Genomic DNA, 57671 nt, shown 5'->3' with positions numbered 1-57671 from the left:
TTGCCCGCATTGGTCGCGGTGGGCAAGCTTGCCTCAGTACTAATGGGTGCAGGTATCGGGGTGGGTATTGCTTATTACCTTAAAGCACCAACACTCGTCATGCTCAGCTGCTTGGTGGCGGGTATGCTTGGCGCACACTCTGAAGCATTAATGGCAGGGACGTTATTTACGCCCCAAGTAGACGGGCCTGCGACCTTTGTCGCGTTACCGGGCAATCCGATAGGGGCGTACTTGACCTCGGTATTTGCTTATCGTGCTGGTACTTGGGTCGCTGGCAAAACCAAGCTTGATATTCTACTGGTTCCTTTATTGGTATGCGCGGTAGCATTAGCAGTTTGTGCACTACTGAATCCACCTATCGTCGCTGCTGTCGCTGCCATTGGCCAAGGTATTCAAGCGGCTACTGAGTTACAGCCTCTGTTAATGGGTATTGTGATTGCAGTGGTGGTGGGTATTTTATTGACATTGCCAACGTCCAGCGCTGCTATTTGTATCGCAATTGGGCTTGGCGGCTTAGCAGGTGGGGCAGCAGTAGTAGGCTGTGCGGCACACATGATTGGCTTTGCCGTTGCAAGCTTTAAAGACAACGGCGTCAGTGGCGTGATATCTCAAGGTTTGGGCACTAGTATGTTGCAGATTCCTAATGTATTAAAAAAGCCGCTGGTGTTGTTGCCTGCTGTGATTGCCAGCGCCATCGTTGGTCCTATCGCGACAGTAGGTTTTGGACTGGCATGTACGGCAACGGGTGCAGGTATGGGCACCGCTGGATTGGTCGGCGTATTTGGGGTGATTGAAGCGTCACAAGAAATCATGAGTGCGGGTCAATTATGGACAGCGATTATTTTGTTGATGTTTGTATTACCTGCCCTAATTGCAGGTGTAGTCGCTTATGTGATGCGCCGTATGGGCTGGCTGGTTGATGGTGATATGAAGCTGCCTTAAATTAAAGATAAAGGACGCAAATTGTCCTAACTATCAATTATAAAAAAGCCCAACTATTTAAGTAGCTGGGCTTTTTTATGGTAATTTTCAAAGGTGCTTAAAATTAGCGGCGTACATCTTTAGGGGCATCACCATTTGGCCAATCTTTGTCTTTATTGGCTTTGATAGGTCGTGGCAGATGGGTAAAGTAAGCGGCAATATCGACTGCTTCTTGGTCACTAAGCGAGTTACCTTGACCAAAGGGCATTTTGCCTTTGATAAAGGCCGCTGCTGTATAAGTTCGCGCCATACCTGCGCCATCGTTGAAGGACTTGTCTCCAGCTACTGCGGGATAGATATAAGTGCCATCTTCATTATATTGACCTTCGCCATTTTCACCATGACAAACGCTACATTTTTCAGCAAACAGCTTTTTGCCATTGTCTGTATTTGGCTCTAAAGTTTTGTCTACCTTAACAAAACCGCGACCTTCAGGCGAGACACCGTAAGGCAAGCCCTGTGATAGCCAGCTCATATAAGACACCATCGCATTCATATCATCTGAACCCAGATCAAGCGCTTTGCCATTCATTGAGCGTTCAAAACAGCCGTTGATGCGTTCTTGTATTGAATTAACGCGACCAGCACGTGACCGATAAATAGGATAAATGCCCGGCATACCATTCCAAGGCGCCGCGTAGGCCTCTGAGCCATTACCCAAGTGACAGCTGGTACAGTTCAACTGGTTGCCGACATTGTCAGGCAGCTCTTTATAAGTATGATTGGCGATTTGTAAGCCGCGACGTACTGCTGCGCCGAACTCATCATCTGGAATAGTGGACTCATCTGGCATGCTGACGGTTAGTTTGGCACTTGGATTTGAGGCCATTTCGTCTTTAATTTCGGCGGCACGTGCCTCAAGTGATTTAACTCGGGCCAATGCTTCAGCTTCTTCGACACGATCGACAGCCTTGGTGTCTTTTTCACTACAGCCTGACAGGCTAACCGCACCAATAGCAAAGACAGCAGCCAGTAAAAAGGAGGAAGAGGATTTGACCCCTAAAAGTGTTTTCATTGGAATATCCTTATTATCAAAAATAATATGTAATAATATATTTATGTGATAATTTAACTGTCATGATGACAGAAGTAATCTTAATTTTTGTGCAAAAAATCTGAATGAGCAATCAATCTGTAAGTTGCTAGAAACATAATTGTACCAAATATTAAATAATTAAAGTATATAAATAGATAAAGTGTTTTGGCTTAAGTTAGACATAAATTAATTTCATACGGTATGAAAAACAGTGTTGAAAAAAATATTCAAAATTCTATCGATCAAAAAAAGCGCTTAAATATTGATAATATTTAAGCGCTTTTTTGTGGGCAAGTATTCTTAAGATACATTACTTTGTCGTGCTTGATTTTTTATGGCGGCGTGGTTTTAGCTTACGAGAGAGCTTATGGATATCGTTCAGCACCTTGCTATAACTAGCGGGAAATACACGCTGTACCGCGTCGATTATCTTGGCATCGTTACCAATTAGGCAGCGTGGTTGATTGGTCGCGGCAGCCTGCAAAATAATCCAAGCGGCATTGCTTGCATCAAACTTCAGAAATTTATTAAAGCTTCGAATGGCTTTGGGGCCAGTACGCATGCCAATATCATTAATACTGTCATTACCACGGGCACTATTGGCAATATTGGTTTTAATCCCGCCGGGATGAATACAGGTCGCTGACACGCCGCAGCGCTGAATATCTAACTCTTGGCGTAAGCTTTCGGTAAAACCGCGTACAGCAAATTTACTGGCGTTATACGCAGACTGCGACGGCTGCGCGGTTAAGCCAAACAGACTTGAGATATTAATGATGTGACCATGCTCGTTAAATTGGCGCGATTTGTTTTTATTGCTACCATTCGTCGATTCGCTTTGTTTGACACTATTTTTAATCAACGGTAAAAATGCCTTGGTGCCGTAAACCACGCCCCAAAAATTGATGTCCATTACCCATTCAAGCTCGCTAATGCTACTGCCTTCGACCGTAGAATATAATGCCACGCCCGCATTATTAAAGATAAAGTTCACTTTGCCATGGTCTGCCATGACGCTGTCTGCCCACGCTTCCACGGCTTTATGGTCTGATACATCAAGTACCGTCATGGTCGCTTTGATGTCATAACCGACGAGCAATTCTTTGGTCTGTGCCAGTTGCACCGCGTTGATATCAGAGAGAGCAACATGACAACCCATTTGTGCTAAGTGGATCGCCAGCTCGCGTCCCATACCAGAGCCAGCACCGGTGATAGCGGCGACGTGGTTGCAGTAATAAGGCGCAATATCTTGGTCTTTATTGGTATTAAAAGGTAGGTATTGACGCATTGAGGTTGCGATAGAAGTCATATGGTTAAGCATGATAAACAGTCCTTTGTATCATCAGTGATAGGTGTGGAGAGCATATTTACCTTAGCATGCTTTACGGTTTAAGCTGTGAACGATTGATAAACGCAGCTGTCATTTTTAAGTCATTTATAATTCAAGATAGCCAGACATAAAAAAGCGTCTTAGCTTATAAAGCCAGACGCTTTTTTTAATAACGCATTAACAACACTGAACGATATTTATCCAGTGATGAATTAAGCAATCTTAGGGATTTTACCTTCATTAATCACTTCTGCGTCAACCAGTACGGTTTTGGCATTTTCCATCGAAGGTAACTCATACATGGTTTCAAGCAAGGCATTTTCTACGATAGAACGCAGTCCACGTGCACCTGTTTTACGCTCCATGGCTTTTTTGGCAATGGCATCAAGTGCTTCTTGCGTAAAGTTAATCTCAGCACCTTCCATATCAAACAGATACTTGTACTGTTTTACCAAAGCATTCTTAGGCTCAGTAAGAATCTGTACCAAGGCTTCTTCATCAAGCTCTTGTAGCGCTGCAATGACAGGTAGACGACCAATAAGCTCAGGGATAAGGCCAAATTTAATCAAATCTTCTGGTTCAACTTGTTGCAGCAAATCAGAGCTACGACGGCTGTCATCTTTTGAGCTGACATCGGCGTTAAAACCAATACCGCCTTTTTCTGTACGCTGCTGAATAACCGCATCCAGACCCGCAAATGCGCCACCAACGATGATTAAGATGTTGCTCGTATCAACTTGGATCAGCTCTTGCTGTGGATGTTTGCGCCCACCGTGCGGCGGAATAGCAGCAACGGTACCTTCGATGAGTTTTAGCAACGCCTGCTGTACGCCTTCGCCTGACACGTCGCGCGTGATAGATGGGTTGTCGCCTTTTTTGCTAATTTTATCAATCTCATCGATATAGATAATACCTTGTTCCGCTTTACTGACATCGTAATCTGATGCTTGTAATAGCTTTTGCACTATGTTTTCGACATCCTCACCGACATAACCTGCTTCGGTTAAGGTCGTCGCATCCGCCATTGCAAAAGGCACATCAAGCAGACGCGCCAAGGTTTGCGCCAGTAAGGTCTTACCAGAACCCGTTGGGCCAATCAGCAAGATATTGCTTTTAGCCAATTCAACCATGGCATCGTCAGCACCAATCTTCGCTTTTTTACTGTCTTTGGCTAAGGTTTGGCTAACTTTTAGACGCTTGTAATGGTTATAAACAGCAACGGCTAGGGCTTTTTTGGCGGCGTCTTGTCCGATAACATATTCGTCAAGCTTGGCACGTAATTCTTTTGGCGTTGGTAGTTTTTTATTGACCCAAGAGGTATCAATTTCACTGTCATCATCGCCATCTTCAGCGCTGTCAGCGATTAAATCGGTACATAGCTCAATACATTCATTACAGATATTGGCATCGTCAGCGGCAATCAGCTGCTGTACATCGCTTTTGGCTTTGCCGCAAAACGAGCAATGCGGGGTGTTATCTTCTGCCATATAAAGGCACTCCTAAAATTTAAAACTTACAAATATTTTGATTTTTTACATCAAAGCCAAAACGTATAACGCTCAGGCTTTTGATGCCCATCAAAGCTTTTGCTCTTATGCGGTAATTATAAAGAAGCAGGGCGGCGCTCTAATACTTCATCGACCAGACCGTACTCTTTAGCCTCGCGAGCATCTAACCAAAAGTCGCGCTCAACGTCTTTTTCAATTTTTTCTAATGGTTGACCAGTACGTTCTGCCAAAATCTCATTTAAACGGGCACGCGTTTTTAGAATTTCACGAGCATTAATTTCGATATCGGTTGCTTGACCTTGTGCGCCGCCTGAAGGCTGATGAATCATGACACGAGCATTGGCAAGAGAATAACGCTTGCCTTTTTGACCAGCCGCGAGCAAGAACGAGCCCATGCTATAAGCGCCGCCCATACAGATGGTCGATACTTCAGGTTTGATAAAGTTCATGGTATCAAAGATCGCCAAGCCTGCACTCACTGAGCCGCCTGGTGAATTGATATATAAATGAATGTCTTTGTCTGGGTTTTCCGCTTCTAAAAATAGCAACTGCGCGACAATTAGATTGGCCATATGGTCTTCGACTTGACCGGTCAAAAAGATAACGCGCTCACGTAATAGGCGTGAGAAAATATCAAACGAGCGTTCACCGCGAGAGGATTGTTCAACGACCATTGGCACCAACGCAGCTTGAGGAGCGCTTTGGGTATATTGCATGCCTTGTGCGTCATTGTGCGCACTCATCAGCATATCAAAATGTGGGTTGGCAGTGATGCGATCATAATCTGTCATAAAGATGTCCTATTTATAAGTACATAAAATAAAGGGATTGAAGCTAGCGAGCGGCTACGCTTGTATGGCTGCTCATCATGCTAGATGTTGCCGCTTTTTAATAATATTAGCTGGCTGAAATAATAAGCGCCAGCTGTCGCTAAAAATAATTGAGCTAATGGTAACTTTTTTATTGAGGCAATAGTAACTTATTAATGTGAAAAATGACTTTCTATTCATAACATGAGTGACTCCCTATTAATAAGGCGTCTGTAACCATTTATCAAGGGGCTTGGTTATAAACGGTCCATAAAGATAGCATATAAATCCCCAATAAAAATGCCCTAACAAATTTGTTAGGGCACTGTGTCAGAGAATTTTTAGATTGCAATTAGCAATGAGTGCCATTGAATGGCAAATTGCCAAGTTATCTCACTAAATTACATGCCTTGCTGCTGTTGTTGCTGTGCAGCTAGCAAGTCTTGGTAGCTCACTTCTTTATCAGTCACTTTACCTTGCTCGATTAGATAATCAACCACTTGGTCTTCTAATACAACAGACTCAATGTTAGCGCGCTGCTGCTTGTCATTGGTGTAGTATTCGATCACTTCTGCTGGATCTTCGTAGTTTTCAGCGGCTTCTTTGATGAAGGTTTCAACGCGCTCTTGATCTACTTCTAAGCCTTTGGTGTCGATAACACGGGCAACGATGATGCCAAGACGGGCAGCACGTAGCGCTTGCTCTTCAAATAGCTCATTTGGCAGCATGTCTTTATCAAAGCTATCAGCATTGGCACCGAACTGCTGAGAAAAACGTTGCATCATCATGTTGCGTTGACGCTCGATTTCTTGCTCTAGCATCGCGTTTGGTACGTCAAACTCGTTCTTTTCTAACAATGCGTCAAAAGTTGCTTGCTTAACTTGGCTACGCGCAGCGTTTTTGATTTCGCGTTCCATGTTTTTGCGTACATCTTCTTTCAGCTTCTCAACGCCGCCTTCTTTTACACCGAATAGCTCAAGGAACGCATCATCGATTTCAGGTAGCTTAGATTTTTCAACCAATTTTACGTTGATTTTGAACTGTGCTTCTTTACCTGCTAAGTTTTCAGCTTGATAATCTTCTGGGAAAGTTACGTCGATGGTTTTTTCTTCGCCAGCTTTCATACCTTTGATACCAGCTTCAAAACCTGGGATCATTTGGTTGCTACCGATGACTAGTTTGAAGTCTTCAGCTGAACCGCCTTCAAATTTTTCGCCGTCGATTGAACCTTCAAAGTCAAAAGTCACTTGGTTATCTTTCGCCGCCATGCCTTTTTTCTCAACGAACTCTTCACGTTGCTTTTGAAGGTTTTCGATCATGGTGTCGACGTCTTCTTCGCTCACTTTAGCAGTGTGACGCTCAACTTCGATCTCATCGATACCTTGTACGTCTACTTCTGGGAAGATTTCGACAGTGGCTTGATAGACCAAGAAATCATCTTCAAGTTTCACATCATCGATGTTAGGCATGCCAACCGCACGGATGTCTTCAGATTTGATCGCTTCAAAAACGGTATCACGGATAACGTCGTTGATAACTTCTTGTTGAATGCCAGCACCGTACTGTGAGCGGATGTGTGACATAGGGACGTTACCTTTACGGAAACCGTCAATCTTGGCAGTTTTCGCAACTTGGCGAATACGGCCTTCGACTTTGTTTTGAATTTTTTCAACGGGTACTTTAACCGTTAGCTGAGTTTCTTTATTAGATAGCTTGTTGGTTGTGACTTGTAAATCTGTAGCCATGTTCATTACACCTTTAAGATTAAATAGTACGTTTGATTGAATAGTACTTAGGGTTAAATGGTAATAGACAAACCGTGCCTCAAATTACGGGCATGTATCACGGGTTGCCGTTGGAATAAATAGGGGATAGCGATAGCGCGCAATGTCAAAGTCAGTACCTTGAGCAATCGCCTTTGGTCACACTGGCGCTGATTGATACTAAAATGTGAAACTGTTCATCTTAATAATGAGCGCTATCATATATCAATCATAAACCGTTAATGCACCGCATAATAACGCTTTTTGGTGAATTATACAGCCAAATAACGGCTTTCAACAAAATTTTAAAAGTAGAACAGTATAATCTATCTGTTTATTAAAGTAAAAATTATCTCTTTAACGGGATGTTTACTTATGTTTCTCACCTTTATAAGAGCACCTATAAAGGCAGTTGTGCCAATAACTGCTGAATCGCCTGACCACGATGACTGATGCTATTTTTATCAGCAGCGCTTAGACTCGCCGCACTGGCTTGCAATTCAGGTAACCAAAACAATGGGTCATAGCCGAAACCACCTTCACCATGCGGTGCCTGCAAAATCTCACCTTGCCATAGACCTTGCGCGATAATTGGTAGCGGATCATCAGCATGGCGCACCATCGCCAGTACGCAAACAAACAATCCTCTAATAGGCTCGTTAGCGTGCTCAGTACGAATAGGCTGTAAGTCAGCAATGAGCTTGGTGTTATTCCTGCCATCATTACCATGCTCGCCAGCATAGCGGGCAGAGTAAATGCCGGGTGCATTACCTAATACTGGCACACACAGTCCTGAGTCATCAGCAATGGCAGGCAGTCCGCTGATACGGCTGGCATGGCGTGCCTTGATAATGGCATTTTCTACAAAGCTCAGGCCGTCCTCAATCGCATCTTCGATATCGAGCTGACCTTGTGGAATAATGGTCACGTCTAAGTTAGCTTCGGCAAACAATCTTTTGAACTCAGCCAGTTTGCCTTTATTATTACTGGCAAGCACCCATTGGTTATCTGATGTCGATTGGGTAGCGAGTTGGGAGGTATTATTGGTACTCATAAGGTCATTCCGTTATGTAAAGGTGATGATTTAGTCAGTCTAATTTTGTCTTTTGATATTTTTATAGATACTGTATTGATTGATCTTAATAGTCGTGCCAGTATTGATAGCGCGTGGTTTCATAAGGTATAAAGTCATCGTTAAATAAATAACCAATTACTATGCAGATTGTACGGGCTATAACATTTGGTAACTGATATTATTGGTCACTGTTGCTATAATAGGCGACAAGCTACAGTGAAATATATCTTATAGCTTGTGAATATTAAGTTAATAAAAGTCTGTATAGTCAAAGACTTGGCTTTTGGACTAAGAATAATAGCAATAAGTAACCGCTAGGTTAATTTTGGATTCATAATGATACGTGATATTGTACTAAGCAATACCGTGTATCAAGCGATAAAGTTCATTTCAAACAATAAACTCAGCCAATTTAGTCCGCTATTTTATAGTGTTTTTTGCGGCGTAAAAATAGCGTAAAATTCAGTCTCTATAATAAGTTTTCATAAACTAACGGCTAAACAGCAAGGATAAAATAATTATGTCAAACATTACATTGCCAGACCTACCATATGCAAAAGATGCGCTAGAGCCACATATCAGTGCCGAGACGCTAGAATACCATCATGACAAGCATCATAATGCATACGTGACTAAGCTCAACGAATTGCTACCAGGTTCTGGTCTAGAAGACAAAACGTTGTCAGAAATCATCGTAGCAACCGCTAAAGATGACAGCAAGCAAGGTATGTTCAACCAAGCAGCCCAAGTATGGAACCACACGTTCTATTGGAACTGCATGACGCCAACAAATGGCGGTGGCGAACCTACTGGCGATCTAAAAGCTAAAATTGAAGAAGACTTCGGTAGCTATGACAAGTTCCGTGAAGAGTTCAAAAATGCAGCATTGACTCAGTTTGGTTCAGGTTGGGCATGGCTAGTCGCTGACAAAGTCGGTGGCAAATTGTCAATCGCTAAAACTGCTAACGCTGATACCCCACTTGCACATGACCAAATCGCAGTATTGACTTGTGATGTATGGGAACATGCGTACTATGTAGATTACCGTAACCGTCGTCCTGACTATGTTGACACGTTCCTAGACAAGCTAGTGAACTGGGACTATGCAAACGCAAAATATAAAGGTCAAGATGCTGGTGTTGAAGCATAAGCTTTAGCTACTAAGTATTTGATTAATAAAAAAGGACGCCGAGAGGTGTCCTTTTTTTTGGTTTAATATGTTTCTGATTAGTCTTCTAATGCTTTTGTCCAGAAATTTCTCAAAGCTTTGATGTAACGCTGAATATCAGTTTTGGTCAAAACGACACTTTCGTTAACTATAAGGTTTGGAAAATATTTATTTAAATTGCGTCCAGAGTCACCCTCAAATCCGTGCTTTATCACATTAGCAACATACCTTAACTCTTTATTCAGTGCTTTCCAATCAGAACAGGAATCAAGATCATAATTATCTTGAGCTAATAGAGGCTTCAATATATCAGTATCGGCTGAACCAAATGCTCTTATTTTTTGTCGCTCAAAAAGATGAAATAACCAGACTGCTGTAGAATTTAAAAACTCTTGCTTTAACTCTTGTTCAATCAAAAAGTGATTAACTTCCTCAAAATAAGCATCTTCTTCTATCATTCCTACATCATCTATGTCAGGATCAAGACTCTTTGATTTCTTTTCAAGAAATAGCTTTCTTTTTTCTATAGCTTCTAATTCAATACTTTCAAAACTACTTAATAGTCGAGTAAGAGTTGTCCGTTCGAATCCATCTATCTCTTGCTCGATATTTATTTTTATTATTTCGGGATCCATCATATTATATTCCTCCTCAGGAAACGTAAATTCAGGCTGTAGATAGCGTAGTAGACGTAGGCTGGGCTTTTAACCCAGCACTGTGTCTTTATAAAGTTTTAAAGCTGGGTTAAAAAAACCAGCCTACAAATATAGTTAAGATTATTATTTAAACTTAATCCTACAACACCTCAAACCCAAACTTACCCAACGCTTCTCGCAGCATCGCAATATTATAATAAGCATGCGCATTGACAGTGTTTTGAAAGAAAATATAAAGCGTATCAAAGTGCTGACGCTGATTAGCAATCGCTTGTGCCCAATCCTGCATCTCCGCCTCGCTATAACGATAATCATGACGGTCAGCCGCGCTCATCGCATCCCACCAGTTCAGGTTATTGCCATGCATTCGCAGATAGCCAGTACGCTCAGTGAATATCAATCGTGATGGGGGCAATCCACCGACTTTGGGGTAATCGACGCTACACCAAATCAGCCCTTGCTGTGCAAAACTATCGACCACTTGCGGGGTATGCCAGCCGTTGTGGCGAAACTCAACCGCCAAAGGATAGTCTTTAAACCAACTGACAAGCTCTGCTAAATAGAGACGATGCTCACGAGTACGATCAAAGCCGTGTGGGAACTGGAGTAATAAAGGCGCTAAAGCATTGGCTTCGATAAGTGGCGTTAGCGCAGTCAGGAAAGCTTGTGCATGTTCGGCAGTACCCTTGCGCGCATGAGTAAAGTCTTGATGCAGTTTAACGGCAAATTTTAATTCACTGTCGGCCTGCGCGTAGGCTTTGTCCACCATCCCCGCAAAGGCTTTTTGTCCAATCGGCGCGTAGAAGGTGCTATTAATTTCGACTGCGCCATATTGCTTGGTATATTCACGTAGGAAGTCGGTCTTTTTGGTACCAGTGGGATACAGCGTACCGAGCAAATCGGTATCGCTATAGCCACCAGTGCCGAGGTAAATACGCGGGGTAGGGTTACTGTCCATGTTGACCACTCACTGCCGTTCTTTGATGATTAAATTTTTGGCTATTTTTTACGTGCCCATAGCCATTCTATTAATGCCAGTAAAGCATCATTGTTTGCGTCATTGCCAAGCTCGCAACTGCTTGATTCATGATGACTCAGTTCACGAATGATGGCTGTGCGTCCGTCATTAAATAGTGATTGCGCATAGCTAGTCGCGTCTTCGACACCCATCAATTTCACATAGGTAGATTTGTCTAATTTTTCATCGCTGCCAGCAGGTTTACCAAGGGTGTCAGTCGTCATTGTGACATCTAGCACGTCGTCTTGGACTTGGAAGGCAAGACCAATATGTTGGGCACACTCTTGCAATGCCATACGCTGTGGAGCAGTTGCACCAGCACAGACGCCGCCCATGAGCATGGCCGCCTCAATTAACGCACCTGTTTTATCACGGTGAATGGCTTCTAAATCCTCCTGCATGATACTGGCACTGGCTTCGGCATTCAGGTCGAGCATTTGACCAGATACCATACGTCGTGCACGCGGAGCAAATATCGCGATGAGCTGGCTTGCGATATTCGCATCGAACGGCGAAAAGGTTGGCATTTCTGCGGTCAATACTTCGAAGGCTAGCGTCTGTAATACGTCACCAGCGAGTAGGGCAGTCGATTCTTCAAAGACGATATGCGCCGTCGGCTGTCCACGACGTAGATCATCATCGTCCATACATGGCAAATCATCATGCACCAATGAGTAGGTATGCAAAAGCTCTACTGCTAATGCCGCACGGCGTGCCATATCATAATCTGAGTCATTTTCTAATAGCTCTTCCAAATCGTTATTTTGATTGATTTTTTTATCAGGGCTTTTATTGGCATCGTTAGCGGTATTATTAGCATTGCTATGATTGACACTGTCAAAGGCACTGGCGACCAATAATGGGCGTACCAGTTTGCCTTGACCCGTCATCACATAACGGCAGGCATCAATCAGCGGACTGGGCAGTTTGGCATAAGCAAACAGCACGTCGATATCTTGTGCCAGTTGGGCGCGCACGGCACTGTGAAATTGCTCGGTGTTGTTATCAAAACTATCGAAAGACATAAAGCTTGGCGTAGAAGAAACAGTCATAACCCAACCATTTATCAGGTGAATAATAAAAATATCGCTAGTGTAGCATGATAGATTATATAGCTTATGGGGTGAGCATCATCAATGCCGTATTTTTGGTAGCTTACTGTTAAAAATTCGGTTAAGCACGCCGAGATAATACAACAAGCCCTCGTTACGTATTGGTGATTTAACTTAGTCGGTGAATATGTTTTGATAAAGAATCAAGTTAAGCGTGTGATGGCGTGTGATGGTAGGCATCTGTCATTATAATCTTTAAAAGACCGGTTTTTAGTATACAATTTCAGTATACAAACCGTCACTTAAAGCACATTAATAGTCAGGTAAAGGGCTGCTGCTGATTTAAGAGTGACTTGTGAGTATGGTATTAGCTTGTGACAGTCAGGGGCATAATCCCCTACACTAATTGACGTAAAAATGATCTGATGATTCAGGGCTGGGTGTTTGCATGCTTATTTCAGCGGAAAATTTGCTCAAATCTCAGTCCGTATTTTTAATTTTAGTATGTTCAATATCAGTACTGGTAACAGTATATATAAATGAAGCGCCGTATTCACTTGTGCTAACGCGGTAACATTAAGCATAAAAAATGAATATATAACCATGAGCGCTGGATAATAAATACATCTTCACTGCTTACTCTATACTGACTTTATAACACAGTATATTGGCAGTGTTATTACTCGTTTTACTAACAATAACTGGCTATTTATTTTAATTTTAAAACGTAGCTTTCGTTATATAGCAAGGAGTTCCAAATGGTATACCAAGGAAATCGCATCACGGTGACAATGCTAGAGGATGGCATCGCCAACATGCAGTACAACGCCGAAAATGAGAGCGTGAACAAGTTTGATGCTGAGACCAATAAGCAATTTGGCGAAGCGGTTACTGCTTTAGAAAAAGCTGACGACGTAAAAGGTTTGATCGTGACGTCAGGCAAAGGCGTGTTTATCGCTGGTGCTGATATCACAGAGTTTGTGGCTTCTTTCAAAAAATCAGAAAGCGAGATCAAAGATTGGGTGATTCATGTCAATGACGCTTTCAATCGTTTTGAAGACCTGCCATTTCCAAAAGTTGCTGCTATTAATGGTGCAGCGCTTGGCGGTGGTTGTGAGATGACTTTGGTTTGTGAATATCGCGTCATGAGCGACAAAGCCATCATCGGTCTACCAGAAACCCAATTGGGTATCTTCCCAGGTTTTGGTGGTACGGTTCGTACTACCCGTGTCATCGGTATCGACAATGCGCTTGAGCTTATCGCCACTGGTACACCAAAAAAACCACTTGATGCGCTAAAGTTAGGCTTGGTTGATGCAACCGTACCTGCTGATGACTTGCAAGATGCGGCTATTGATTTGGTCAAAAAATGTATCTCAGGTGAGCTTGATTGGAAAGCGAAGCGTGAAGATAAGCTGGTCCCTGTTAAGCTAAACCAGCTTGAGCAAGCGATGGCATTTAATAGTGCAAAAGGTATGATCTTTGCCAAAGCCAATCCTAAGCAGTACCCAGCGCCAGCAATCGCTATCGAGACAATTGAGAAGCACGTCAATTTACCACGTGATAAAGCGATTGAAGTCGAAGCTGCTGGTTTTGCGAAAGCTGCTAAAACCCCACAAGCAGAAAGCTTGGTTGGTCTGTTCTTAAATGATCAATTGGTTAAAAAGCTAGCGAAGCAGCACAGCAAAAAAGCACATGAAATCAATGAAGCGGCAGTACTTGGCGCGGGTATCATGGGCGGCGGTATCGCTTATCAGGCAGCCAGTAAAGGCTTGCCAATCATCATGAAAGATATCAAGTCTGAGCAATTAGACCTTGGTATGGGCGAAGCCAGCAAGCTACTTGGCAAAATGGTCGAACGTGGCAAGATGACCCCAGCAAAAATGGGTGAAACCTTAAGCCGTATCCGTCCAACGCTTAACTATGGCGACTTTGCTGAAACAGACATCGTCATTGAAGCCGTGGTAGAGAATCCAAACGTAAAGCGTGCGGTATTAAAAGAAGTAGAAGGGCTGGTAAAAGACGATTGTATCCTAGCGTCAAACACGTCGACTATCTCTATTACGTTCCTAGCAGAAGCGCTTGAGCGTCCAGAAAACTTCGTCGGTATGCACTTCTTTAACCCAGTACATCGCATGCCACTCGTTGAAGTTATCCGCGGTGAGAAGTCCTCTGAAGAAGCCATCGCGACTACCGTTGCTCTAGCCTCAAAAATGGGCAAAGTGCCAGTTGTGGTTAACGACTGCCCAGGTTTCTTGGTCAACCGTGTCTTGTTCCCATACTTTGGTGCCTTTGACTTGCTACTTAAGCAAGGTGCTGACTTTGCTCATGTCGATAAAGTCATGGAAAAATTCGGCTGGCCGATGGGTCCTGCTTATCTAATCGACGTGGTTGGTTTAGATACTGGTGTTCATGGCGCTGAAGTCATGGCAGAAGGTTTCCCTGACCGCATGAAGCCTGATTATAAAGGTGCGATTGAGCTTTTATATGAAAACAAACGCTTAGGTCAGAAAAACGGCGTTGGTTTCTATAAGTATGAGATGGACAAACGCGGCAAGCCAAAGAAAGTTGCTGATGAAGCCACTTACGAACTATTAAAAACCACGACTGATAGCGACAAGCAGACTTTTGATGATCAAGCCATCATCGACCGTACCATGCTAGCTTTCTGTAATGAAACCGTACGTTGCCTAGAAGACAACATCGTCAGCACGCCGTCAGAAGCCGATATGGCGATGATTATGGGTGTTGGTTTCCCGCCATTCCGCGGTGGACCTTGCCGTTATATCGACCAAATGGGTCTAGATAACTACTTGGCACTGTGTGAAAAATATGCGTACCTTGGCAAAGCCTATGAAGCCCCGCAAAAAATTCGCGATATGGCAGCAGCAGGCGAGACCTTTTACGCTACCGCGTAACGGGCAGTCATTACTAGGATAAAGTGCCGTACGTTTGTTGTTGAGAGTGAGAGCGATTGAGTTATCTATACTCTTTAATGGCACTATTCTTTAATAGCAGATGTACGATTATAGTTAGTTTCATTTAATGTTAGTACAAGAAAATTGAGCGCAAATGAACCTATTGTACTTTGAAGCGAGATTGACGAGGTAATAGCAATGAAGTGGACTGACTACACTGACAATAAAAATTGAAAAGGAAGATAGTATGACAGTTTTAAGTCCAAAAGACGTGGTCATCGTAGATGGCGTACGCTCAGCGATGGGTAAATCTAAAAACGGTATGTTCCGCCACGTTCGCGCTGATAGCTTATCAGCTGAGCTAGTACGTGCCTTGGTTGAGCGTAACGACTTTGACCCACGTGACGTAGAAGACATCATCTGGGGCTGTGTTAACCAGACGCTAGAGCAAGGTCTAAACATCGGTCGTAATATTGGTTTATTGGCCGGTATTCCTAAGACTGCTGGCGGTCAAACCGTTAACCGTCTATGTGGCTCATCTATGCAGGCGCTACACACTGCCGCTGCGCAAATCATGACCAATCAAGGTGATGTTTTCATCATCGGTGGTGTCGAGCATATGGGTCACGTCGGCATGATGCATGGCGTTGATCTTAACCCTGAAGCATCAAAGCATTACGCAAAAGCCTCAAATATGATGGGCTTGACTGCTGAAATGCTGGGTCGTATGAACAACATCACCCGTGAAGAGCAAGATGCCTTTGGTCTTGAGTCGCATCGCCGTGCATGGGCTGCGACGGTAGAGGGTCGTTTTGACAATGAAATCATTGGTATCGAAGGTCATGATGCTGCTGGTCGCTTACAACTATGTACCGTTGATGAAGTGATTCGTCCAGATGCGACGATGGAGCAAATGCAAAAGCTACGTCCAGCCTTCGATCCAAAAGGCGGCACAGTAACAGCGGCAACCTCATCTGCATTATCTGACGGTGCGTCAGCAATGCTAGTGATGAGCGCACAAAAAGCCAAAGATTTAGGTCTAAAGCCACGTGCTCGCATTCGTAGTATGGCTGTTGCTGGTTGTGATGCCGCTATCATGGGCTACGGTCCAGTACCTGCGACTCAAAAAGCACTGAAGCGTGCTGGCATGAGCATCGATGATATTCAAACCATCGAGCTAAACGAAGCGTTTGCAGCGCAGGGCTTATCAGTCCTAAAAGCCTTGAACTTGACGGACAAGCAAGACATCGTCAACATCAATGGTGGTGCGATTGCTCTGGGTCACCCACTCGGATGTTCTGGTGCCCGTATCACAGTGACATTGCTAAATGCGATGGAGCAGTCTGATACTGAAATTGGTCTAGCGACCATGTGTATCGGTCTTGGTCAAGGTATCGCGACTATTATTGAGCGTGTTTAAGCTTTCTAATTAGCAAGTGTAGTCTAATATTTTTTATAAAAACCCTTAGTTAGATACTAGGGGTTTTTTATTGCTAAGTTTTCTCTTACTGAGCTTCTTATTATTTATAGTCAATTCAATATAAAAGAGGTACGTTCAAAATAGAATTATACCGGTATGAATTGCCCTCGCTTGCTGTGTGCTTCGCACTCTAGAGGTTTCGAAAAATTATCACAGCAGCACTGTATGATTTTTAAATTGAATACATTATAAATATGAGACTATTCATGTTGACGCATATTTATAATGTGTTCATAAGTTGTTAATAAAGAGGATGTCGATTGACGCACTCAGTAAACTATGACTAAATGAGAGGAAGGCTAATAAAGACAATATCAGTAATAAAATTAATATAGCTTTTAACAATAAAGTCCGCCGTACAAGGAGTGTGCCATGTCTACTATGATTACCGATCGTACCTATCGAATTGCTCGCGAAAATACCCAAGCGATGATAATTGATATTCAAGAACGCTTAACACCGCATATTTATGACCATGAAAATATCGTCAAAAAAGCAGTGACACTTATTAAAGGTCTACAAGCACTGAATATCCCTATTATGCTCAATGAGCAGTACAAAAAAGGGCTTGGCGATACGCTACCTGAGATACGCGAGGTATTAGAAGGCGATAACGCTAAAAGCTTTGAAAAGGTTACCTTTAGCGCTTGTGATAATAATGATTCGTGGCATTATTTAGCGCAGCAAAATCGAAGTATTGTTTTACTGTTTGGGGTAGAGACACATGTCTGTGTACTACAAACGGCGCTTGATTTGCTAGATAATGGTATGCAACCTGTCATCATTGGTGATGCGGTCGGCTCACGTTTCCCTTATGATAAAAAGCAAGCGATTCGCCGTATTCGCCGTGCTGGTGGCGTGATTACCACGGTCGAAACCATTCTGTTTGAGTTATGCCGAAGTAGTCAAGACCCTGCTTTTAAAACCATTAGTAACTTGATTAAATAATCGTTTCCTATAGATTTAAAAAGATGGCGCTTAATACGATAAGCGCTATTTTTTTAGGCGTGATGATAATTAAAGCAATAATCAGCAGTGCCAAGCTCGAATGTTCAACACGCCCTAGGGCATGTCCTCAATTCAATCAATGAACATTTAAATGGGTTAAAAATGGCTAAATTTTGTCAAACATCGTTAAATAGCTTGGTCATATCACGATATTAACAGCGCTATTTTCCTTGCTTCACGGCAATTTATCTCATTTTTATCACCATTTTTAAAATGAGGACACGCCCTAATGAACGGATATGTTTCGCTATGGATGTTGGTGTCTTCTATCATTTATCTCATAAAATGTATAATAGTGCCACTTTTGCGTAACGGTAAGATAAAGCGCGATCAATCCACTCGTTAAATGATAGAGATAGTTATGTCAGCAACTAAGCCCATGCCATTACCCAACCTAAACCTCGCCTCAAAAATTGATGTTGACGATGTTACGCATTTTTTATTAGAGCTAGATGCTCTAAAACGCGTGAATCGCCGTAGTTACGTGACCGATACTGATCGCAGAGAAAACTCTGCCGAACATTCTTGGCATTTAGCGATGGCATGTTGGTCAATTGCTGAGCTGTTTGAGCTGGATGTCAATCATGAACAATTGCTAAAGATGGCACTGGTACATGATTTGGGTGAGATTGACGCTGGCGATACGTTCTTGTTTGCAAGTAGCCGTAGCAAGGCACATATTGAAGAACGCGCTGGCATCGCTAGACTGCAATCCGAGCGCGGTAACGGCATCGCGGCTTTGAGTGAGGTTTGGGAGGAGCAAGAAACTGGTAGCAGTAAAGAAAGCCAGCTGCTCAGAGTGGTTGATCGTTTGTTACCGTTTTTACTTAATCTCAATACTGAAGGAACAACGTGGGTTGAGTCTCAGGTCACGCGCTCGCAAGTGGCTGGGGCGCTTGCTTTTATTAAACACAGCTTTCCTCCCATTCATAATTGGCTCTCACATAATATTGAATATGCCACCCAGCAAGGGTGGTTGGTTGATGCTTAAATAAAGCCATTATTTTGCCGTTTAAGTGTTTTCAAATATTAAAGCATTCATAGTTAGCTAAATGAACGATTAAGTAGATTACATAGAGAGGTCGTTAAATGAGAGTTACTGGCACTTATAAGGTTTTTGCTAAATCGCTCGTCTTTATTAGCATACTAAGTTTGGCACAACTAACGCAGGCTGCCGAGCCTATTAGCAATGGTGATAAATTGGCAGGCGATGCCAAAAAACAAATCGGCATTACCACCAGCTATGATCCTGCTTACCGCAAGTTGGATTTTCCGCGTGGCGATGTACCGATAGAAACTGGCGTCTGTACCGATGTCATTATTCGCGCCTATCGCTTGCAAAATATAGATCTACAGCAATTAGTCAACCATGATATGAAGTCAAATTGGTCGGCTTATCCAAAGAGTTGGGGGCTGAAATCAACCGATAAAAATATCGATCATCGCCGAGTGCCCAATCTTGAAGTGTTTTTTGCGCGTCACGCAAAGACATTATCGACGACTGATAAAGACAGTTTTCAAGCAGGGGATGTGGTGACGTGGCGATTACCGAATGGCAATTTGCCGCACACGGGCATCGTCTCCGATAAAGTCGCTGCGGATGGTACACCGCTGATTATTCACAATATCGGACGCGGCACGCAAGAAGAAAATATCTTATTTGCTTATCCTATTCTCAAGCATTTTCGTTATTAACCATTTTAGTTATTAACCGCTATGTTGCGATAAAACAATTACCCACACTAAAAAGCTCAGTTAAGCATAAATTAGGATGCTGAACTGAGCTTTTTTGAGTCGTTAAATCGTTTGCCTATTGAGTGTTAGCGACACCCAGTAGTTGTCCCATTTTTACAACACTATTGGCCTTCATACTGTCTTGCCAATTGGCTTTTGCGCCTTTTGGCAGTATCACAATAGCGGTTGAGCCTAAATAAAAACGACCCAGCTCATCGCCTTTTTCAAAGCTCATGTTGTGCTCAGCTTCTTGAATATCATCAGTGCGGGCAATCTTACCGGTCGCCACCGTTTCGATACCAGCAACAATCATCGCCCCAACCATCACAACCGCTGCTTTGCCATATTCTGTATCAAATAAACAAACCAAGCGTTCATTACGCGCAAATAAGTCCGGCACGTTCGCCGCCGTCGTATTGTTGACAGAAAACAGCGTACCCGGTACATAACGGGTTTTGGTCAAAGTACCAGCGAAGGGCATATGTACACGGTGATAGTTACTAGGGGCAAGATACACCGTCGCAAAACTCCCATCCGCAAAATAGCGACCATCTTCACTGTCAGCAAGCAGTTGGCCAACGTCATAATAGCGACCTTTCGCTTGGAGCAATTTATGGTCGTCAATTTGACCCAATTGCGAGATAATACCATCGGCAGGACTGACGATACCATGAGTAGTCATGTCGATAGGACGTGCGTCTTCTTTTAGCTCACGAGTAAAAAAATCATTAAAGCTCTCATAGGCGTTGAGACTTTGGCGCTCATACTCGTCCAAGCTGACGTTGTAAGCTTTGGCAAAGCTACGGATAAACGTGCGTTTAACATAAGGGTGGCGGCTAGCAGCTAGACGCCCAGCAACTTTACTCAGTTGCTGCTGCGGGACAAGCTGTTGTAAAGTAGTGAATACATTCATAATGAGGCTACCAAAATAGGGTGTGATGTAATAATTAATAAGCAAGCGAATGGCTGTATTTTATCATGGACAGCGTCTTATTGTATGAGCATAATTGGTAAGGAATCCGTAAATGAAAGCACTTATACAGCGCGTACGCGGTGCTAGTGTCACCGTCGATGCGCAGTGTGTTGGTATGATTGAGCAAGGCATATTGGCTTATATTGGTTTGGGGCCTGATGACGATCTAAAAAGCGCTCAGCGAATGGTGGATAAAATCCTCACCTATCGTATTTTTGACAATGATGATGATCCTGCCAAGTACGGCAAGCTGGATAAAAATGTCCAGCAAGTTGGTGGTGGATTATTATTGGTATCACAGTTTACGCTAATGGCAAAAACAGACAAGGGTCGTCGCCCGGACTTTGGCGGTGCGATGGCGCCCGATGCGGCTCAAGCATTGTTTGCGCAATTGGTTGTCTATGCCAACACGCAACATCCAAACGTGGCAACTGGTCAGTTTGGCGCTGATATGCAAGTGTCGAGCGTCAATGACGGGCCGCTAAACTTTTTATTAGAAGTGAATTAAGTGAACTAAATACTAGCCGTCACGAGAAATATGAATAGCTTAAAAGTTGAATGTCATTAAACTGTCATAATTACCCCGTTTAATAGGGAGCAGCAGGCGAGCATTTATCGCCTTTTTTGTCAGCCAAATGTGGTCCTCTAACACTGAGAATGCCGTATGTATAATGAGCAAATTTTGATTGTTGAAGATGAACCTGCGATTCGTGAAATGATCGTCATGACGCTAGAGATGGCGGGTTTTGATAGTTTGCAGGCAGCGGATGTATCTGAGGCGCACCAACAAGTGGTCGATCACCGCCCTGCGCTGATTTTGCTAGATTGGATGCTGCCCGGAGATAAAAGCGGCATTGATTTTTGTCGGTTGCTAAAAAACGATGAGCTACTCGCTGAGATACCAGTCATTATGTTGACAGCCAAAAGTGAAGAGGACAGCAAGGTGCATGGCCTCGATGCTGGTGCTGATGATTATATGACCAAGCCTTTTTCGACACGTGAGTTGATATCCAGAATCAAAGCAGTATTGCGGCGTAGTAACGCGCTCAGTAGCGATAAACCTATCGAAATCGGCAAGCTGAGCCTTGATCCCAAAAGTCAGCGGGTGACAGCGGCTGGTAAAGTGGTTGATGTCGGACCTACGGAGTATCGATTATTGGCATTTTTCATGAGTCATCCAGAGCGTGCCTATACGCGAACGCAGCTGCTGGACCAAGTATGGGGCGGTAATGTATATATCGAAGATAGAACCATTGATGTTCATATCAAACGATTGCGGACATTACTACGACCGCATCAATGTGATACGTTGATACAGACAGTGCGTGGGACAGGCTATCGATTTTCTAGCTTTATTGAACCAATTTGACTGACGGTTTTTATTCGCTATAAAAGCAGCATGTTAATCGCAGCACAGTGAAAAACAGCGAATAGTGATAAGGATGATGAATGAACACCCTAATATCGGCTCAAGGCGACCAACAAGATAAATCGGTGCTGGCGACTCAGCAGAATACAACGGATCAACTCAAAAAAATTAGGAGCGCACTACGCGCATTGCGTGATGCAGTGGTTTTGCTCAATGACAATGATGGGCTTGAATGGTGGAATCAGGCTGCCGAAGATTTATTGTTGTTACAGTTGTCAGATAAAGGTAAGTGCATTTTTGACTTTATTAGCGCGCCTGAATTTCGTCAGTACTATCAGGCGACAACGAACTCTAATGATGAGGTTCAGGATAGTGTGCACATTGTCTCGTGGCGTGAGCCCAAGCGTTATCTAAAGTGTGAGCTCACGCCTTTTGGTGATGAGAAGCTGCTTATCATTTATGATGTGACGCGCTTGCATCATTTGGAGGAGATGCGCCGCGACTTTGTGGCGAATGTCTCGCATGAGTTACGCACACCATTGACCGTAATGATGGGCTATCTGGAAAATTTTTCGGATCAGCCAGATATGCCGCCGCATTGGAAGCGCGGGTTTGAGCTGATGAGCCAACAGACTGCGCGTATGAATAGAATTGTGAATGACTTATTGCTGTTATCTCGCATCGAAATCGAAGAAACCCACGAGCTCAACTATATTGATATGACCAGACTGCTGACCCATGTCTATGATGATGCGCAAGCGTATAACCAAGAATATGGGCATACCATTCACTTGCAGATAGACACTTATGACGGACTGTATGGCTCAGAGATGTATCTAAATAGTGCGCTCTCTAATCTGGTGATTAATGCTATCAAATACACGCCCAAGGGCGGTAATATCGCCATTAGCTGGACAAGAACATCAGAAGGTTGTCGATTTGCCGTTGAAGATAACGGTATTGGTATTGCGCCTGAGCATATCGCACGGTTAACAGAGCGTTTTTATCGTATTGATAAAGGTCGTAGTCGGGCGACTGGCGGTACAGGGTTAGGTTTGGCAATCGTTAAACACGTCTTATATCAGCATGAGGCTAATCTGCAAATTGAATCAGTAGAGGGGGTGGGCTCGACGTTCAGTATGGTATTTCCAGCAGCCCACGTTAGATCAGCTGCGATACCTTAATTTTTTTGTAAAAGTGGATAGGGGTTCACTGCACTGCCGCTGATATAAATACCGTAATGCACATGTGGTGGCGTGCCTTTTGCATTACCACTGTCGCCGACATAGCCGATGACATCGCCAGCATCGACCCAGTCGTTCGGGCTAATATCTGCATAATCTTCTAAATGCGCATAATAATGACCTGCGCCGCCTGGTCCAACCACGACCACCACACGACCACCTAATGTATTCTCACCAACTTTGCTGACGATGCCTTGTGTTGTGGATTGTATCGGTGTGCCTCGTGCGGCAAAGATATCGATACCTTCATGACTGCGCCCTTGACTGCGTGCAGCGCCCCATGTATCTGTTAGATGTTGTTCTGGAAGTGGACTGGGTAAGCTGTTTTCCGTCGGTAGTTCTTGCTGTAATAAACTGAGCTGTTGCCATTTTGCCATCACAAATGACTGAGTTTGCTGGCTGATACTGGGTAAGAGCCTATCAAATACAAATAATAGCATCAACAATACAGCTGCCTTAATGAGCACACTGATTACACGATTTAAAAAGGTTGGCTTCTTCTTTGGTTTCGATTGCGGGTTATTGCCATCTGCTAGCATCGATCTCTCTTTAGTTTTTTGCATGGACTTCAATTGATATTATATAAGTGAAGTTGTCTATTCTTTGTATACCATTGTTATCTCTGGTTTTTACCCCCATAAATATAACGTTTCTTTTAAAGTTTACGTGTTTTTAAAACGTTATATAAAATACCAATGTTGCTATCTATTGTTGCTATCCATGGCTGAATCTTTATGACTGACACTGCGCTGATTATCGATACCGAAACCGACCAAGGTCGTGATCCGCGTCCGATTCAAGTGGCGACTATTAATGTGGTGACGGGTTTTGAGTGGATGAAGTACTTTAATAGTGGTCGTTCGATATCACCAGTCGTGATTAAAATTCACGGCATCACCGATGATGATGTTGCCGATCTTGAGCGCTTCGATTTAGAGGCGTTTGAGTTGCCGCAGTACTTGATCGGTCATAATGTCCGCTTTGATTGGCGGGTCATTGGCAGTCCCTCTGCCAAGCTAATATGTACGGTGCGGCTGGCACGCGTGGCCTTTCCAGAATGGAGTGCCTATGGTCAGTCCAAATGTATCGAGCAGTTATTAGATAAGGGCGAGGCGAGTGCAATGACGATTGCCGCGCATGATGCGCTGGGTGATGTGCGTATGTGCTATCTGCTTTATCAGGCGTGCTGCGAGCGCCTAGCAATTGCACCGACCGATTTTGCAGCGGCACATGCAATTTCTAATAAAGCGACGCCTGTGAGCAAGATGCCATTTGGCAAGCATAAAGGTAAGCCAATAAAAGAAGTGCCTATCAGCTATATTAAATGGATGCTGGGCAATATTCACAATATGCAGCCGTCACTGTATTCTGCCTTAACCAAGCGTATTAAAGCAGAAGAAGTAGTAAAAAATGCACCAGACTAAATAGACTTATTTTTACTTAAATGGATTGAAAAAGACTGGATTTATGGCTGATCATTTAACCAATCCACCGCCATTTGCCAAAGCTGCGGGGCTTTAGCATTGGTTTTACTGCTAAAGTAAAGTATGTGTCCGATGCTATAGACACCAAAATCTTTGTGATCTCAAAAGCGTTTTTTGACTTTAGGACGATAGACAGTCGCTGCCAGTGCTCGATTGCGCTCAGTCATGATGCTCAGTGAATAAGTATCCGTTTGATGCTGTTTATTTTCCATGGTTTAACCTTCATATTTTTATGGTTTTTTGCGGTATGGAGTGGCTATTTATTTGCAATTATTTATCAATAATCCGTTCTTAAAATGTAGTCATTACGTAGTGATAAACCGCTTAAATAAGCTGATAGCCACCTGATAGCATCGCTTATGTTAAGATAAATGCTGGTAAGCAAGGCGCTCAATTGTGACTTCCAAGTTCTATGCTATTTATCTTGTGTGATACTATCCATCAGGGTTTTAACGAGTATTTAACAAAAAACAATCGATATAAAAATTAAGGAAGCTATATGCAAATGAAAATTAATAATGACACTTATGAAGTCATTACCAGTCAAGACATTACCAATATTGAAAAAGCAGTAGATAAATCAACATTAACGATGCCGTTGGTAGCGGTTTATTGTGGTTCGCGTTTGGGCAATAATGAAGTCTACGAGCAGGCAGCCCGCGAGCTGGGTAGTGCGCTCGCCGACAATGGCATGGGTTTGGTGTACGGCGGTGCGAGCATCGGGCTGATGGGTGCCGTTGCAGATGAGGTGATTCAAGGCGGCGCGCAAGCGGTCGGTGTGATTCCAACCTTTATGCTCAAGCACGAAATTGCCCATGAGCAGCTGACTCGCCTGCATTTAACCGATACCATGCACACCCGTAAAACCGTGATGGCAGAGTACGCGGATGCCTTTATTACCTTGCCGGGTGGGCTTGGAACATTGGAAGAAATTATGGAAATCGCCACGTGGCGTCAGCTCTATCAACATGAAAAACCGATGATTATTCTGAATATTAATGGTTTCTATGATCGTATGATCGAGCACTTAAAATATACGGCTGACCAAGGTTTTATGAAGCAAGAAGATTTGGAGCGTTTGGTGGTATGTAACACGATTAACGAAGCCATTGACCTATTAAAAACAGTGGTAAAAATAGACGATGCAGTCGATACCGAAAAAATGGCTGGTAGTTAAGAGCACATATTTTTATTTATAAATGCTTTTATCTATAAATGCTTTATCCATAAAAAAGGAGAGAAGGGCTGATTGTTAGCCGTTCTCTCCTTTTTTTCAATTTTTAATAGAACGTTTGTTAAATCTCAGTAGTACCTGAACCATTATCAACGTTTAAATCATCTAAAGGTGTCTTATCAATACCGTGATTCACATCAGCCATAGCTAATGGAAAGCCTCGTTGCTCAGCGAGTGTGCGCGCGACTTCATCAATCGCCACGCTATCGTGTTTTGTCAAATACGCCCAATTATGAGCATAACGATTGCGATTGGCTGGCGTGTCATGATCAATTAAGCCAAGTTCAGTCAATTCATCAACGATTTGATCGGCAGCAATCAAGGTCGATGAGGCTTTGACATTTTCTGCACGTGCATAGCGAATATTAGAGTACAAGCTCACATCAGCCACTCGCAGCGTATCGTCTTGACCGGGTATTTGCTGCCCACCATATAGCGCGTTACCGACCGTACGTGCGCTATGGAAAGTCGGTACAAACTCAGCCACATAATCAATCGCTTGCTGACTACGTGCTTGTAACGGTGCTTTATCCCAGCCATCTTCGATGTAGTGTACATACTGCGGCGGCAATTTAGGTTGGGCGCTGTTTTTGCTCGAGGCGACCAAGCCATCATCGAATAGCGTGATAAATTTACTCATGCCATGTATTTGAAAGTAACCACCGGGATAAGGCGTGAGTTGTGCCATGCCTTCTGGCGTACCACGACTGCCATAAACGATAATCTCTGGTATCTGTCCGCCAGTATCATCCCAGTGGGTAATATAAGAAGATTTAAACTCGACCATACGCGTGACTTTTACCCCAACCATGTCGTCGATGACGCCAGTACGAAAGCCGCAAGCGTTGATTAGGTAATCCACTTCGATAGATTCAGTTGTATTTTTGGTCTCAGATTCGGTTGCAAGCTTAGTTTTAGAGCTGGCAGCTTGCTGATAATCAATACGCCATTTAGTGACGTGGTGGTCAGCGTTTGAGCAATTCTCACAATCGACCGGCATGACTTGCTTAACCTGCGTATCTGTAAAGACGTGAGCATGCTCATAATCTGCTAATGCCAATTGCGCAGAGGCCGCCAAGCGAAAAATATTCCAGCCGTATTCTTGCACGACAATCAGTGGAAACTTGACTTTATTTAAGTCTAAATACTTAGCAACTGGTATCATCCATTCATCAACCGACTGCGGCACGGTGACTTGCTCACGTTCAGACAGCGCAATGAGTTGCTCATGACTATAAAGCTGATAGTAGTTTTCAGGTTCGCCCAACACTTTGTTATTGGCATCTTCGGCGATAAGCTTACGATATGCATCGGTCAAGATATCAAGACGTGGTAGCAAGTCTTCTGGCAAGCCCTCATCGCGGGTTGGCACGGCAAATACCGTCGGGCGAACATCGATGGTATAAGGATAAAGGCGCAGTATATCGATACATTGTTTGAGGAGAGCCACACAATCTTCATCAGGAATTTCGCGGTATAGATTGCCGCCAGCATGCAAGTGGCACATCGGTGGGCCATCAATCAGCGATTTGTTTTTTTCAAATACATAAGTTTCAAGCCCCAATGCCGCAAGGCGAATAGCAATGGTTGCGCCTGCCGTACCACCACCAAGAATACCGACGCGTTTGGCAGAGTGCGCTTGGTTTTTCACTGGGTTTTTAATGAAAGAGTGAGTCATTGTCGTTGTTATATCCTTAATAGCATTTACAGCAGGTCATGCTCGGTGTATTTGTTAAATGTTTTATTCTAAAAATCTAATTTTAAAAATTTTGTTCTAATGGATCTTGTTCTAAGCCGTTTATAACTATTGATATGCGTGCAAAGTGCATCAAGTTCAATATGTATATGAAGCCGCAATGGTCATATTTGTCATTGTGTAGTAATTCTTAATATCTATAGGGGTATTCTACGAAAAATGACCACCAATATGATGGCAAATACGTAAGTAGATACGTGAGTTTTGTCAATGGATGGCTATGGCGCTTGATAGCAGTGACTATGTCAATTTATCCAATTTGTAAATTTATAGATGGATAGAAACGACTGCGCTGTTGCATATGCTATATTAAAACTGCTTGAAGTCAGTGCTAGGGTTTTTTGCCGCTTAAATCGTCAAACGATGAAAAAAATCTAAATAGAAATTTATGATGACAATCACAAGGAAGTTATTATGAAACGTATGCTTATGTTATCGGCTCTCACCGGTGTTTTGGCGCTTACTGGTTGTTCAACACTAAATAATATGGTCGGTAAGGATGATTCTGGTATGCATGATGTGCAAGCCACCAATAAAAACACCGCACCCGTCGCAAGTAAAAACGGTATGTTAGTCGATGCCAGCAATCACATGACCTTATATACCTTTGATAAAGACGCGATGAATAAATCAGAGTGCGGTAGCGCCTGTCTGCTCGTTTGGCCAGCATTTATGGCACCGAGTAATGCCAAAGCATCAGGGCAGTTTGCGGCGTTCCAACGCGAAGATGGTAAGTATCAATGGGCGATGAATGGCAAGCCTTTATATTTCTATGCCAATGATACAAAGGTGGGCGATAAAGATGGCGACAATAAACTTGGCGTTTGGCATATCGTCAAAACCAAGTAAAGCAACCCTATTACGTAGTGAAGTTAAAGCCAATAAAAAAGCAGCCATTGTAATGGCTGCTTTTTTATTGGCTTTAACGAATGGTTAGAATAGTAAAATAAAGCTATCAAACATCTGCCAAGGCTTCTGCTTGCTCAGTCTCCAAGATGCCTTCTTTCGCAGGCTCTTTTCTATATAGAGGGAAAAAGTCTGAGCGTAAATCATTTTCAGTGAACCAGCTATCGGCGACTAACGCTGCGTATTTTGTTGGATTCACGACGAGTCTATAAGTCTTGAATAATAACTCTTGTGAGCTAAACCCTTTTTTATACTCGTATAAAGAATCTAGATTGGAGCCTACACCGCCACCAAGGTGTAGCAATTTATAATGATTGGTTCTGCCCCAATCACGAGCCACATGAGTAATGAGTTTGGAAGGTTGTAGATGTGTATAGGCGTTGAGCGTGCCTCCAAGATGGAACTGCATAATGCCCGATTCTTTGCAGATCGTGTAGATAGATGAACCAATGGCTTTATTATCTTGGTAGGCAGTTATCAGTAGTATTCTGTCTTGCAGATTTTCGAGCAAATTAAAAAAATAATCATCATCAAAAAAGTAGTACTGGTCGGCCTTCACATGCGCCATCGTTTCTTTATAAATGTTAGAAAATACCACCGCGCTTTCTCTGGTTAAACGCTCAATTTTTGTCACGACATCCATCTTTAAGGCTTTTTTGATACCTCTGCGATGACGATTCTGAGTCTCACTCCAGTGCTCTTCTTCAGATTTACTCAAGTCAGACATCAATGTCAATCCATGAGTGAGTGCTTTGCCGACCGTTGGCAGCCACTCTTTATTGATGATTGGATGCAATCGCATAAATAAAGACACGCAACCCTTTGCCAAGAGAAAGGCTTTTACTTCTGCCAACATTATGTCCAACTCAGCATCAGTTAGAGACTTATCCATCACAGGACCGCCGTAACCATAAGTGGACGTAGCATCCCAATGCTCTGCATCAATTTCCCGTATGATGATAGGCAAGAAGATCTTTTTATTGTTGTAAGTGGCAATCACACCTTGAGGGGTTCCTTTATCTACAATAGCTGATGCAGCAATCCAACCAGATAAATGATAAATATCAAAGTGATAGTCGGCGATATCTTGATCCCATTCGGTATTTATCTCGGTAAAGTCTACCTGTACTGTATTCATCTTTCTGCTCCCTCAGCGCTATGTGTTATATTCGTAAATCCGTATATATGAATATAACAATAAAACCTGGGGTTAACAAGCAAATGAAAAGTATTTATGCAATTTATTGAATATATATCAACAACAATAAATGAGTGGCTGCAATATCGTCAAAAAAGCAGCCATTTGGTGGCTGCTTTTTTTAAATGTTTGGAGGGGGTAGGCTTTTTTTCTGCTGCTAAAATCAGCGCTATTTTATTTTTTTGTCGTATTGACTTTTTTCTCTACCAGTTCACCATCGATTTGGATAGGGACATTGGTGGTGATGCCATCCGCGAAAGCAGTCATACCATAGGCTGCGCGATCGATATTACCCGTTGCGCGGAAACCGATAACTGGCTCTTTGGTAAGAGGGCTGTTGGCGATTTTATTTAAAGTCACATCTAGCGTTAGTGGTTTGGTCTGACCCAGCATAGTAAAGTCACCTGTGACCTTGGCTTGTTGCGGATTTATAAATTTCACGTTGGTTGATTTAAAGCTCATGGTTGGATATTTGGCGACGTTAAAAAATTCAGCCTTTCTTAAATGCTCATCACGTGCATCCCAATTGGTATCGATACTATCAGTTGCGATAGTGAAATTCATATTGGTTTTACTGGGTGCTTTGACATCATAATTTACGACCCCTTTGACGTCATTAAAATGACCCATTGTGGTCGAAAACCCTAGATGATTGACAGAAAACCCAACACGAGTGTGCGAGTTATCTAATTGCCATTGGCTAGGTAAAGCCGCACTTGCAACAGTAGTGAGTGCCAGTGCTGAACTGATAAGCAGTGCTTTTGCGCTATTTTTCATAACAATATTCATCATGATATTGTCCTTATTGAATTGAATGTTCGTTAATAGTGGATGCTTGATTAATGAGACCAAGTAGAACGGTATCCATCATCATTTACAGATGATGAATATTAAAAATTAACTATTAAATTAATCTAAAGTTAATATAGCTATTGATTATTTTAACTAACTTAATATTATACTAATATCGTGTGTGTGTCTCAACAGAATAGAGGTTTTGGTGACAACTTATCACACATATCACTCACAACTGCTGCTTGCGTCGAGCGATAAAAACCGTTAAAATCGCGGTTTGATTTTCCCGCTGGGGAAAGGCTAAGTGAGCAGAGGAATGGTGTTGGGTGCTGGAATAAGCCAGTGACGCAGCTGCCATACTTATAAATGTCCTTAGTGCCTCAGTTACGTATGTCATGACTGGTTTGACACATCGTCTAAGATGGTGTTCAAGAGCGTCATATATACATCGGACATAGAGAGTTTATTATGCGTAAAGATATCCATCCTAATTACCAAGAAGTTTTATTCCATGACACTAACGCTGACGTGTTTTTCTTAACTCGTTCAACGGTTAAGACTAAAGCGACTCGTGAATATGAAGGTACAGAATATCCATACTACCCACTTGATATTTCAAGTGCGTCGCATCCATTCTATACTGGCGAGCAGCGTAAAACTTCTACTGAAGGCCGTGTTGCTAGCTTCAACAAACGCTTTGCTGCGTTTGGTGGCCGTAACAAGAAAGCTGCTGATTCTGCTGAATAATTTACCCTTATGGTGTAAATGTATTTCGCTAAGCAATAAAAAACCGCTGAGTAATCAGCGGTTTTTTTTGTTTAAATTTTAGAAGTAGGACAAGTGCCTGTGCTAAATAATTTCCCTCACTAGGTTAATCGGTAAACGATGCAGTGGGCGCATCTAACAACTGTATAATCAACTCCGATAATTGCTGCGCCCAATAACCATACATGAGGCTACTGGGGTGGAAACCGTCACTGGCAAACATTACCTTGATATCGATTGGTGTGCCATTAGCATGCTCTTCTATCATCCGTGGAAAATCAGTGGCCATATAAGTGACACGGTCATTAGCTGCACATACTTGTTGCAATATCTTATCAAGGATAGAGGCTTTAGCACCAACAAAGTTATTCAATGGTGCAGGTATCGCAGGCATTTGTGCCATCGGTGGTAAGCTTAAAAAAATCAGCTCTTGTACACCAAATTTACGCTGAGCGATAGCGATAATGTCCTCAATTTGCTGTTGCCATTTATCCACAGAGACTTTGGATGTGGTGTCGTTAACGCCGACACTTAGCACCATCATATCAACAGGCTGGCTAGGCGCGGGTAGGACATAAAGCCTACGCAAGATATCAAAGCTGGTATGCCCCGTTGTCGCTTGCAATGACCAGTTCAGTGTATCAAACTGGTTTTGGATAGCAGACTGCTGCGTCAAAACAGGAATTAAGTTACCGACAAGCGCCTCTTGCTGCGTCTCACTACCGACGCCAGCCGCCGCCGAGTCTCCAACAATCATTAGATTTAATGTCTGCTTGCGCGCATCTTTTGGCGACTCAAGCACGTTACTTAATTGAACTTGCCCATGCCTTTCTCCATTGGGTTCAGGTAGACGTACCGTATCACGCTTAATTTTGCGACCTTGATAAAGATATACAGGGGCAAGCAGTACATCTCTTGCCACTGAGGCTATTTTATAGGTATTTACCATCCTGCACGCTCCCGAATCGTGGTGAGATTGTCTTCAATTAATAATTTACCATCCACATAAATATCACGCAGTAAGTTGTCTGCGTCTGCAGATAGATCTTCAGCCTTGATGGTTTTTAGCTGTCCATTGTTGTTTTTAACCAAAGCCAAACGTCCTTTCTTTGAGCGTTTTGAGCGGCTGGTAATAGGGTCTTTATAGATGTCTTTCCATATGCCATTGATAGAGATGGCACTGGCTTTCATTGCCCAGCTCATGGTATCGCGGTTGACTTGCTGTAATAAACCGCCGCCCATACCAAATGTCACATTATCTGCGCTAAAGCCTGCTTTCATAACCACATCAATGATCTTACTTAAGCTTTGCGGACTGATACCATCTCCTTGGATAACACGTACATAATCAGGCAGCACTTTATAGCCTTTAGTATTAATCGTCGTTCCAAATTTGACTGCCAAGCGCTCCAAGGCTTCGCGAACCACTTTGGCAGGCTCGCCACTATCGGGTCTGATGACTAGCGTCCCGCCCATATTTTTCACATCATCTTTTAAGCTACCACCCCAAATATTATCGATGGCGTTCCATAAGTCATAGCTGTCAGAGACCACTGAAAAACTCTTACCTGCACCGCCAAACTGCTCAATCATATTGGCAAAAGCAGCTGTTTCGCCATCACGACCCCATGCGGTCATGGTGCTATGCTCAGCGGCGGGGATAGAAAAGGCAGGCATGTCTTTATCCATGTGATACCAACGGCTGGCAGCGACCAACGCTGTCATCGAATCGGTACCAGCAAAATTCACCAAATGCGCTAAGCTGCCGAGCGCGACAGATTCTTGACTAGATGCTCCGCGCGAGCCGAAATCATGCAAACGAAAAGTGAGTGATTCGGTATTGTCTGCTGATTTTTCCAGCGCTTGACGAATGATGCCTTTGCAATAGTGTGAAACGCTTGCAACGGTTGATGGATACCAAATGGCACGAAGCAAGGCAGTCTCGATATAGCTTGGTAGCCAGTAAAACTCAGGATCGGTATTGATAATTTGGCAGACGACATTGGATACTGGAACGATGCTGCCTTCAGGGATGGCTTCGATACGTAAAGGTAAATAACCGCCATGTTTGTCAACCAAATGCTCCCAGCCAGCACGGTTAAAGGTTAAACCATGTGCTTGAATGAGCATTTCGGCTTCATCGATGTCTTGATGAGTGATTGGCGTGCTTAGATATTCTTTAATAAAGGCTTGCAGACCAAAAAATACTACATCGTAATTGCCTTTACGTGCCTCAATGTAGCTCGATAGATATTCACTACCGCTTGGATATTGCACCCAATGTGAGGTTTTATAGCTGTCACTATTTAAGATCAAATTATTTAAATTGCTGGTGTACATCACAGAACTCCTCTGCTTTGAGATGCCGCAGCTGCTTTCATGAAAGAACAGTTGCGGCGGTTAGCCCTTGCTGTCTATCAGCTGGGGCATGGAAAACTATTAATAGAAGACGAGATAGTCGTCTGATAAAATCCTACAAACCAACCATTTTGGTAATAATCGCATAATGGTCTTCAAACATCATGGTGGCATCAAGCTCAGCTAGTGGTAGCCAAAAAGCTGTGGCTGCATCGTCGCCGCCTTTTACTTTCGGCAGACCTTTTGGGTCATTTTTAAGCTGAAAATAAAAGGCTTGGGTAATCGTACGACCACGTGCTGAGCGATATGGGTCGTCAAAGGTATGCTGACTATGACAAGAGCCGCGCAATACTGGCTCAGGGACTTTTAGACGAGTTTCCTCACGTAGCTCACGGATGCAAGCATCGAATAATGTCTCTTTTGGATTTAAAAATCCGCCTGGTAATGCCCATAGCCCGCGCCCTGGCATGCTGCGGCGCTCAACCAATAGAATATGTCCTGACTGGACAATTAGTGCGTCTGCTGTCATAAAGGTTGGTGGATAAGGCGCTGATTCCCATTGTCTTTTATATTTATCAATAAAGTCCGCTTCTTCGTGCAGATTTTGATATTCGTCTGTCTTTTTGAAATCGTTCAGAACCTTGCGCGTCGATTCAGGGGTACGCTCAGGGGTCGGGGTCGCGCCCATTAGATAGCTATCACGAATAGGTGTGGCGGATAAGTTATGATAGTTCGGCACTGAGACAGACGCCCAGTTAGGGAATAGCGATAAATAATACGAGGAGCTGTCTTTGGAATGACCAATCAAGCCGATATCAGTTTGCAAATCACCAGTGACAGATTTCACCCCTGCTTGCACATACTGTAGCCAGCGCGTGTCGTTGTAGAGCGCATCATCTAGACCAACGCAGTGAATACGTGCCGCTTCTGCTGCTGAATACGCGCCCTTAATCATCGCAGCACGCTCAGCGACGCTAAATGGATTGCGTAAACTACGCGGTAAGTTAGCAGAGCCTATCAACATAATGACATTATCAGCACGCTTCAATGCTTCGTCGATCACCGCCTTATGTCCACGATGGAAGGGCTGGAAACGCCCAATGAAAACCAAATAACGATAGTGTTTATTGTTTTTAGCTGAACTTTGCTCTGATGATTCGCTCATATACGCCACTTTCCTACTACGGATATTTCATTGGTTAAAATTTATTGAGTAAAAAGTAATGACGCCAATACTGACACAGCCTATCACTCGCTGACAAGTATAAAGATGTTTAGGGGTGTATCCTTGGTAGGCATTATTTGCATTTAGTCTGCTTGATAAATAATAGAGCTGTCTTTATATAGAGGGTAGCTTATCGGTCATTATACCAACAATGCCTAATCTACTGATTAGTAGCGCCATTAAAAAAATCAATGACAACCATTTGCAACGGTCGCGGTTTAATTCATAGTAGCGCGGTCGGAATTACTGCCTGATTCAGGTATAATGACCATTATAGACGGATTAAAATTTATGACCATTGCTGTCAGTGCATTACAATAATAAACCTCAATCACTGATGGCTCTCAAACTGATATAAGCCGTAACAATTTTAAAAATCCAAATTCACGACACAGTAGCCATGACAGATATAGCGTTTGTGTCATAACGCATAGGACATATTATGAGTGAGCACAACCAAGCTGAAAGCCAACTAGACCAGTCAGCAGACTATGAATCAGCGCTAGATACTGAGCAAACTGAAGCAAAAAGCAATATTACTATTACTGAGTCAGCCCAAGGCTACTTAGCAGATTTGTTATCCAAGCAGGATACGGATGGTATCGGCGTCCGTATTTTTGTTGAACATCCGGGCACACCGCGTGCTGAGTGCTGTATGGCTTATAACCAACCTGGCGAAGAGGACAGCGCTGATTTGCGTTTTACGTATGACAGTTTCTCTGCCTTTATCGAAGCGGCGTCAGTTCCTTATTTAGAAGACGCGGTGATTGATTACAATAAAGACCGTTTTGGTGGTCAGCTGACTTTCCGCGCGCCAAATTCTAAAGTACCTAAAGTGGGTGCGGATGCCAGTGTCGAAGAGCGTATCAACTACGTCTTGCAGTCAGAGATTAATCCTGGCTTAGCAGCGCATGGCGGTGACGTACAGTTGCTTGAACTGATTGATGAAGAAGGCGTTGGTCTGACTGCCGTACTAAAATTTGGCGGTGGTTGCCAAGGGTGTTCAGCCGTTGACATGACCTTACGTCAAGGCGTTGAAGTGCAACTTAAGCAGCAAATACCAGAGTTGACGCAAGTCATTGATGAGACGGATCATACCCGTACTGAAAACGCTTACTATAAATAAAAAATGACTTTATGATTAAAAGCTAAATAATCGTCATAAATCTGATAAGTCTACCAATGGCTTTGTCGCTTATGAATTTCTGTCATTAAGCGATGAATAATTTGCTATTCTTTTCATAAAGAAGTTGAGTTATGATTAACTCAGCTTTTTTTTATGTCTGTCGTTTAGCTATAGATATCTTAATATGGATTGCTTAAGATATTTCTCAATCATAAAAAATTTACTTAATAATGAACGAATAAATGAATAACAGGAGCACAGTATGAGTGACGGAAAACCAGCTATGCAGACCAATACTCCGCGTCTTGAGACCTTGGCGATTCACGCCGGTTATAGCGTTGAGCCAACGACCAAAGCAGTCGCAGTGCCTATTTATCACACCAGCTCGTACGCCTTTGATAACACTCAGCATGGTGCTGATTTATTTGATCTAAAAGTCGCGGGCAATATTTATACCCGTATTATGAACCCGACCAACGCTGTGTTGGAGGAACGTGTCGCGGCGCTCGAAGGCGGTATCGGTGCCCTTGCAGTGGCGTCTGGCATGGCAGCCATCACTTATGCGATTCAAACCATCTGTGAAGCGGGTGATAATATCGTTGCTGTATCGACCTTATATGGCGGTACTTATAATTTATTTGCTCATGCGTTGCCGCGTCAAGGGATAGAAGTCCGCTTCTTTGACCATAAAACCCCAGAAGCGATTCGTAATTTGATCGATGATAAAACCAAGATGGTCTTTGCCGAAAGTATCGGTAATCCATTAGGCAACATCGTTGATATTCAAGCGCTGAGTGATATCGCACATGAATATGGTGTGCCAGTGGTGATTGATAGTACGGTTGCCACGCCTGCGTTATGTCGTCCTTTTGAGTTTGGTGCGGATATCGTGATTCATTCATTGACCAAATATATGAGTGGTACAGGCACGTCGATTGGTGGGGCGATTGTCGATAGTGGTAAATTCGCATGGGGCGATTATCCTGAGCGTTTTCCCTTATTGAACACGCCAGATCATAGTTATCACGGGGTGAATTTTGTCAAAGACGTGGGCGCAGCGGCCTTTATCGCTCGTGCACGTGTGGCACCGCTGCGTAATACTGGCGCGGCACTTAGCCCGCTAAATGCTTTTGGTATCTTGCAAGGCATGGAGACGCTAAGCTTGCGTATGGAGCGCCATGTACAGAACGCCCAAGCGGTCGCAGAGTATCTACGTGACCATGATAAAGTCGCTTGGGTGAAATATGCAGGTTTGCCAGATCATCCTGAGCATGAGCTTGCCAAAAAATACATGAAAGGCACGCCATCTGCTATTTTGACCTTTGGGGTAAAAGGTGGTCTAGAAGCAGGGGCGCGCTTTATCGATGCGCTGCAATTGATTACTCGTTTGGTGAATATCGGTGATGCCAAATCACTAGCCTGTCATCCAGCGACGACGACGCATCGCCAGCTCAATGAGCAAGAGCTCGAAAATGCGGGCGTGAGTACCGATATGGTTCGTTTATCAATTGGTATCGAACACATCGAAGATATTAAAGCAGATCTTGCGCAAGCGTTAGCCTCGGCTTAACCTTATTTTGCTAATCTGATTCATCTGAATGATAAAAAAAGCCCATATCAGTTTGATGCGGGCTTTTGGTTTTACGAGATAGATAATTAACTTTGCGCTAAATGACAAACCGCTTCAATCGTATTGCCAGAAGGGTCTACCAAAAAAGCAGCATAATAATGCTCATGATAATCAGGTCTAAGTCCCGGCGGGCCTTTATCAGCGCCACCATTCACTAAACCTTGTCTATAAAGGGTATCGACAGCCTCTCGATTATGGACTCGAAAACACCAGTGATTGGCACGGTTTTGAATGACATCTTTATCCTCAATAACTGTCAGATAACTATAGTTAGATGCTGTTGCTGTATTGCGGACTCCATATCTTAAAGCATTGTCTGATTGACCTACTTTCTTGGCACCCAAGATAGGCATAATCACATCATAGAAGTTTTGCACCGTAGCTATGCTCTTGACAGCAATTGAAACATGATCAATTTGTAGGGTCATTATTTTAACCTCATACGTTAAATAAAAACTTTAAGCCATTAAGTCAGTCATTTAAGCAGATAGTACACGCTTTGCAATATCTCTATAATCTTGTGAGGCTAATCTTGGCCCAAACTGTTGAATCACCTGCGCCGCCACTTCGCTGGCAAGGCGACCACATTCAGGCAAGCTATAGTGCTGCGACAACGCGTATAAGAATGCGCCTGCGTAATTATCACCGGCACCGTTGGTATCAATCACATTAGTAACGACTGGTGTAGCAACTTCATAAATCTCAATCTCTGATTTGTCATCAGCTTTATGGGCGATCGTTGCACCATTGGCACCATCAGTGACGACTGCCGTTTGGCAATACTCAAGCAGTGAGCGTGCGGCGGCCTTGACTTGTTTTTTATCCGTAAAGAGCTTGGCTTCCTCACTATTACAGAATATCACGGCCACTTTATTACCCAACATGTTGAGTAAACCGTCTTTAGCAAACTTTACCACGGCAGGATCAGCAAAACTTATGGCAATTTTTGCAGCATGAATCCCTGCTTGTTGACGCAACTGAGTCATGGCTGGCTGAATACTGTCAGTCATGGCCAAGTAGCCTTCTATATATAACCAGTCAGCTTGTGTCAGCGCATCAAAATCGACATTCTCTGCAGTAATTTCGCTTGAAGTGCCGAGATAAGTTTGCATGGTACGCTCGCCATCTTCGGTCACTGCGACCACACATGAACCCGTTACACCGCCTGCATGGATAGACTTTTCTGAAGTTGCAACGCCTGCCTCATGTAAGTCTTTGAGGTAAAACTCGCCTTGTTGATCGTCACCGACGCGGCACGCATAAAATGGCTTGCCGCCTAAACTGGCAAAGGCATACATCGTATTGGCCGCTGAGCCACCACCAGCCTGCTTTGATGGCTCAATTTCTGCCAGCTTAAAATACGCCAATAATTGCTGTTGCTCGTCGATACCTGCCAGCGTCATATTGCCTTTGGTCAGTTCGGTTTCATCTAGTGCCGCATCTGACAATACATATTCATGGTCAACCAATGCGTTGCCTATCGCCATTACATTGTACATTGCTCACTTCTCCTCAATGGGTTTATAACTGTCTTTAATATTAATATCCAAAAATTATTCAGCTTGTAGCTCAAGTAAGCGCTGATATAGCGCATTCTTTTTTACGCCAGTGATATCAGCGCCCAATGCCGCGGCTTTTTTAACCGATAAGTCCTCAAGCAAGCGCTGTAACAATTTATCATGAATACTGATGTCTTCCGCATCCTGCGCCACATTCACGCCAGCGACGACCACGACTATCTCACCGCGTTGCTGATTGTCATCAGCTTTGACAAATTCCACCAAATCCCCAAGGGTGCTTTTATGGACGGTCTCAAAGGTTTTGGTCAATTCACGGCAAAAAGTGACTTCACGATCTGCGCCAAATACCGCCGCCATGTCTTCTAAACTGGTGATAATACGATGCGGCGCTTCATAAAATATCAATGTCTCAGTACGTGAGTTTAATGCTGCTAGTTGTTTTTGACGACCGTGGGTTTTGGCGGGTAAAAAACCAATAAAGCTAAAGCGGTCTGAGGGCAATCCTGCGACTGATAGTGCGGCAATCGCAGCAGAGGCACCAATGATAGGAGAGACTCTAACGCCTGCGGCATGAGCGGCCTGTACCAGTTGATAACCTGGGTCACTGATGAGTGGCGTACCGGCATCACTAATCAAAGCAACCGAATGACCTTGCTCGATCATCTCGATAATTTTGGGTGTTTGAATGGCACTATTGTGCTCATGGTATGCCCAAAGCTTGTTATGACCTTTTTGCTTGGTTGCGGTATCAGCTCCTGTCACGTTATTGTCGATATTATTTTTAGTGTTAGGAGATTCTGAGTCTTTTTCATCGTCAGCTTTACTGCCTTTGGTATCAATGCCAAAATGTGACAAGAGCTTACCTGAGGTACGGGTGTCTTCACAGGCAATGATGGCGACTTGCTTTAAAACATCAATTGCATGCGGCGTCATATCGCTTAAATTGCCAATCGGCGTGGCAACGATATATAGACAAGCTGGCATCGCGGTAGGGCTGGACATGAAAACCTCGGAGTATTAAAAGCGGAAATTAAAATATAATGTGGCGTCACTGCTTATACTGTTGTTATCTATGGTCTTTCGCAAATAAATAGCGAGTGATTAGATTGAAGACAGAGAACAGATAGAGCGCGTGAAAGTGGCTAGTTTAGCATGATGTGCTATGATAATTCTGAAATGTTAACCAGACCCATCGAGCTTATGTCCAGTCATACACCTTTGACCCTCACTTCACCAAAGCAGCGCCAAGGCAGTCTGTTCGAGCATCAGGCGTGTGAGTTTTTACAATCGCAAGGATTGACAGTAATTGCAAAAAACTGGCAACAGCCAAAAGTGGGTGAGCTGGATTTGATTATGCTGGAGACAGGTTCAGCATGGTCGACATTGGTATTCATTGAAGTTCGTCAACGGCAGCGCTCAGGTTTTGGTGGTGCTGCATTGAGCGTGACGGCAAGTAAACAACGTAAAGTGATTAAAACGGCTCAATACTTTCTGCAACAGCATCCTGAGTATGAGGGTTATGACTGCCGGTTCGATGTCATCGCTTATGATACGGTAAGTAATCATATTAAGCTCAGTGGTCAAAATATAGAAAATCAACCACAATGGCTCAAAGGTGCTTTTATAGCAGATACGTGATAATAGGATGTAAAAGCTACCCAGCTAGAGGGTAGTAAGTACTTGTCACCGAGTGAGCGTTACCAAAAACCTAACCGCTTATAGTAAAAATTAAGTAAAGTAGCTAAGTTATTATTAGGGCTTGTCCTCAATTCAATGGATTACTATCTAAATGGGCTAAAAATGGCTAAATTTTGCCAAACATCGTCAAATAACTAGGTAATATCTCGATATTATCTGTGCTATTTTCCTTGTTTGACGGCAACTTATCTCATTTTTATCACCATTTTCAAAATGAGGACACGCCCTAACTGAATTAATAGTTGTCAAAACAAACGTTATTAGACTAACACTGGCTCAATCAATTGACTTTATACGATCGTCACACTCATGTTCTAAGAGGTAAATCATGACACGGATGCATTTGCGCACTGCTATTTTTGGCTCATCACGCCGCACCGCGATAGGCGTTATGCTAATGACAAGCATCGTCACTACGGGCTGTACCACCAATTATTTGACCAACAGTACAGAAGGTACGTATGGTGTACCGATGACAGAGCGCACCATCCCGCAGCGCCTACTGGATCGCAGTATTGAACATACCGTCAAAATCAATGTTTATGGGTTAAAAGAAGACCTGCAACAAACCAGTCGTATGGGTATTGATAGCTTTAACAGTGAAGTGTTATTGACAGGCGAAGTACCAACTGAGGCCATCAAAGCAGAAGTCGAAAAAGTCGTCAGCTCTATGCCAGATGTGCGCCATGTCTATAATGAGCTAAACGTCAGCGCTTCTAAAGGCTATAGTTCGACGGTTCATGATGGCTATATCACCTCAAAGTTGCTGGCAAAAGTAGCTACGAGTGATGGCATCAAAGCTTCCCAGATAAAAGCAGTGACCAATGATGGCGTGGTTTATATCATGGGACGTATGACACCGACTCAGCAGAGCCACTTAATCGATATTGCCAACAGCACCGTTGGTGTGACCGAGCTGGTATTGCTGACGACCGTCGTTGATGATAGGGGCGTAAAGATAGGTAAAGACGACATTATGTCTGAAAATAACTTGGTAAATCCTGCTTTAGCGCCAGTCGTTGTGGACGGAGTGGTTGCTGCTAGCATTAACACTTCTGAAGCGCCAGCGTCCGTTGGTACAGCGACTCCCATTGTCGTGACCGAAGATGGAACAATCGTTGAGCAACCATCATCAAGTCCATATATAGACCTGTATCAAGATCAGTAAAAAGCGCTCTAAAATACAGCAATTATTTACCAGTAAAACAAAAAGACAGTGGCTAAATAGCTTTTAGCGTAAGCTATTTGGCCCGTCAGTTTAAACCGTGTTTAATGACAAGAAGCCTAAACACTGTTAACAGGAAAAACACGAGAAATCCTGAGCCAGCCAGTAAGATATAAAAAGCGAAGAATAGACAAGACAGACCCTAATATTTATTCTATAAAACCGCTGTCGCAATGCTATTAATTTTGATCAATATATAAATATAATAGGAATACTGGCCATGAAGGATGCAAACAAGCACGCACAATATAATAAAAACAGTCAAAAAATAAATAATGAAAGCGTGGTTAATAATACTGCTAGCAAAGTAGGGATCTTAAAATTCACGGGCGTCGCTGCCTTAGCATTAGGTAGCGTTGCGCTAGCTACCCAGAATGCACAGGCCCTATCGCCACTCGCTATCGTCAATGGCATTACTTCTAGTGGCGGCGTTGGCGTCAGCAAAAACATTCTCTATGGTGATGAACCCAATCAAGATTTGGATATTTATTATCCCAAGCCATTAGCACAAGCGATGAAAGCCCAAAACGCTATCACTGATAGTGCGATTAACGACAGCTATCCAATGGTGGTGTTTGTCCACGGTGGCTCATGGGAGAGTGGTAATAAAGAACAGTATGCCTTTGTCGGTCAGAGTTTGGCGCAAGCAGGTTATGTTACCGCTGTGATTAATTATCGTAAAGCGCCTGAGCATGTATACCCTGATTATGTCAAAGATACGGCGCAAGCGATTGCTTGGAGTATCAATAATGCTCCTAGCTTACATGCTGATCCTAAACGCTTGGCGGTAATGGGACATTCTGCTGGTGCATTTAACGCGGTTGCAGCGGTCGCCAATGAAGATTTTTTAGCGCCTTATGGTATTAAGCCAAAGGATATTAAAGCGGTCGTTGGTATTGCTGGCCCTTATAGTTATGACTTCCGTAAATTTGATAGCGCCACCGCCTTTGCTGCTGATGCTACGCCAGATGAGGTGATGCCAGACCGTCAAATCAAAGGCGAGCAGCCACCGTATTTATTGTTGACTGCCGAAAAAGACAAAGTGGTGTATGCGACCAACACTACTAAAATGACCAAAGCGTTGCAAGAGGCGGGCGTCACCGTGGAAAATGGTGAAATAAAAGGTGCCAGTCATGCGACCAGTATTGGTGCGATGGCACCGCCGCTACGTTGGGTCAATGATGTACGCGCGCAAGTACTGACGTACTTGGATAAAATGCTCAAATAATGGATGGCAATCAGAAGTTAGGTGCAGTTGCGTAAGACAGTACTGTAAGATGCTTAAACTCTTGTTATAATGTCGTCACTTTAAATCTATACCCTATCTGACACTTTAAGGCAGAATATTCTATGAGCATGAACGCTGACGATTTGATTGCATTTTTACAGACTCACTTCCCAGACGCTTTTATTCAAGCTGCCAATCAAGGTAATAAGTTTGATGTACGCGTGGTTGATGCCAGCTTTGAAGGTAAGCGTGCCGTGCAACGTCAGCAAGCGATCTATGCGTTAGTCAATGATAAGATTGCCAGTGGCGATATTCATGCGCTCAATATTCAAGCATTGACGCCTGCTGAATGGGACGTTCAGTCAAAAGGCTAGACCGTTATACATATGATTGGGCTTGTTGGACTGGCCATTACATTGGCGTGGTTTGATTGGTCTGATTTTCACTATTTTTAATACTCATCGCTAGGTTGTCACTTCTATGGATCAATTTTTAATCACTGGTAGTAGTCGTATCGCAGGGGAAGTCACTATTTCAGGCGCCAAAAATGCTGCTTTGCCTTTACTTGCAGCTATGATATTGGCAGAAACCCCAACGACATTGCACAATGTGCCATCGTTACAAGATGTGCGCACGTTGATTGAATTGATCGGTGGTATGGGTATCAAAATCCAAAAGCAGGACGATACTGTCACGTGCGATACCAAAAGTATCGACAATTTCTATGCACCGTATGATTTAGTAAAGACCATGCGTGCTTCGATTTTAGTACTTGGGCCATTGCTGGCACGTTTTGGTGAGGCGGAAGTGTCATTGCCAGGCGGCTGTGCCATTGGTTCACGTCCTGTCGACCAACACCTAAAAGCCTTTGAGGCGATGGGTGCCAAGATTAGCGTCGAAAATGGCTATGTAAAAGCACAAGCACCAAAAGGCGGCAAGCTGATTGGCTGTAACTACTCTTTTGATATGATTACCGTTGGCGGTACTGAAAACGTCATTATGGCAGCCGCACTTGCCAAAGGTACAACCGTCTTAGGTAACTGTGCACTTGAGCCAGAAGTCGTTGATTTGGCCAATATGTTGGTCGCGATGGGCGCTAAAATCAGCGGTATTGGTACCTCTATCATGACCATCGAAGGCGTTGAGCGCTTACACGGTTGTGAATATTCAGTGGTACCGGATCGTATCGAAACTGGCTCTTACCTTGCTGGCGCACTCATGACGCGTGGCGATGTGTTGACCAAAAACACGTCGGCGCTATTACTAACCCCCGTGTTAGAAAAATTTGAAGATATGGGTGCGGTGATTACCACTGGTGATGATTGGATTCGAGCCCAAATGAAAGGTCGTCCGTTACCCGTTGATATTCGTACCCAGCCACACCCTGGGTTTCCAACTGACATGCAAGCGCAAGTCATGGCGATTGCATGTTTAGCGAATGGCACGAGTACTTTTATCGAAAATATCTTTGAAAACCGCTATATGCATGTTCCTGAGCTTAATCGTCTAGGCGCCTCTATTCAAGTAGATGGTCATACAGCTGTGGTAAAAGGGGTCGAAAACTTCACTGCTGCCCCTGTGATGGCGACTGATTTACGTGCGTCTATGTCATTGGTGATGGCAGCGGCAACTGCTGAAGGTGAAAGCTTGATCGACCGTATTTATCATATCGATCGTGGCTATGAGCATGTCGAAGAAAAGCTGCGTGCGCTTGGGGTCAATATCGAACGTATCAATACTAACGATTAATATCGATTGGCCTAATACGGAAAGTTTAGCCACATAACACTAAAAGCTCCCTTCAGCGGGGGTGTTAACTGTACATGGACATGATGTCATTATGACTTACGCAAGCAATAGCCTACCAAATGATAGTTTATTAAATGAAGTAAATGATGAGTTTTCAGGCTTAACACTGGCCTTATCAAAAGGCCGTATTCTAGAAGAAACTATGCCACTGCTACGCGCAGCTGGTGTTGAATTGTTAGAAGATCCTGAAGCCTCACGCAAACTTATTTTCCCAACCTCAAACCCGAATGTGCGTGTATTGATTTTGCGTGCCAGTGATGTGCCAACCTACGTTGAACATGGCGCGGCTGACTTTGGGGTGGCGGGTAAAGACGTGTTGCTTGAGCATGGCGCCAATCACGTTTATGAGCTGCTTGATTTAAAAATTGCTCAGTGTAAGCTGATGACCGCTGGTGTAAAAGATGCGCCGCTACCCAATCGTCGCCTACGGATTGCGACTAAATACGTCAATGTCGCCCGCGCTTACTTTGCGAGCCAAGGTCAGCAAGTCGATGTGATTAAACTGTATGGCTCTATGGAGCTTGCGCCGTTGGTCGGATTGGGTGATTTAATTGTCGATGTGGTTGATACAGGTAATACGTTACGCGCAAATGGTCTTGAAGCTCGCGATCATATTTGTGATGTGTCCTCACGCCTGATCGTTAATCAAGTCAGCTACAAGCGTAAATTTGTATTACTTGAGCCGATTTTAGATAGCTTCAAAAACAGTATTGCCAGCACTTCATAAATTAATTCTTAATGAATCAATGCCTTATGGAACGATGTCAATCATTGGTAGTCTTAAGTATTGTCATGCAAATTTTTAAACCAGTTTAGCGCTATAAGATAGATATAGCGTGCTAAACTGGTTTTGTTATATTTGCTTGCCAGAAAGTATGAGGTTAGTATAATCTGAAGCAGCAAACCATAAAAATCTGGTATATCAGCCCTTGCAGTTATTATGAATACTCAATACACCTTGTTTTTACATCGTTAATTCTCAGCTTAGATATAGGATTAGGTCATGCGCCAACTAAGTACCCAAGATGCCGATTTTGACAGTCAATTGACAGAATTACTTGCCTTTGAAACCGTCAATGATGCCGATTTATTAAAGACCGTTGATGACATCATCGCGCAAGTTCGTCATGATGGCGATCGGGTCGTACTGGCGTTAACTCAGCAATTCGATCAGCATCCAGCAACGACGATGCAAGAGCTAGAGCTGTCTAAAGAGGCGCTTGCTGAAGCGTTTGCGAGTCTTGACGATACAGTGAAAGCAGCATTGACCACCGCAGCGACGCGTGTGCAGACTTTTCATGAGCGCCAAGTGCAAGAAACTTGGCAGTATGAAGACGAGCTTGGCAATCGCTTGGGTCAAAAAGTCACGGCACTTGATCGAGTAGGCATCTATGTACCTGGTGGTCTGGCCTCTTATCCGTCTTCTGTATTGATGAATGCCATTCCTGCTAAAGTGGCTGGCGTTACTGAAGTCATCATGGTGGTGCCAGCGCCAAAAGGCGTGCTCAATCCATTGGTGTTAGCCGCCGCACATTTGGCCCAAGTCGACCGTGTCTTTACCATTGGTGGTGCGCAAGCAGTTGCTGCATTGGCATACGGTACAGAAACGATTCCAGCCGTGGATAAAATCACTGGCCCTGGCAATAAATATGTCGCTGCCGCCAAGCGCGCAGTATTTGGTCAAGTTGGGATTGATATGATTGCTGGCCCTTCTGAAGTATTGGTCTATGCAGAGGGCGAGGCGCAAGACCGTGCTGATTGGCTGGCGATGGATTTATTGTCACAGGCTGAGCATGATCGCATTGCCCAAGCCATCTTTGTCACGACCAGTGAACAGCAGCTTGCAGACGTAGCGGCTGAAATTGAAAAAGCGCTGGCAGAATTGCCAAAAGCTGATATCGCTCGTGATTCGCTAAAAAACCGTGGCGCACTTATTTTAGTCAAAGACCGCGCGGAAGGCATGGCCGTGATTAATCGGGTTGCCCCTGAGCATTTAGAGTTGTCTGTTGATCATCCTGATGCGCTACTCAATGACATTCGTCATGCTGGTGCTATTTTCATGGGACGTCACACGCCTGAAGCAATTGGTGACTACTGCGCAGGACCCAATCACGTGTTGCCAACATCTGGCACCGCGCGTTTTTCTTCACCGCTTGGTGTTTATGATTTCCAGAAGAAATCCTCTATTATTTATTGTACTGAAGCTGGTAGTAAGCCATTGGCAAAGACCGCAGATATTTTAGCGCAACGTGAGGACTTAGAAGCCCATGCACGCTCAGCCCGTTATCGTTATCAGTGATGTATGTGGTGTGATTTAGCATTTACTTTTGAGATTTATATTTAATAATTTATGTGGCTAATAGTAGGATAACTTATGAGTGAGTTAAAGATAGACACCAGACTTTGGTCATCTAAAGCGCGTAATTTGTCACCTTACGTTCCTGGTGAGCAGCCTCAACATGAAAATTTATGCAAACTAAATACCAACGAAAACCCATTCCCACCGTCACCAAAAGTAGGCGAGGCAATCGCAAAGGTTCTAGAGCAGCAAGCGGATGATCTGCGTTTATATCCAGCGCCTGAGTCTGATGATTTGCGTGCCGCATTGGCACAACTCTATGATATTGATATCAACCAAGTATTCGTTGGCAATGGCTCTGATGAAGTATTGGCACTAGTATTTGCCAGCTTTTTCTTAAAAGAGCGACCTGTTTTAGCACCCGATATCAGCTACAGCTTTTATCCCGTATATGCACAGACCTTTGGTATCGAGCTGATACAAATTGCCTTGGAAGAAGATTTTAGTATTGATCCTGATGCTTATCGCCAGCCTTGTAGCGGTATCATTATTGCCAATCCAAATGCCCCAACTGGACTGCTATTATCGCTTGCCGATATTTGTAAGCTGGCTAGTGAGCATTCCAATGCTGTGATTGTAATTGATGAAGCTTATATTGATTTTGCGCGGGCAGCTGACGGCAGTTCAGATGCAGAAATTTCAGCAGTGAGCCTAATCAATGAGTTTGACAACATTCTTGTGACACAAACCTTTTCAAAGTCACGTTCGCTTGCTGGATTACGTGTCGGTATGGCTTTTGGCAACGCCTCATTGATTGAAGCCTTAACACGTATGAAAAACAGCTTTAATAGCTATCCACTGGATAAGCTGGCGCAAGCAGGTGCGACTGCCAGTGTATTGGATGTCGAGTATTTTACCCAGACCTGCCAGCAAGTCATCGACTTACGCCACTCTCTGACATCAGAGTTGACTGCGCTAGGCTATAAAGTATTGCCCTCGCATGCCAACTTTATCTTTGCTCGCCCAAAAAATGGTGATGCAAGTGCTGTGGCGAGTACATTGCGCGATCAAGGGATTATCGTTCGCCATTTTGATAAGCCGCGCATTAATGAGTATTTGCGTATCACTACCGGTACAGCAGAGCAAAACAGCCGTTTGATAGATGCTTTACAAGCGTTGCAGAAAGAGGCTGATATTATTGCTGATTAGTATCTCGTTCGTGATTTAAATTTTGATAATTGAGTTACGATGCTTGTATTGATAAAAAGCCTGCCAACATCATGTTGTGCAGGCTTTTTAATGGATTTCTTTGGTCATACTTTTAGAAAAATCTTAAGTGTATTCGTTGATATTGTCTTGAGTTAAAACACTTAACAGGTTACCGACTTTATCCAAACACTCTTGATATTCAGCATCGCAGTCTGAAGCAATTGTAATACCACCACCTGCCCATAGACTGACATTTTTAGTTCCACACGATGATCTATTGGCTTGTAGTGTGCGAATCAGCACATTCCATTGACCACTGCCATCAAAGTTCATATAGCCCAATGTGCCGCAATAAGCACCGCGCGGTGCAGTTTCTAGCTCAGATATAATTTCAACCGCCCGCTTTTTTGGTGTGCCAGTAATCGAGCCAGCAGGCAAACTACCAAACAAAACGGCGAGTGGGTGAGTGTCCGTCTGTAATTCTGCGGTAATGGTGCTGACCATATGGTGCACATTGCTAAAGCTTTCAATCGCGAATAACTTCGGCACTTTTACGCTGCCTATCTTGGCATATTTACCCAAGTCATTACGCAATAAATCGACGATCATCACATTTTCGGCGCGATCCTTTTCACTATCAGTCAGTTGCTGTTTATAAGCATTGTCTTGTTGAATATTGGTGCTGCGCGGCATGGTCCCTTTGATGGGCTTAGTGATGATATAGTGCTTGCCAGTATCGATATCCTTGGTAAATGTAAAAAACAACTCAGGCGAGCAGCTCAATAATTCAAACGGATGCTGGGAGGTATTGTCTTTGATTTCATGGTTAAAGTGATTAACCGCTAAGTACCCAGTAAAAGGTGCTTGAGTGTTGCGATGCAACGCAGGCAAATAATCAAGAAGCATCGGCAAGATGCCATTATTGCTGGGATTATGCTCAAAAAAACCTTGCCACTCTTGGGTTAGATTGATTTGATAACAGTCGCCTTGCTGTAGATAGTTTTGGGTTAAATTGAATGCTTGTTGATAGTCTTGTTTACACCATCGTGATTTTAATACTAAAGGAGCAGGCAGTGGTGATGCTGTAAGTTGCGATTTATTGAGACAGTCATCAGCCAGCTTTTTCTCTACTATATCTAAATAAGAGACAAGTGCCGTGATCATTTTGTTTTTTTGCTGATTATCAGAGTCGTTTTCAGAGTCGTTAACAGTTGCATTTATCGTTAATTTCCAACCCGCATTGCCATGATTTTCTTCAGGTGTTAGATAAATATCATAATGTCCTAATACGGCACAAGGCTGTGCTGACCGTTCAATTTTGGCGGCTGGGCTTAGCTCATAAGCCGCAATATCATAACCAATAAAACCTATCAAGCCATGATGATAATTCGACGCTTTATCAGTTTTTTTAGCTAAAAGGCGACTGTTAGCAGCACCGTCATACATTTGACTATAACTGATTAATTCATCTTGCCAGTCGCTATAACTCATATAAGTGATAGTGATATCATTGTGAACGGCGTCACGGCAGGTCTTTGTGACTTGATAAAGGGCTGCTTGTTCGTTCGAATTTGACGTTTTTTCAGCGCAATCATAAACAGACCAGCTTACTTTTGGCAATAAGCCAATCACTGGTCGACCATCATTGTTGAGCCAAACCAATTGCCAGTTTGCCTCAGTATCTTGTGCGATTAAATACTGCTGTAGCACAGGCAGTAATTCTGCAGCCGATAGGTCACCAAAACGCCAGCTAGGTTTAGTAGCTGGCGATGGGTCAGAAATTGTCTGCTCAGTTTTGAGAGGATGTGCTGCGAGCATAGTTAGGCGTCAAACTTTTTGATGATTAATGTGGCATTAGTACCGCCAAAGCCAAAGCTGTTGCTCATTAGCGTCTCAAGCTTGGCTTCACGCATTTCGGTAACAATATCAAAGCCTTCAGCCGCAGGGTCTAAATTATCAACATTGATACTGGGCGCAATGAAGCCTTCTTGTAGCATCAATAAGCAATAGATTAATTCTTGCGCACCAACGGCACCAAGGCTATGACCTGTCATAGATTTGGTAGAGCTGATCGCAGGTACTGTACTGATATCGTTATTAAATACTTTGGCTATTGCTTTAAGCTCAGTGATGTCACCTAACGGCGTGCTGGTACCGTGGCTGTTGATATAGTCGACAGTTTGCAAACCAGCTTCGGCTAGTGCTTGCTGCATACAGCGGACGGCACCTTCACCACTTGGCGCAACCATTTCAGCGCCATCAGAGCTGGCACCATAACCGACTATTTCAGCTAAAATGTTGGCACCACGTGCTTGTGCATGCTCTAGACTTTCAACCACTACCATCGCGCCGCCTGCAGCGATAACAAAACCATCACGATCTTTATCATAAGCTCTTGAGGCGAGCTGTGGTGTCTCATTATACTGCGTACTAACTGCACCCATCGCATCAAACATACAAGACTGTGTCCAATGTTCCGCTTCGCTACCACCCGCGAGTATCACATCGGCTTTGCCTAACTGAATAAGTTCAGCCGCATGACCGATACAATGGGTTGAGGTGGCGCAAGCAGAGGTTAAAGAGTAGGAGACGCCTTGAATTTTTAAACCTGTTGCCAGTGCCGCTGATACTGAGCTGCCCATCGTTTTTGGCACAGCCATCGCACCGACACCGCGCAGACCTTTTTCACGCATGGCATCTATGGCATTGACAATATTCTCTGTCGATGCGCCGCCCGAGCTTGCGACCACGCCCACGCGTGGATTATTATTGACAGTTTCAAGCGACAAACCAGACTGCTCAATGGCGTTTAAAGCACTGACATAAGCGTATAGACTGGCATCACTAAAAAACCGTTTCAATTTACGATCGATACCACTGGTATCAAGCGTTGACTGGTCGATACTACCGCTAACGTGTGATTTAAATCCATGCTCAGCATAGGCCTCATTAAATGTAATGCCAGACTGCCCTTGCTTAAGAGCGGCAGTAACCGTGGCCATATCATGTCCGATACAAGAGACGATCCCTGCTCCAGTGATAACAACGCGGCGCATATTCTATTCCTTATGAGTAACGATTTTTCACAATTACTTTTAGTAATCGTTTTTAGGTATTTATTTCTATTATTTAATATTAAGTCTCTTTAAGGATAATTTCTCTTCAAAGAGCGTCTTGAGCGTCAAAGCCTTATTTTACAATCATTATGACGATCATAGTAAAACTATATGCTTTGTGACTGATCATCTATAAACTGATTGTCTATAAATAGAAGTACAAGTGTACTTTGAGTTATGGCACATGATAACGTATCGAGCGCCCAAAATCTTTGTACAAGTGCAAAATAACGACAAAATCGCGCTTGCTGTCTAGAGCTATCTAAAAAAAGTTTGATTTAAGGCAGCTGGCATAATGGTGCCAATCATAGATTAAGCGATACTTTTGGATACAAAATTTGTGATTGCAATAACATTGTTCGCACTGACATCGATTATAGTGATTGACTAGAATGGTACATCTATTATTATAAACCGCTCACAATAAAACAAAGTGAATCATCACATTAAGGACATTACGATGGCGAAGCGTAGCACTCTCTCTAAAGGTATCACTACCGTTGGCTCTTTTACTCGCAATAACTTAGAGCGCATGGGCGCTATGATTGATAGCATGAATGCTAAGACTGGCAAACCGCGCCAATACAAAGCCGTCAACCTAGGCGATGAAGATTATCAGCAGGATTTGTTCCGTGAGCAAACGTTAAAAGCCACTCAGCAATTATTAGGACCACGTTTTGCCACTTACGGTAAATATGCCAAGAAAGTAGTACCGAATAGTTTTTTTCAGTCGACGGTCGATGGTGCTTTTGCACAATTGGCAAATCTTGCTTCTAATTGGAGTCAGATTGATTTACCTGATGAGCATCGTTTCGCCAATATCGCAAACTTAGACGATGCAGAGCGTTATGCACTAGCCACTGATATCGCCAATCAGAATCGTGCATTGGCAACAATAGGGGGTTTAACAGGTTTGGCTGGGCTGCCTGGTTTACTGGCTGATACACTATGGCTGTTATTGGTGTCATTACGTACCGTCTATCAGTTGGGTGCTGTCTACAATAAACCCCTCACAGGTAAGCAAGGCGTCAAGATGGCTTATGAGCTGCTAGCAAATGCTGATCTGAGCAAGATGCAAGAAAAACAAGCATTACTGGCAGGTATTGGCATCGGTAAAGGCTTACTGGATAATGCCCAAAGCAGTGGTCTACACAATGAGCTCAAAAACCTAGGTCTAAAAAATAAAAACGTAAATTTCTACGCAGAGCAAGTTGACAGTATTGCCAGTCAGGTCGGTATCGACTTGGATCAAATTAACTTATCGTGGATACGCCGCTTCTTACCAGCCACTGCAGTGATTATCGGTATGCGTTATAATAGCCAGCTCATTGATGAAGTGATTGGCGTGGCTCAAGCGACTTTTGCACCAGAAGCCAAGCTTGCCAACCGTGCAATCACTGATGATAGCGGTAGTGAAGCTAAGGTAAACAAAACCGCTGACAACGATAAGCAGAAAGATGCTGAGAAAGAGTCAGGCAAGGATACAGATAACAAGAAAGATACTGCCGAAGAAAAAGACAGTCATCAAGAAGCTGATAAAAAGGTGGTAAAAGAAGCGCAGCAAAGCGATGACAATGACAAGAAAGGCAGTCAGAATAAATCATCTGACAGTAAATCAAACAAGACTGTTCACAAAAAAAGCAAATAAGAACACCTAAACAATCACCTCTAAGTGTTTTCTTTCTTAAGCCAGCTTATGTCATAGAAGGATTATGAGCTGGATATCTACTGCTAATTTTGGCGATATTGTCTTCTGTCTCTTGAAAAACTAGATAGTATCGCCATTTAGTGTTTATAAATTGCTATTTATTTATAATTAAACATCCTATTTAAGTCATTCGTCACGCTACTTTCGATGTACTGTATGACAACCTACTTTTTAGCTGATTTTTAACTGAAAATAGATAAAGTGTTATAGTAGTAGGGTGAATGCATATCTATCAAATGTTGTAAAGTGCAATCACGCATAAGTGGTTGAAATAGCAGCAACAACTCTTTATAATACACTGTCCTAAAAATGGGTGTACCAAAATCTGTCGTTAAAGTCAGATGGATGGTGCGTTTCCCCATTTTTTTGTTTTATACCAAACGGGAGAAGGATGCCTCATGGCAACAACTAACCAATTGATTCGTAAAGGTCGCAAAACCATCAAGGAAAAGTCAAAAGTTCCTGCGTTGGAAGCGTGCCCACAACGTCGTGGTGTATGTACTCGCGTATATACTACTACCCCTAAAAAACCTAACTCAGCCATGCGTAAAGTATGTCGTGTACGTTTGACTTCAGGCTATGAAGTATCAAGCTATATCGGCGGCGAAGGTCATAACCTACAAGAGCACAGTGTTGTTCTTATCCGTGGTGGTCGTGTAAAAGATCTACCAGGTGTACGTTATCACACCGTTCGTGGTGCATTAGATTGCGCAGGCGTTAAAGACCGTAAGCAAGGTCGCTCTAAATATGGTGCTAAGAAACCTAAAGTTTAATAACTAACCGTTATTAAATGAGTTTCTTTGTATCAAACATTAACTGTGCATGGGTCTGGTGTTAGCAGTACTATTATTAAATTAGTAATTTGCTGTTGTAACATACCGCTATGCAGTAAGGCTGACTGACAACTCGATATAACGCCATCAATATTAATTGGTGCGAGATTGTGAATGTCAGACACTCCTGAAGAAAAGGATTATTATTATGCCAAGACGTCGCGTCGTTGCTACCCGTGAGATCCTACCGGATCCTAAGTTTGGTAGCCAAACTGTTGCAAAATTCATCAACCATGTAATGAGTCATGGTAAAAAATCTACTGCTGAGCGTATCGTTTATGGTGCACTTGAAACAGTAAGCGAAAAACGTAAGATCGAAGATCCAGTATCTTTCTTCGAAGAAGTTTTAGAAAATGTACGCCCAATGGTAGAAGTGAAAGCTCGCCGTGTTGGTGGTGCAACCTACCAAGTACCAATGGAAGTACGCCCCTCCCGTCGTACTGCCTTGGCTATGCGTTGGTTAGCTGAAGCTGCTGCTAAGCGTTCTGAAAAATCAATGGCTTTGCGTTTAGCAGGCGAATTGAATGATGCTGCTGATGGCAAGGGCGCTGCTATGAAAAAGCGTGACGAAGTTCACCGCATGGCAGATGCTAACAAAGCATTCTCTCATTACCGCTTCTAAGCTACTGTCTATTAGTAGTAGCTTTAGATTAGTTGGCTAAAGTCAGCTAATCTTACATTGTTATTTATTCTATTGATTACCGCCATCGTCTATCTAGTTGTAAGTGGTTTTTCACTATTCACAATGAGATGGCGGACATCTATCAAGATGTCTCTCTTAACTAAGTATGCTTGTCACTAGAGAGCATCCCAAATTTGATGCCGCACTATTCTTAGTATTTGCTCTTTTTTTGTCCGTATTAGGCTCAATAATCAGTAAGTAATATTACGAAGCTGACCGCTTTGTCATAGAGTATGAGGTAGAGACACAATACATTATTATATACACGACTTTTCCTAGGAAAACACTATGGCTCGTAAAACTCCCCTAAAACGCTATCGCAATATTGGTATCTCAGCACACATCGATGCTGGTAAGACAACCACTACTGAGCGTGTTTTATTTTATACCGGTGTTAGTCACAAACTTGGTGAAGTACATGATGGCGCAGCCACCATGGACTGGATGGAGCAAGAACAAGAGCGCGGTATTACTATTACCTCAGCGGCGACAACTTGTTTTTGGTCAGGTATGGCAAAACAGTTTGACGAACATCGCATCAACATCATTGACACCCCAGGTCACGTTGACTTCACGATTGAAGTTGAACGTTCTATGCGTGTACTTGATGGCGCTTGCATGGTTTACTGTGCAGTAGGCGGCGTTCAGCCACAGTCTGAGACCGTATGGCGTCAGGCAAATAAATATAAAGTTCCACGTCTTGCATTCGTAAACAAAATGGATCGCGTTGGCGCTGATTTCTATCGCGTTATCGAGCAGATCAAAACTCGTCTAGGTGGTAATCCTGTGCCATTGGTTATTCCAATTGGTAAAGAAGATGACTTCGAAGGCGTTGTTGATCTAGTTACGATGAAAGCTCTGTATTGGGATGAAGCATCTCAAGGCATGCAGTTTGAAGAACGTGAAATACCAGCTGAGTTACAAGAAAAAGCAGAAGAGTATCGCGAACATCTCGTAGAAAATGCGGCTGAAGCTTCAGAAGAACTCATGAATGAGTATCTAGAAAATGGCGAGTTGTCTGTAGAGCAGATCAACGCTGCTATTCGTCAGTTGACTATTGATAACCAAATCATTCCATTACTTTGTGGTACTGCCTTTAAAAACAAAGGTGTACAAAAGATGTTGGATGCGGTTATTCAGTATCTTCCAGCACCAATGGATGTACCTGCTATTAAAGGTATCCTTGATGACAAAGATGAAACTGAAGGCACTCGTGAAGCGTCAGACGAAGCTCCATTCTCAGCTTTAGCATTCAAAATCATGAATGACAAATTCGTTGGTAACTTAACCTTCGTTCGTGTTTATTCAGGTGTTTTGACGCAAGGTAGCAGTGTTTATAATCCAGTTAAAATGAAGCGTGAGCGCGTTGGTCGTATCGTACAGATGATGGCGAACTCTCAAGAAGAGTTGCAAGAAATCCGTACTGGTGATATCGCTGCATTGGTCGGCATGAAAGATGTAACGACTGGTGATACACTATGTGACGAAAGCAATGTCATTACGCTTGAGCGCATGGAATTCCCAGATCCAGTTATCAGCCTAGCGGTTGAACCTAAGACCAAAGCTGACCAAGAAAGAATGTCAATCGCTTTAGGTCGTTTGGCAAAAGAAGATCCATCTTTCCGTGTACATACTGACGAAGAGTCTGGTCAGACGATCATCAGTGGTATGGGTGAGCTGCATCTAGAGATTCTTGTTGATCGTATGAAGCGTGAGTTTAACGTTGAAGCGAACATCGGTGCGCCGCAGGTTGCTTATCGTGAAACGATCCGTAACACGGTTGAGCAAGAAGGCAAATTCGTACGTCAAACAGGTGGTCGTGGTAAATTCGGTCACGTTTGGTTACGTCTTGAGCCACTTGATCCAGCGGGCGACGTTGAGTATGAATTCGCTGAAGAAGTTGTTGGTGGTACTGTACCGAAAGAATTCCATGGTGCTGTTGATAAAGGTATCCAAGAACGCATGAAAAATGGCGTACTTGCTGGTTATCCAGTGGTTGGCGTAAAAGCGACATTGTATGACGGTTCTTACCATGACGTTGACTCGGATGAGCTATCATTTAAGATGGCTGGTTCTATGGCATTCAGAAAAGGCTTCATGGCAGCGGACCCAGCGCTACTTGAGCCAATCATGAAAGTTGAAGTTGAAACGCCTGAAGACTACATGGGCGACATCATGGGCGATCTTAACCGTCGTCGTGGTTTGGTACAGGGTATGGAAGATTTACCTGGCGGTACTAAACAGATTCGTGCTGAAGTACCATTAGCGGAAATGTTTGGTTATGCCACGCAAATGCGCTCTATGTCACAAGGCCGTGCAACTTACTCAATGGAATTCCAAAAGTACGCTGAGATTCCAAAATCAGTTGCTGCTGACATCATCTCTAAGTTCAACAATAAAGATGATGACGAGTAAGTAATCGTCTATTAAATATGACAATGTAGCTATTATCTCTATGTTGTCATAGAAGAATACGCCAATAATTGGTTAAAAGACTTGTTATTGGCGGTGATTTTCTTATAATATCTGCACATTAGTATGTGCACCCTTTTAACAATTATCTTAATGTGGTCAAGATCGTCTTTGTTATCGTATTTATACGAGCTTAGCATTTGACCCCAAAAAAAGAGGAAATACCCATGGCAAAGGCCAAGTTTGAACGCGTAAAGCCACACGTCAACGTCGGTACAATCGGACACGTTGACCACGGTAAAACAACCCTAACAGCTGCAATCGCAACCGTTG

At 43.4% G+C, this 57671-nt stretch carries 51 protein-coding genes (1 of these 51 running past the window's edge); 29 read left to right on the top strand and 22 right to left on the bottom strand.

Features of this window, described 5'->3' with window-relative positions; translation table 11 throughout:
- Positions 1-942, top strand: the 3' portion of a protein-coding gene (locus JMX93_RS13045; protein ID WP_499204971.1) for a PTS sugar transporter subunit IIC. Its footprint begins 153 nt before the window's first position; the window shows 942 of its 1095 coding nt (coding positions 154-1095); its start codon lies beyond the left edge, outside the window; it ends in the stop codon at positions 940-942.
- 103 nt (positions 943-1045) lie between these two features.
- On the opposite strand, the gene JMX93_RS13040 is transcribed toward JMX93_RS13045, so the two are convergent.
- The 6 genes from JMX93_RS13040 to rdgB all read right to left on the bottom strand — a co-directional run bounded on the left by JMX93_RS13040 (position 1046) and on the right by rdgB (position 8481).
- Positions 1046-1996, bottom strand: coding sequence for a c-type cytochrome (locus JMX93_RS13040; protein ID WP_499204970.1), 951 nt, complete (start codon positions 1994-1996; stop codon positions 1046-1048).
- Between the two features lie 331 nt (positions 1997-2327).
- Positions 2328-3305, bottom strand: a complete 978-nt coding sequence (locus JMX93_RS13035; RefSeq protein WP_499204986.1) for an SDR family NAD(P)-dependent oxidoreductase — start codon at positions 3303-3305, stop codon at positions 2328-2330.
- A 254-nt stretch (positions 3306-3559) separates the two neighbouring features.
- Positions 3560-4834 (bottom strand): ATP-dependent protease ATP-binding subunit ClpX, encoded by a 1275-nt coding sequence (gene clpX / locus JMX93_RS13030; protein WP_193011994.1) that lies wholly within the window; start codon positions 4832-4834, stop codon positions 3560-3562.
- 116 nt (positions 4835-4950) lie between these two features.
- A complete protein-coding gene (gene clpP, locus JMX93_RS13025) occupies positions 4951-5598 on the bottom strand; it encodes an ATP-dependent Clp endopeptidase proteolytic subunit ClpP (RefSeq protein WP_287045549.1) in 648 nt (215 codons plus the stop codon).
- A 467-nt stretch (positions 5599-6065) separates the two neighbouring features.
- A complete protein-coding gene (tig, locus tag JMX93_RS13020) occupies positions 6066-7409 on the bottom strand; it encodes a trigger factor (RefSeq protein WP_443215670.1) in 1344 nt (447 codons plus the stop codon).
- A 418-nt stretch (positions 7410-7827) separates the two neighbouring features.
- The gene (rdgB, locus tag JMX93_RS13015; protein WP_499204969.1) at positions 7828-8481 is read right to left on the bottom strand and encodes an RdgB/HAM1 family non-canonical purine NTP pyrophosphatase; all 654 of its coding nucleotides are present in this window, start codon (positions 8479-8481) and stop codon (positions 7828-7830) included.
- A 541-nt stretch (positions 8482-9022) separates the two neighbouring features.
- Between rdgB and sodB the strand changes: the two genes are divergently transcribed.
- Positions 9023-9652: a superoxide dismutase SodB gene (gene sodB, locus JMX93_RS13010; RefSeq protein ID WP_443559585.1), complete on the top strand. Its 630-nt coding sequence runs from the start codon at positions 9023-9025 to the stop codon at positions 9650-9652.
- Positions 9653-9729: 77 nt separating this feature from the next.
- Here sodB and JMX93_RS13005 read toward each other — a convergent pair whose 3' ends face one another.
- The 3 genes from JMX93_RS13005 to JMX93_RS12995 all read right to left on the bottom strand — a co-directional run bounded on the left by JMX93_RS13005 (position 9730) and on the right by JMX93_RS12995 (position 12396).
- Entirely contained in the window at positions 9730-10308 is a 579-nt protein-coding gene (locus tag JMX93_RS13005) for a hypothetical protein (protein WP_025652528.1), read from the bottom strand.
- 157 nt (positions 10309-10465) lie between these two features.
- On the bottom strand, positions 10466-11284 hold the full coding sequence (locus JMX93_RS13000; protein ID WP_499204968.1) for a DUF72 domain-containing protein: 819 nt from the start codon (positions 11282-11284) through the stop codon (positions 10466-10468).
- A 41-nt stretch (positions 11285-11325) separates the two neighbouring features.
- Entirely contained in the window at positions 11326-12396 is a 1071-nt protein-coding gene (locus tag JMX93_RS12995; RefSeq protein ID WP_499204967.1) for a polyprenyl synthetase family protein, read from the bottom strand.
- A 758-nt stretch (positions 12397-13154) separates the two neighbouring features.
- Here JMX93_RS12995 and fadB point away from each other — a divergent pair.
- The 5 genes from fadB to JMX93_RS12970 all read left to right on the top strand — a co-directional run bounded on the left by fadB (position 13155) and on the right by JMX93_RS12970 (position 19497).
- Positions 13155-15314, top strand: coding sequence for a fatty acid oxidation complex subunit alpha FadB (gene fadB / locus JMX93_RS12990; protein WP_499204966.1), 2160 nt, complete (start codon positions 13155-13157; stop codon positions 15312-15314).
- Between the two features lie 247 nt (positions 15315-15561).
- Entirely contained in the window at positions 15562-16734 is a 1173-nt protein-coding gene (gene fadA / locus JMX93_RS12985) for an acetyl-CoA C-acyltransferase FadA (RefSeq protein WP_193011977.1), read from the top strand.
- A 432-nt stretch (positions 16735-17166) separates the two neighbouring features.
- Positions 17167-17742, top strand: coding sequence for an isochorismatase family protein (locus JMX93_RS12980; RefSeq protein WP_193011973.1), 576 nt, complete (start codon positions 17167-17169; stop codon positions 17740-17742).
- Positions 17743-18163: 421 nt separating this feature from the next.
- Positions 18164-18793, top strand: coding sequence for an HD domain-containing protein (locus JMX93_RS12975; protein ID WP_499204965.1), 630 nt, complete (start codon positions 18164-18166; stop codon positions 18791-18793).
- Positions 18794-18891: 98 nt separating this feature from the next.
- Positions 18892-19497, top strand: a complete 606-nt coding sequence (locus tag JMX93_RS12970; protein ID WP_496191908.1) for a DUF1287 domain-containing protein — start codon at positions 18892-18894, stop codon at positions 19495-19497.
- A 115-nt stretch (positions 19498-19612) separates the two neighbouring features.
- Here JMX93_RS12970 and asd read toward each other — a convergent pair whose 3' ends face one another.
- Entirely contained in the window at positions 19613-20449 is an 837-nt protein-coding gene (gene asd, locus JMX93_RS12965; protein ID WP_499204964.1) for an archaetidylserine decarboxylase, read from the bottom strand.
- Between the two features lie 112 nt (positions 20450-20561).
- Between asd and dtd the strand changes: the two genes are divergently transcribed.
- The 3 genes from dtd (at position 20562) to phoR (ending at position 23062) form a co-directional block, all read left to right on the top strand.
- Entirely contained in the window at positions 20562-21017 is a 456-nt protein-coding gene (dtd, locus tag JMX93_RS12960; protein ID WP_193011965.1) for a D-aminoacyl-tRNA deacylase, read from the top strand.
- 156 nt (positions 21018-21173) lie between these two features.
- Complete coding sequence (gene phoB / locus JMX93_RS12955) at positions 21174-21878, top strand: phosphate regulon transcriptional regulator PhoB (protein ID WP_193011963.1); 705 nt, start codon at positions 21174-21176, stop codon at positions 21876-21878.
- A gap of 80 nt (positions 21879-21958) precedes the next feature.
- Complete coding sequence (phoR, locus tag JMX93_RS12950; protein ID WP_499204963.1) at positions 21959-23062, top strand: phosphate regulon sensor histidine kinase PhoR; 1104 nt, start codon at positions 21959-21961, stop codon at positions 23060-23062.
- Here the strand turns inward: phoR and JMX93_RS12945 are convergent.
- Entirely contained in the window at positions 23059-23661 is a 603-nt protein-coding gene (locus JMX93_RS12945) for a M23 family metallopeptidase (RefSeq protein WP_499204985.1), read from the bottom strand. The genes phoR and JMX93_RS12945 overlap by 4 nt on opposite strands.
- Before the next feature lie 195 nt (positions 23662-23856).
- On the opposite strand from JMX93_RS12945, the gene JMX93_RS12940 reads away from it, so the two are divergent.
- Both JMX93_RS12940 and JMX93_RS12935 read left to right on the top strand, forming a co-directional pair.
- Positions 23857-24546 carry a 3'-5' exonuclease gene (locus tag JMX93_RS12940; protein WP_499204962.1) on the top strand — a complete coding sequence of 230 codons (690 nt, stop codon included), beginning with the start codon at positions 23857-23859 and terminating at the stop codon, positions 24544-24546.
- Between the two features lie 559 nt (positions 24547-25105).
- Positions 25106-25783: an LOG family protein gene (locus tag JMX93_RS12935; protein WP_193011955.1), complete on the top strand. Its 678-nt coding sequence runs from the start codon at positions 25106-25108 to the stop codon at positions 25781-25783.
- Between the two features lie 118 nt (positions 25784-25901).
- Here JMX93_RS12935 and JMX93_RS12930 read toward each other — a convergent pair whose 3' ends face one another.
- A complete protein-coding gene (locus JMX93_RS12930) occupies positions 25902-27518 on the bottom strand; it encodes an FAD-dependent oxidoreductase (protein ID WP_499204961.1) in 1617 nt (538 codons plus the stop codon).
- Between the two features lie 492 nt (positions 27519-28010).
- Here JMX93_RS12930 and JMX93_RS12925 point away from each other — a divergent pair, with 492 nt between their 5' ends.
- Positions 28011-28445, top strand: a complete 435-nt coding sequence (locus tag JMX93_RS12925; protein WP_496191903.1) for a COG4315 family predicted lipoprotein — start codon at positions 28011-28013, stop codon at positions 28443-28445.
- Between the two features lie 106 nt (positions 28446-28551).
- On the opposite strand, the gene JMX93_RS12920 is transcribed toward JMX93_RS12925, so the two are convergent.
- Positions 28552-29640 carry a peptidoglycan bridge formation glycyltransferase FemA/FemB family protein gene (locus tag JMX93_RS12920; protein WP_499204960.1) on the bottom strand — a complete coding sequence of 363 codons (1089 nt, stop codon included), beginning with the start codon at positions 29638-29640 and terminating at the stop codon, positions 28552-28554.
- 234 nt (positions 29641-29874) lie between these two features.
- Complete coding sequence (locus JMX93_RS12915; protein ID WP_499204959.1) at positions 29875-30492, bottom strand: YceI family protein; 618 nt, start codon at positions 30490-30492, stop codon at positions 29875-29877.
- Positions 30493-30963: 471 nt separating this feature from the next.
- Here JMX93_RS12915 and JMX93_RS12910 point away from each other — a divergent pair, with 471 nt between their 5' ends.
- Positions 30964-31242, top strand: coding sequence for a type B 50S ribosomal protein L31 (locus JMX93_RS12910; RefSeq protein WP_193011946.1), 279 nt, complete (start codon positions 30964-30966; stop codon positions 31240-31242).
- Between the two features lie 124 nt (positions 31243-31366).
- Here the strand turns inward: JMX93_RS12910 and JMX93_RS12905 are convergent, their stop codons facing one another.
- From JMX93_RS12905 to JMX93_RS12895, 3 genes are all read right to left on the bottom strand, one after another.
- The gene (locus JMX93_RS12905; protein ID WP_443215655.1) at positions 31367-32209 is read right to left on the bottom strand and encodes an SGNH/GDSL hydrolase family protein; all 843 of its coding nucleotides are present in this window, start codon (positions 32207-32209) and stop codon (positions 31367-31369) included.
- On the bottom strand, positions 32203-33600 hold the full coding sequence (locus JMX93_RS12900) for a nicotinate phosphoribosyltransferase (RefSeq protein WP_499204958.1): 1398 nt from the start codon (positions 33598-33600) through the stop codon (positions 32203-32205). The genes JMX93_RS12905 and JMX93_RS12900 overlap by 7 nt, the downstream gene beginning before the upstream one ends.
- 133 nt (positions 33601-33733) lie before the next feature.
- A complete protein-coding gene (locus JMX93_RS12895; protein ID WP_193011939.1) occupies positions 33734-34783 on the bottom strand; it encodes a bifunctional nicotinamide-nucleotide adenylyltransferase/Nudix hydroxylase in 1050 nt (349 codons plus the stop codon).
- A 502-nt stretch (positions 34784-35285) separates the two neighbouring features.
- Here JMX93_RS12895 and nfuA point away from each other — a divergent pair.
- Positions 35286-35969: a Fe-S biogenesis protein NfuA gene (gene nfuA, locus JMX93_RS12890; RefSeq protein WP_193011937.1), complete on the top strand. Its 684-nt coding sequence runs from the start codon at positions 35286-35288 to the stop codon at positions 35967-35969.
- Between the two features lie 283 nt (positions 35970-36252).
- A complete protein-coding gene (locus tag JMX93_RS12885; protein WP_499204984.1) occupies positions 36253-37539 on the top strand; it encodes an O-acetylhomoserine aminocarboxypropyltransferase/cysteine synthase family protein in 1287 nt (428 codons plus the stop codon).
- Between the two features lie 86 nt (positions 37540-37625).
- Here JMX93_RS12885 and JMX93_RS12880 read toward each other — a convergent pair whose 3' ends face one another.
- Genes JMX93_RS12880 through rsmI form a run of 3 tightly spaced genes read right to left on the bottom strand, consistent with a single transcriptional unit; the run spans position 37626 to position 40121 of the window.
- The gene (locus JMX93_RS12880; protein ID WP_193011935.1) at positions 37626-38027 is read right to left on the bottom strand and encodes a VOC family protein; all 402 of its coding nucleotides are present in this window, start codon (positions 38025-38027) and stop codon (positions 37626-37628) included.
- Positions 38028-38078: 51 nt separating this feature from the next.
- On the bottom strand, positions 38079-39098 hold the full coding sequence (locus tag JMX93_RS12875; protein ID WP_499204957.1) for an adenosine kinase: 1020 nt from the start codon (positions 39096-39098) through the stop codon (positions 38079-38081).
- A gap of 54 nt (positions 39099-39152) precedes the next feature.
- Positions 39153-40121 (bottom strand): 16S rRNA (cytidine(1402)-2'-O)-methyltransferase, encoded by a 969-nt coding sequence (rsmI, locus tag JMX93_RS12870; protein ID WP_499204956.1) that lies wholly within the window; start codon positions 40119-40121, stop codon positions 39153-39155.
- 150 nt (positions 40122-40271) lie between these two features.
- On the opposite strand from rsmI, the gene JMX93_RS12865 reads away from it, so the two are divergent.
- The 8 genes from JMX93_RS12865 (at position 40272) to hisC (ending at position 48587) form a co-directional block, all read left to right on the top strand.
- On the top strand, positions 40272-40757 hold the full coding sequence (locus JMX93_RS12865) for a YraN family protein (protein ID WP_499204955.1): 486 nt from the start codon (positions 40272-40274) through the stop codon (positions 40755-40757).
- Positions 40758-41145: 388 nt separating this feature from the next.
- Positions 41146-41985 carry a BON domain-containing protein gene (locus tag JMX93_RS12860; protein ID WP_193011928.1) on the top strand — a complete coding sequence of 280 codons (840 nt, stop codon included), beginning with the start codon at positions 41146-41148 and terminating at the stop codon, positions 41983-41985.
- A gap of 277 nt (positions 41986-42262) precedes the next feature.
- Positions 42263-43270, top strand: a complete 1008-nt coding sequence (locus JMX93_RS12855) for an alpha/beta hydrolase (RefSeq protein ID WP_193011926.1) — start codon at positions 42263-42265, stop codon at positions 43268-43270.
- Between the two features lie 122 nt (positions 43271-43392).
- Entirely contained in the window at positions 43393-43644 is a 252-nt protein-coding gene (locus tag JMX93_RS12850) for a BolA family protein (RefSeq protein ID WP_010200621.1), read from the top strand.
- Positions 43645-43750: 106 nt separating this feature from the next.
- Positions 43751-45019, top strand: a complete 1269-nt coding sequence (murA, locus tag JMX93_RS12845; RefSeq protein ID WP_193011924.1) for a UDP-N-acetylglucosamine 1-carboxyvinyltransferase — start codon at positions 43751-43753, stop codon at positions 45017-45019.
- Positions 45020-45110: 91 nt separating this feature from the next.
- Positions 45111-45806, top strand: coding sequence for an ATP phosphoribosyltransferase (gene hisG / locus JMX93_RS12840; RefSeq protein ID WP_499204954.1), 696 nt, complete (start codon positions 45111-45113; stop codon positions 45804-45806).
- Positions 45807-46082: 276 nt separating this feature from the next.
- Entirely contained in the window at positions 46083-47378 is a 1296-nt protein-coding gene (gene hisD, locus JMX93_RS12835) for a histidinol dehydrogenase (RefSeq protein WP_443559620.1), read from the top strand.
- Between the two features lie 75 nt (positions 47379-47453).
- A complete protein-coding gene (hisC, locus tag JMX93_RS12830; protein WP_499204953.1) occupies positions 47454-48587 on the top strand; it encodes a histidinol-phosphate transaminase in 1134 nt (377 codons plus the stop codon).
- A 123-nt stretch (positions 48588-48710) separates the two neighbouring features.
- On the opposite strand, the gene JMX93_RS12825 is transcribed toward hisC, so the two are convergent.
- A complete protein-coding gene (locus tag JMX93_RS12825; RefSeq protein WP_499204952.1) occupies positions 48711-50405 on the bottom strand; it encodes an anthranilate synthase component I family protein in 1695 nt (564 codons plus the stop codon).
- 2 nt (positions 50406-50407) lie between these two features.
- On the bottom strand, positions 50408-51643 hold the full coding sequence (locus JMX93_RS12820; RefSeq protein ID WP_499204951.1) for a beta-ketoacyl-ACP synthase II: 1236 nt from the start codon (positions 51641-51643) through the stop codon (positions 50408-50410).
- 520 nt (positions 51644-52163) lie between these two features.
- On the opposite strand from JMX93_RS12820, the gene JMX93_RS12815 reads away from it, so the two are divergent.
- The 5 genes from JMX93_RS12815 to JMX93_RS12795 form a co-directional block, all read left to right on the top strand.
- Positions 52164-53351 carry an EcsC family protein gene (locus tag JMX93_RS12815; RefSeq protein WP_496191891.1) on the top strand — a complete coding sequence of 396 codons (1188 nt, stop codon included), beginning with the start codon at positions 52164-52166 and terminating at the stop codon, positions 53349-53351.
- Between the two features lie 458 nt (positions 53352-53809).
- Entirely contained in the window at positions 53810-54184 is a 375-nt protein-coding gene (rpsL, locus tag JMX93_RS12810; protein WP_011281154.1) for a 30S ribosomal protein S12, read from the top strand.
- 208 nt (positions 54185-54392) lie between these two features.
- Positions 54393-54866, top strand: coding sequence for a 30S ribosomal protein S7 (gene rpsG / locus JMX93_RS12805; RefSeq protein ID WP_021814163.1), 474 nt, complete (start codon positions 54393-54395; stop codon positions 54864-54866).
- 348 nt (positions 54867-55214) lie between these two features.
- The gene (fusA, locus tag JMX93_RS12800; RefSeq protein WP_193011377.1) at positions 55215-57341 is read left to right on the top strand and encodes an elongation factor G; all 2127 of its coding nucleotides are present in this window, start codon (positions 55215-55217) and stop codon (positions 57339-57341) included.
- A gap of 224 nt (positions 57342-57565) precedes the next feature.
- On the top strand, positions 57566-57671 hold a 106-nt coding region (locus JMX93_RS12795), incomplete at its 3' end, for a GTP-binding protein (protein WP_244656565.1).

Source organism: Psychrobacter muriicola 2pS (assembly GCF_904846535.1).
Lineage (GTDB): Bacteria > Pseudomonadota > Gammaproteobacteria > Pseudomonadales > Moraxellaceae > Psychrobacter > Psychrobacter aquimaris.
Note: the sequence above shows the minus strand (reverse complement) of the source record. Positions and strands in the feature narration are given on the sequence as shown.

Excerpts from the sequence above, each read along its gene's own strand:
- JMX93_RS12875 (WP_499204957.1), bottom strand. The coding sequence starts at position 39,098 with ATGTACAATGTAATGGCGATAGGCAACGCATTGGTTGACCATGAATAT.
- JMX93_RS13005 (WP_025652528.1), bottom strand. The coding sequence starts at position 10,308 with ATGATGGATCCCGAAATAATAAAAATAAATATCGAGCAAGAGATAGAT.
- JMX93_RS12900 (WP_499204958.1), bottom strand. The coding sequence starts at position 33,600 with ATGTACACCAGCAATTTAAATAATTTGATCTTAAATAGTGACAGCTAT.
- JMX93_RS12885 (WP_499204984.1), top strand. The coding sequence starts at position 36,253 with ATGCAGACCAATACTCCGCGTCTTGAGACCTTGGCGATTCACGCCGGT.
- JMX93_RS12980 (WP_193011973.1), top strand. The coding sequence starts at position 17,167 with ATGTCTACTATGATTACCGATCGTACCTATCGAATTGCTCGCGAAAAT.
- JMX93_RS13040 (WP_499204970.1), bottom strand. The coding sequence starts at position 1,996 with ATGAAAACACTTTTAGGGGTCAAATCCTCTTCCTCCTTTTTACTGGCT.
- JMX93_RS12905 (WP_443215655.1), bottom strand. The coding sequence starts at position 32,209 with ATGGTAAATACCTATAAAATAGCCTCAGTGGCAAGAGATGTACTGCTT.
- JMX93_RS12935 (WP_193011955.1), top strand. The coding sequence starts at position 25,106 with ATGCAAATGAAAATTAATAATGACACTTATGAAGTCATTACCAGTCAA.
- nfuA (WP_193011937.1), top strand. The coding sequence starts at position 35,286 with ATGAGTGAGCACAACCAAGCTGAAAGCCAACTAGACCAGTCAGCAGAC.
- JMX93_RS12855 (WP_193011926.1), top strand. The coding sequence starts at position 42,263 with ATGAAGGATGCAAACAAGCACGCACAATATAATAAAAACAGTCAAAAA.
- JMX93_RS12850 (WP_010200621.1), top strand. The coding sequence starts at position 43,393 with ATGAGCATGAACGCTGACGATTTGATTGCATTTTTACAGACTCACTTC.
- rdgB (WP_499204969.1), bottom strand. The coding sequence starts at position 8,481 with ATGAGTACCAATAATACCTCCCAACTCGCTACCCAATCGACATCAGAT.
- JMX93_RS12815 (WP_496191891.1), top strand. The coding sequence starts at position 52,164 with ATGGCGAAGCGTAGCACTCTCTCTAAAGGTATCACTACCGTTGGCTCT.
- hisD (WP_443559620.1), top strand. The coding sequence starts at position 46,083 with ATGCGCCAACTAAGTACCCAAGATGCCGATTTTGACAGTCAATTGACA.
- phoR (WP_499204963.1), top strand. The coding sequence starts at position 21,959 with ATGAACACCCTAATATCGGCTCAAGGCGACCAACAAGATAAATCGGTG.
- clpX (WP_193011994.1), bottom strand. The coding sequence starts at position 4,834 with ATGGCAGAAGATAACACCCCGCATTGCTCGTTTTGCGGCAAAGCCAAA.
- JMX93_RS12945 (WP_499204985.1), bottom strand. The coding sequence starts at position 23,661 with ATGCTAGCAGATGGCAATAACCCGCAATCGAAACCAAAGAAGAAGCCA.
- JMX93_RS12880 (WP_193011935.1), bottom strand. The coding sequence starts at position 38,027 with ATGACCCTACAAATTGATCATGTTTCAATTGCTGTCAAGAGCATAGCT.
- JMX93_RS12820 (WP_499204951.1), bottom strand. The coding sequence starts at position 51,643 with ATGCGCCGCGTTGTTATCACTGGAGCAGGGATCGTCTCTTGTATCGGA.
- JMX93_RS12975 (WP_499204965.1), top strand. The coding sequence starts at position 18,164 with ATGTCAGCAACTAAGCCCATGCCATTACCCAACCTAAACCTCGCCTCA.
- hisG (WP_499204954.1), top strand. The coding sequence starts at position 45,111 with ATGACTTACGCAAGCAATAGCCTACCAAATGATAGTTTATTAAATGAA.
- asd (WP_499204964.1), bottom strand. The coding sequence starts at position 20,449 with ATGAATGTATTCACTACTTTACAACAGCTTGTCCCGCAGCAGCAACTG.
- clpP (WP_287045549.1), bottom strand. The coding sequence starts at position 5,598 with ATGAGTGCGCACAATGACGCACAAGGCATGCAATATACCCAAAGCGCT.
- JMX93_RS12925 (WP_496191903.1), top strand. The coding sequence starts at position 28,011 with ATGAAACGTATGCTTATGTTATCGGCTCTCACCGGTGTTTTGGCGCTT.
- JMX93_RS12970 (WP_496191908.1), top strand. The coding sequence starts at position 18,892 with ATGAGAGTTACTGGCACTTATAAGGTTTTTGCTAAATCGCTCGTCTTT.
- JMX93_RS12930 (WP_499204961.1), bottom strand. The coding sequence starts at position 27,518 with ATGACTCACTCTTTCATTAAAAACCCAGTGAAAAACCAAGCGCACTCT.
- JMX93_RS12920 (WP_499204960.1), bottom strand. The coding sequence starts at position 29,640 with ATGAATACAGTACAGGTAGACTTTACCGAGATAAATACCGAATGGGAT.
- JMX93_RS12895 (WP_193011939.1), bottom strand. The coding sequence starts at position 34,783 with ATGAGCGAATCATCAGAGCAAAGTTCAGCTAAAAACAATAAACACTAT.
- dtd (WP_193011965.1), top strand. The coding sequence starts at position 20,562 with ATGAAAGCACTTATACAGCGCGTACGCGGTGCTAGTGTCACCGTCGAT.
- fadA (WP_193011977.1), top strand. The coding sequence starts at position 15,562 with ATGACAGTTTTAAGTCCAAAAGACGTGGTCATCGTAGATGGCGTACGC.
- fadB (WP_499204966.1), top strand. The coding sequence starts at position 13,155 with ATGGTATACCAAGGAAATCGCATCACGGTGACAATGCTAGAGGATGGC.
- rsmI (WP_499204956.1), bottom strand. The coding sequence starts at position 40,121 with ATGTCCAGCCCTACCGCGATGCCAGCTTGTCTATATATCGTTGCCACG.
- JMX93_RS12860 (WP_193011928.1), top strand. The coding sequence starts at position 41,146 with ATGACACGGATGCATTTGCGCACTGCTATTTTTGGCTCATCACGCCGC.
- sodB (WP_443559585.1), top strand. The coding sequence starts at position 9,023 with ATGTCAAACATTACATTGCCAGACCTACCATATGCAAAAGATGCGCTA.
- fusA (WP_193011377.1), top strand. The coding sequence starts at position 55,215 with ATGGCTCGTAAAACTCCCCTAAAACGCTATCGCAATATTGGTATCTCA.
- JMX93_RS13035 (WP_499204986.1), bottom strand. The coding sequence starts at position 3,305 with ATGCGTCAATACCTACCTTTTAATACCAATAAAGACCAAGATATTGCG.
- JMX93_RS12910 (WP_193011946.1), top strand. The coding sequence starts at position 30,964 with ATGCGTAAAGATATCCATCCTAATTACCAAGAAGTTTTATTCCATGAC.
- tig (WP_443215670.1), bottom strand. The coding sequence starts at position 7,409 with ATGGCTACAGATTTACAAGTCACAACCAACAAGCTATCTAATAAAGAA.
- murA (WP_193011924.1), top strand. The coding sequence starts at position 43,751 with ATGGATCAATTTTTAATCACTGGTAGTAGTCGTATCGCAGGGGAAGTC.
- JMX93_RS12995 (WP_499204967.1), bottom strand. The coding sequence starts at position 12,396 with ATGACTGTTTCTTCTACGCCAAGCTTTATGTCTTTCGATAGTTTTGAT.
- JMX93_RS13000 (WP_499204968.1), bottom strand. The coding sequence starts at position 11,284 with ATGGACAGTAACCCTACCCCGCGTATTTACCTCGGCACTGGTGGCTAT.
- JMX93_RS12915 (WP_499204959.1), bottom strand. The coding sequence starts at position 30,492 with ATGATGAATATTGTTATGAAAAATAGCGCAAAAGCACTGCTTATCAGT.
- phoB (WP_193011963.1), top strand. The coding sequence starts at position 21,174 with ATGTATAATGAGCAAATTTTGATTGTTGAAGATGAACCTGCGATTCGT.
- JMX93_RS12865 (WP_499204955.1), top strand. The coding sequence starts at position 40,272 with ATGATGTGCTATGATAATTCTGAAATGTTAACCAGACCCATCGAGCTT.
- hisC (WP_499204953.1), top strand. The coding sequence starts at position 47,454 with ATGAGTGAGTTAAAGATAGACACCAGACTTTGGTCATCTAAAGCGCGT.
- rpsG (WP_021814163.1), top strand. The coding sequence starts at position 54,393 with ATGCCAAGACGTCGCGTCGTTGCTACCCGTGAGATCCTACCGGATCCT.
- rpsL (WP_011281154.1), top strand. The coding sequence starts at position 53,810 with ATGGCAACAACTAACCAATTGATTCGTAAAGGTCGCAAAACCATCAAG.
- JMX93_RS12825 (WP_499204952.1), bottom strand. The coding sequence starts at position 50,405 with ATGCTCGCAGCACATCCTCTCAAAACTGAGCAGACAATTTCTGACCCA.
- JMX93_RS12940 (WP_499204962.1), top strand. The coding sequence starts at position 23,857 with ATGACTGACACTGCGCTGATTATCGATACCGAAACCGACCAAGGTCGT.